Origin of the sequence: Phenylobacterium sp., from assembly GCF_030681155.1 — a bacterium.
Classification (GTDB): domain Bacteria; phylum Pseudomonadota; class Alphaproteobacteria; order Caulobacterales; family Caulobacteraceae; genus Phenylobacterium.
Genome location: NZ_JAUXXE010000057.1, coordinates 54,623 through 98,382, shown reverse-complemented (window position 1 = coordinate 98,382; position 43,760 = coordinate 54,623). Strand labels below are relative to the sequence as shown.

Below are 43,760 nucleotides of genomic sequence, written 5' to 3'. Positions count from 1 at the left end.
CGCCCGATTTCGCCCAGGTGTCGAACTCATGGAACATCGCATCGAGCACGGCGAAGTAGCGATCCTTACCGGCGCAGCGGGCGACCATGAAGCCCGCTGCGGCGACCTCGTTCGGAGGCGTCAGGATTTCGCGGAAGGTGTAATGCACCTTGCCGCTGTCGATGTACTTCTTCCGGAAAGCTGGGAAGACCTCGTTGTTGAAGTGCGCGCAGTGCACGCAACTCAGCGACGCATATTCCACCATCTGCACCTTGGCCTTGGGATTGCCCAAGGTCATTTCGCCAGGACTAGGTGCGGCGGTCGCCGAACCGGCCGCGAACATCAGGACGCCTAGTGCGGCGACGAGAGCGACACGGCGGTTCGGCTGAGCCATGGCTTACTTCGAGGCTTCGGCGACGGCGGCGTCGAGTTCGGCGAGCGAGACCTCGCCCTCCTTCACCTTCTTGCCGTTGATCACGAAGGTCGGGGTCGCATTGATCTTGTCGACCTTGATGGCCTTTTCGACGCGCTCGTTGAGGGCCTTCAGCGCCGCTTCATCGGTGATGCAGGCGTTGAACTGCTCTTCGGTCAGGCCCGCCGATTGGGCGATGCGCAGCAGCACGCCGCGCATGTCGCCGGTCGTGAACATTTCCTGCTGGGCATGGAAGATCGCGTCGGTGACGTTGAAGTACTTGTCCTTGCCGGCGCAGCGCGCGGTCAGGAAGCCGGCGGCGGCGACCTCGTTCGGAGGGGTCAGGAATTCCTTGAAGGTGTAGTGCACCTTGCCGGTGTCGATGTACTTCGCCTTGAACGCCGGGAAGACGTCATTGTTGAACGTGCCGCAGTGGCTGCAGGTGAGGGACGCGTACTCCACCATCTTCACCTTAGCGTTCGGATCGCCCAGGGTCATGTCGGCGGTGTCGACGGTTCCAGCGCCCTTCGAGCAGCCGGCGAGGGCGAGCGCGCCCAGGGCGGCGACGACAAGCAGGCGACGGTTGAAGTTCGGCATTTGCACCTCTGCGGAAGTCCGAATGAAAGAGTAAAGCGCGATTCCCGCCGGCAGGAACGTGCGGCGGCGTCTAAAGTCAACCGGCGTGGCGGCGTAGGACGCCTCGACCCAAGCTTAGCAATGCGGTTTTCAGAGGGCCGTCCGGGGCGTCAGCCAGGCTTTTCGCCAGTTCGGCTTCCTGGGCGGCGTCCAGCGGAGCCGTTCGCCGCCGGGGCGGTTTGGTCGCAGGACCGGTCAGGTTTCTAAGCGGCCCCTGAACGATGCGGAGCTTGTTCACCGTTCCAGAGCCCAGGAACAGGTTCACCCGCGCGACGATCTCCGGCGCCTGATGCTGGATCAGGGCGGCCGAAGCGCCGGCGACGCGGATCTCCAGCGCCGAGGGGCCGCCGCCGCGTGGCTTGGTGAGCTTCACCGGCTCGGTCCGCTTGGCGATCTCAGCCCCGACGATCTCGCGCCAGCGGGCCTGGAGGGCGCCGGGGCCCTGGCCGAACTTCTCGTCCAGGTCCTTCAGCAGTCGGCGCAGACCGCGGCCGGCGACCGGCGGCGGGCGGTGCTGCGGCCGCGTGCGCTTGCGCGACAGTATGGCGGCGGCTTCCGCGGCTGTGGGAAGAGGACGAGGCATCGCCTCACCATACATCAAGGCTCCCCGCCGAGGCGAGGATCGGGTAGCGAGATCCGGTGACCCCAGAAACACTCCGCGCCAAACTGCTTGCCTGGTACGACGCCGGCGCCCGTGACCTCGCCTGGCGGGTCGGCCCGGCCGACAATCGCGCCGGGGTGCGGGCCGATCCCTACCGGGTCTGGCTGTCCGAAGTGATGCTGCAGCAAACCACCGTGCCGCACGCCACACCTTACTTCCTGAAGTTCACCGCCCGCTGGCCGACGGTGGCGGATCTGGCCGCCGAGGAGGATGGCGAGGTGATGGCCGCCTGGGCGGGCCTTGGCTACTACGCCCGCGCTCGCAACCTGCTGGCCTGCGCGCGTGCCGTGGCCGGTGAGCATGGCGGCGTATTCCCCGATACCGAAGAAGGACTGCGGGCGTTGCCGGGGCTTGGTCCCTATACCGCGGCGGCAGTGTCGGCGATCGCCTTCGACCGGCCGTCCAATGTGGTCGATGGCAATGTCGAGCGCGTGATGTCGCGGCTGTTCGCCGTCGAACAGGCGCTTCCGGACGCCAAGGTCGAACTGAAGCGATTGGCCGGGGCGCTTGTGCGGGATGAGCGTCCCGGCGACTGGGCCCAGGCGCTGATGGACCTAGGCGCCACGGTCTGCCGCCCGAAGGGCCCGCTTTGCGATCGTTGCCCGGTGGCGGAGTTCTGCGCGGGCCTGGCTGGCGGCGAGCCCGAAACCTATCCGCGCAAGGCCGCCAAGATCGCCCGGCCGCATCGCAATGGCGTGGCCTATATTCTAACGCGCGGAAATGAAGTGGCCCTGATCCGCCGTCCCCCCAAGGGGTTGCTGGGTGGCATGCTGGCCCTGCCGACGAGCGACTGGCGCGCCACCGGCTGGGACGACGAGGAAGCCATGGCCGCCGCGCCGGTCGGCGCTCAGTGGCGGCCGGTGGGCGAGGTTGAGCATGTCTTCACCCATTTCAGCCTGACCCTGCGGCTGTTGCGGGCCGAGGGCGACGCCGATGGTTTTATCTGGACTCCGCGTGTCGGTCTGGACGCCTTGCCGAGCGTGTTCCTGAAAGCCGCGAGGGCCGGGCTGAGCAACCTGCTCTAGGCCAGCCCATACACCTCGTCATCCTAGGCATAAGACCTAGGAGGACGAGCTAGTGGTTTGCGGCCCTAGGCCGATGGCATCGCCGAGCGAATCTTCGAGCGCAGCACATCGATGGGGGCCAGGCCCTTGTCGGATTTGAAGTGCCAATAGGTCCAGCCGTTACAGGCTGGGGCCGATTGCACCATGGCGCCAACCTTGTGGATCGAACCGGACAGCTCGCCGACCACCAGGCTGCCGTCGGCGCGGACGCGGGCGGCGTGGGCGCCCTTGGAGCAATAGAGCGTGTCGCCCGGGCTCAGCAGGCCCGCTTCCAGCACCTGGCCGAAGGGCACGCGGGGCTCGGACTTTTTGGATCCGGTCACTTCCAGATCGCCCGGCGCCATCGGAATGACCTTCGAGATCCGCTCGCGTGCGAGCTTCACGTATTTTTCGTCCTGCTCCAGGCCGATATAGCGGCGGCCCAGGCGCTTGGCGGCCGCGCCGGTGGTGCCGGTGCCGAAGAACGGGTCGAGGATCACGTCGCCGGGCTTGGTCGAGGCCAGGATCAGGCGGTGCAGCAGAGCTTCGGGCTTCTGGGTCGGGTGCGCCTTGACGCCGTTCTCGTCCTTCAGCCGCTCCTCGCCGGTGCACAGCGGGAAGGTCCAGTCCGAGCGCATCTGCACGTCGTCATTGGCCATCTTCATGGCGTCGTAGTTGAAGGTGTAGCGGCGCGAGCCGCGGCCCTTGGCCGCCCAGATCAGGGTCTCGTGCGCATTGGTGAACCGGGTGCCCTTGAAGTTCGGCATCGGGTTGGCCTTGCGCCAGACGATGTCGTTGAGCAGCCAGAACCCGAGGTCCTGCAGGGTGGCGCCGACCCGGAAGATGTTGTGATAGCTGCCGATGACCCAAAGCGCGCCGTCATCCTTCAGGACCCGGCGGCACTCGGTCAGCCATTCGCGAGTGAACTTGTCGTAGGCCGCAAAGCTCTCGAACTGGTCCCAGTGATCATCGACCGCATCGACCTTGGAATTGTCCGGGCGCAGCAGGTCGCCGCCAAGCTGGAGGTTGTAGGGGGGATCGGCGAAAACGAGGTCGACCGATTTCTCGGGCAGCTTCCTCAGTTCCTCGATGCAGTCCCCGTGAATGATGGTGTCGGTCGAAACGCCCATGTCACTAACCTCGATGTCCGGAGTCAGAATCCTGAGTCATCGTGGTGAAGGGGGAGTTGAAAAACGTGGTTAGCGAAAGGTAAATCGTGCGCGAACCGCACAAATACGGCGCGGCGCCCGTCCTGTTCGCCTGAAACCTCCGGCGGCGACCCGGCCAGCCTTGCCAAGCGAATCGCAATGAGGTTGCCCTGCAGGATGACGCAGGCGCTCCTCATCGTCGACGTCCAACCGAGTTTTTCGCCGCCGTCTGAACTGGTGCGCGATATTCGGCGCGGTCCTTGGCCACCCTGACGAACTGCGGATCGCCTGACCCACGCCTAGGCCGGGTCGAGAAGCCTTGGACCTGCGCCTTCCCGCGCCAGCTCGTCGCGCGGGTTGCGTAGAGGGCAGGCTTCGAGCGAGAGGCAGCCGCAGCCGATGCAGCCGTCGAGCTGGTCACGCAGTTTGGTCAGCCGGGCGATGCGGGCGTCGAGCTCGTCCTTCCAGGCCGCCGACATTCTATTCCAATCCTGCGCGGTGGGTGGACGGCCTTCGGGCAGGGTGGCCAGCGCTTCACCGATCACAGTCAAGGGGACCCCGGTGCGCTGGGCCACCTTGATCACCGCGATCCGGCGCAGCACGCCGCGAGGGTAGCGGCGCTGATTGCCCGCGCTGCGCCAGCTTTGGATCAAGCCCTTGGATTCGTAGAAGTGAATGGTCGAGACCGGCACGCCGCTGCGGGTGGCGACCTCGCCGACGGAGAGGTCTGGGACCATCGTCCGGGGCCGGTTGGCGTTCGTGATCATCACTGCTTGACCTCAACCATAGTTGAGGTTTTACAACTCCGGCTCCTTGGATGGCAAAGGCTTAAGGAGCGCACCCATGCCGGCGATCGAAAAAGATCGATACTTCACGATCCTGATGGATTTCGAGGTCGAGCCCGATCAGCAGCAAGCGCTGATCGACGGCATCGCCGAGCAGGTCGAGCTCTATTTTCGGCACGATCCAGCTTTTGTCTCGATCAGCTTCCACGCCAGCGAGGACGGACGGCGTGTCGTCAACTACGCCCAATGGCGATCGCGCCAAGCCTGGGCTTGGGCGCCCACGGGTCCTGACGCGCCGGCCTCGGCCGCTATTCGCGCGGTCTTGGATCGCTGTGGCGGCCGGAGGGTCGGCCTGGACTTCTTTAGCGTCGCTGGCGTGGTCGAAGCGGCCGCCGCCTAGGCGGGGCCTCGCCATCTGACCGACGCCCCATGAGGGTGGACGTCGGCCAGCACGCGTTCCTCACCGCCGGGCCAGCGGGTCAGGCGAATTTCCATGCCGGCCACGTTCTCCGGCGGCGGCTCCATGCGCAGCCAGGCGAGCGGCGCCTGGGCGGTGGCTCGGGCGCCGAGATGCTCGATGGTCTTGCGCAGGGCGGTCTGGCTTTCGGCTGGCATGTATTGCCAGAAGACCGAATGGTAGATGACGGTCGCTGCGCCGGGCGACGGACCGGCCGTTCTCTCGGTCCACGCCACGGCGTCGGCGGTCTCGACCGTAGTCCCCATCGCCAAGGCGAGGTCGACGGCGGCGCGTAGCCGGTCCAGCCGTTCAAACTGGTCGGGCCAGACGTAGGCAAGCAGTCGGCGGCGCTGGACCGGATCGGTCAGATCGACTGGCCGACGGTCGCAGGCCCCGCGCTCGATGACCGCGATCTCGGCGTTCAGCGGCGGCAGCGGGCCGGACCAATCGGTCGGCAGTTGCACGGGGCTTTCCGGACCCCAGGCTGCATCGCCGAGGCTGTAGCTGTATTTGTCCCAGGAGAGATTCAGCCCCGCACTCGCGGCGATCTCGAAGCAGCGGAGCGGTAGGCCAGTTTCCTGGGCGATGGTCAGAAAGCCGCCGAGCAGGCAGGCCGACCGCCGGACCTCGTTGGTTTGCGGCTCATGCTGCATGAAGGCGGCGAGTTGCGCTTCGCGTTCAACGATCGCGCGGGCGGCTTCACGCCAGGCGATCTGCGCGTCGGCGGTTTGACCGGGGCGAGGATAGGCGGCGCTCAGGGCCGGGTCTTCGCCGCTCAGCACCCTGTCATGCAGGGCGCCCAGCAGCCGCAACGGCACGGCGGCCGCCATGATCGCCTTGGGATCGGCATTCGCCCAAGGGGCCAGCAACGGAGCCACCGCGCCCCCGGCCTCGAGGTCGGCCGCGGCGCAGTTCAGCAATTCGGCATGAAACGCCGAGCCGAGATAGGCGCAGGCCTTGGATTGGAGAAGCAGGGCGTGGACCAGATCGTTGCTCATGCCCAACAAACCTACGCCGGGCGGGGAGGGTCAATCTTGATTCAAACCGTCAATCGGCGATCAGTTCGCCACGTTCGATCAGCAGCAGGCGCACCGGCTCCCAACTGCGCCGATGGATCGCACAGGGGCCAAGAGTCCGCAGCGCCTCGACATGGACCTGGGCGTGATAGCCCTTGTGAGCCGCAAAGCCGTAGCCAGGATAGACCGAGTCCATCTCGGTCATCAGGCGGTCGCGGGCGACCTTGGCCAGGATCGAGGCCGCGGCGATTGATGATGAGATCGCGTCGCCCTTGACCACAGTCTTGATCTCGCAGGGCAGCTTGAAGCGGTAGTTGCCGTCCACCAGGGCGAAGGCCGGGGTGATGGCCAGCGCCTCGACGGCGCGGCGCATGGCCAAGCCGGTGGCCTGGAGGATATTGAGGTTTTCGATCTCCTCGACGGAGGCCAGGCCCACGCCCCAGGCCAGGGCCTTGTCCTTAATGTCCAGCTCCAGGGCCGCTCGGGCCTTGGCGGTGAGCTTCTTGGAGTCGTCCAGGCCTTCGGGCAGCCGGTTCGGGTCGAGGATGACCGCGCCGGCCGACACCGGGCCGGCCCAGGGGCCGCGTCCAGCCTCGTCCACGCCGCAGACGGGGCCAGGGCAGGCCATTTCCAGCATCATGTCAGGCATCAGCGGCCCATCCGCTTCACCTGGGCGTGCCGATGGCAGCAGGTCAGATGATCGTTCACAAAGCCGGTGGCCTGCATGAAGGCGTAGACGATGACTGGGCCGACGAACTTGTAGCCCTTGGCCTTCAGCGCCTTGGACATCTCCTCGGCGACGCGGGTCTGGGCCGGCACCTGGTCGATGCGCTCCCAGTTGTTCTGGATCACCTTGCCGTTGGTGAAGCTCCACATGAACTGGGACAGGTCCTCGCCTTTGTCGCGCATGTCGAGATAGATCCGCGCACCGTTGATGGCGGCGTCGATCTTGGCGTTGGAGCGGACGATGCCAGCGTCGGCCATCAGTCGGGCGCGATCCTCATCGCCGAACCTGGCGACGACGTCGGGATCGAAGTCGGCGAAGGCGGCGCGGAAAGCATCGCGCTTGCGCAGGATGGTGATCCAGGAGAGGCCCGCCTGGAACCCGTCCAGCACCAGCTTTTCCCAGAGCGCGCGCGAATCGTATTCGGGCACGCCCCATTCGGTGTCGTGATAGGCCTCATAAAGCGGGTCGCCGGCCATGCCGCGCCACCCGCAACGAATCGGATCGTCGGTCATGGGGTCGAGTTTTGGCGCTCGGGCCGGCCCCTATCAAGCGGAGCCTGCTGCATGGCGTTCGAGAGCTTCCAACTGTCGCGCATCGATACGGGTGAGGCGACGCTGCGAGTTCGTCATGGCGGGGCCGGTCCGCCGCTGCTTTTGCTGCACGGCTATCCCGAGACCCACATGATGTGGGGCAAGATCGCCGACGAGCTAGCGCGTGACTTCACCGTGGTCGCGCCCGACCTGCGCGGCTACGGCGAAAGCTCCAAGCCGGTGACGACCGAGGATCACGAGCCCTATTCGAAACGCGCCATGGCCCGCGATGTCGTCGCCCTGATGGCCGGTCTGGGGTTCGAGAGCTTCAATGTCGCCGGCCACGACCGGGGCGGGCGGGTCGCCTATCGCCTGGCGCTGGATCGGCCCGAGGTGGTTCGCAAGGTCTCGGTCTTGGACATCATCCCGACCGCCGATGTCTGGCGCTTGGCCGACCGGCGGTTCGCGCTGGGCTACTGGCACTGGTCGTTCCTGGCCCAGGCCCATCCGTTTCCTGAGCATTTCATCGCCGCCGACCCGGTGCACTTCGCCTTCCGCATCGCGTCCGGCGCTTCATTCTTCGAACCCCACGCCTATGCAGACTATGTGAACGCGCTGGGCGATCCGGCGGTCATCCATGCCATGTGCGAGGACTACCGTGCCGGCGCCCGCTACGACGTCGCCGCCGACGAGGCCGATCGTGGGGTGCGCAGGATCACCGCGCCGCTGCAGGTGCTGTGGGGCTCAAAGGGGGCGGTCGGGAACTGGTACGACCCTCTGGCGATCTGGCGCGACTGGGCCGACGACGTCACTGGCCAGGCCATAGACGCCGGGCATTTCATTCCCGAGGAACGGCCCGCCGAGACCCTGGCTGCGCTGCGGGCGTTCTTCCTCAGCTAACCCAAAAGGTCGTCATCCTCGACCGAAGCGTAGCGGAGTGTCGGGGATCCATACGCGCGGCCCTCTCCTGCAGGACCACGGGAGGCAGTGTCTATGCATGGCCGGGACAAAGCCCGGCCATGACGATTCAGGTAGGGGGCGGATCGCCGGCGGCGCCGATCCAGTCGGGGCGTTCGGTCCGGACACTGACGCCATCGGCCGTGAGGTCGCCTTCGACCACCCGGTCCAATCGCACCAGAGCAATGGCTTGGCCCTCGATTCCTGAGAGCACCTCGCCAGCGCGGCGCTCGCCGTTCAGCAGCTCTGATCCCGAAGCGGGCGCCGGACCATCGAAGCGGATCGGCAGCATGCGGTTCTTGATCTGACCGCGACGCTTCATGCGCGAGGTCGTCTCCTGGCCGACAAAGCAGCCCTTCTTGAAGTCGATGCCATTCAGCAGGTCGAAATTGGCCTCGATCGGATAGGTCTTCTCGACTCCCCAATCGGCGGGACCGGGCACGCCCAGCGCCAGCCGGTGGGCGTCATACTCGGCTTCAGCCACATTCGGGGCGGCGTCGACGCCGTAGCCGCGCCAGCCGAGGTCGGCCAATCGTGGGTCGGCGATCCAGCCGGCGCCGGGATCGGCGCCGAACGCGGCGAACACAGGCGTATCATCCGCGGAAATCTGCACCTTGGCCCGGAGGCGATACATGGTCAGGCGCATGATCAGCGCGTCGCGATGTGTGGTTTCCACGTCGATCCAGGCGCCGTCGTCGCGGCCGACGACGAACAGATCGAACAAAAGCCGTCCCTGCGGGTTCAGCAGAGCAGCGAACCGGGCTTCTTCCGAAGCCAAGGTCTCAACGTCCTGGGTCAGCAGTCCCTGCAGGAAGCTTCGCCAATCCTCACCGGATACCGCGATGAGCGCTCGGCTGGTGAGGGCGGCGATGGAGGGATTTGTCGTCATGGTTCAGCAGTTAAGGGCTCGGCGGGTGGAGCGCCAGCGGCAGGAGCCCTATAGAGAGACGATGGCGCACGGGTCCTTCCCGATTCTGTTCATTACCGCGACCCGGATCGGGGACGCGGTTCTCTCCTCCGGCCTGATCCGCCGGTTGTTGGAAGAGATCCCCCATGCCCGGTTTACGATCGTCGCCGGCCCGGCCGCGGCGCCGTTGTTCGCCGACATGCCGAACTTGGATCGGGTCATTGTTTTCGAGAAATCCAAGAACGGCGGCCACTGGCTGAAGCTTTGGCGACAGGTGCGTCAGCGCAAGTGGGGTCTGGTCGTCGATCTGCGCGGCTCGGCGATCTCTCAGTTCCTGAAGCGCGAACGCCGCGCGGTGTTCAAGCGCAGCCCTGGCGCGCCGGTCCACAAGGTGGTCGAGGCCGCAAGGCTGCTAAAGATCGAGGGCGAGCCGCCCGCGCCGTATCTGTTTACGTCGGAGGCGACAGAGGCCTACGCCCGCGAGCTGACCGCCGGCCAGGGGCCGATCTTGGCGCTGGCGCCGGCCGCCAACTGGGGCGGCAAGACCTGGCCGGTCGAGCGTTTCGCCCAGGTCGCCGCGCAATTGCTGGACGGGCCGCTTGCCGGTGGTCGGCTGATGCTGCTGGGCGGCCCCGATGACATGCAGGCGATCTCCGCCCTGCGCAGCGTGATCCCGCGCGAGCGGACGATCGACTTGGCCGGCAAGGTAGAATTGCTGGCGGCCTATGCCTGCCTGAAACATGCGCGGCTGTTCATCGGCAACGATTCGGGCTTGATGCACCTGGCCGCTGCGGCGGGCACGCCGACCATCGGCCTGTTCGGGCCTTCGGACGATCAACTCTATGCGCCCTGGGGCCCGAACACTCGCGTGGTGCGTGGCCCGCGCAGCTTCGAACAGATCCGGGCGGTTGACCCAGGGCTTTCGCAGGCGCTCTGTCACATGATGGACCTACCGGTGGAGACGGTGACCGCCGCCGCCAAGGACCTGCTCGCCAAAATCCAGACCTAACTCAAGACCCAGGACGACACATGCCCGAGACCTTCGACCTCATCATCAGGGGTGGCGAGGTGGTGAACCACGCCGGCCGCGGGTTCGCCGATGTGGGCGTGCGTGACGGAAAGATCGTTGAGATCGGGGACCTGTCGCAGGCCTCGGCCGGCGAAGTCTTCGACGCCAAGGGCCTGACCGTCCTGCCCGGTGTCATCGACACCCAGGTCCACTTCCGCGAGCCCGGCCTGGAGTGGAAGGAAGACCTGGAGACCGGCTCGCGCGCCGCGGTCCTGGGGGGCGTCGTGACCGTGTTCGAAATGCCGAACACCGAGCCGACCACCACCGATCCGGATTCGCTGACCGACAAGCTCGCCCGCGCCAATCACCGCATGCACTGCGACCACGCCTTTTATGTCGGCGGGACCCACGAGAATGCGCCGTTCCTGGGCGAGCTGGAGCGCCTGCCCGGCTGCTGCGGCATCAAGGTGTTCATGGGCGCCTCGACCGGCAGCCTGCTGGTTCAGGACGACGAAGGCATCGAGCAGGTCCTGCGCCATGTGAACCGCCGCGCGGCTTTCCACTCTGAGGACGAGTACCGCCTGGCCGAGCGCCGGCCGCTGGCCCGCACCGGCGACTGGACCAGCCACGAGGAGGTGCGCGACGCCGCCTCGGCGCTGGAATCCACCCATCGCCTGGTCCGCATCGCTAAGGCGCTGGGCAAGCGCATCCACGTGCTGCACGTCACCACGGCCGAGGAGATGACCTTCCTGGCCCATCACAAGGACGTCGCCACCGTCGAGGTGACGCCCCAGCACCTGACCTTGACCGCGCCCGAGGCCTATGAGCGGCTGAAGGGCTACGCCCAGATGAACCCGCCGATCCGCAACGCCTATCACCAGGCTGGCCTGTGGCATGGCATCGCCGCCGGCATCGCCGACGTGCTCGGCTCCGATCACGCTCCGCATACCAAGGAAGAAAAGGCGCGGCCCTATCCGGCGTCGCCCTCGGGCATGCCCGGCGTACAGACCCTGGTTCCGGTGATGCTGACCCATGTGGCCGAGGGACGCCTGTCCCTGGAGCGCTTCGTGGATCTGACCAGCCATGGCGCGAACCGGGTGTTCGGCATGGCCGACAAGGGCCGGCTGGCGGTCGGCAACGACGCCGACATCACCATCGTCGACCTCAAGGCCCGCCGCATCATCAGCCATGAGGACATGGCCAGCCGGGTCGGCTGGACCCCGTTCGACGGCTTCGAGGCCAAGGGTTGGCCAGTGGCCACGATCATCCGCGGCCGGGTGGTCATGCGCGACGACGAGATCGTGGCGCCGAGCCTCGGCGAGCCGGTCCGCTTCTCCGAAACGCTGGGCGGCTAAGCTCTCCCCTGGTTGGGGAAGATCTTGGCGCGGGTGCGCCGAACGTGACAGGCTCGGTCACATAGTGCGGGGGAGTAGATGTCGCGATCGGGCGACAGTGTTGAGTTCAGCGGGCTGGGCCTGGCCTTTGTTCAGAGCATCGAGCCGCGCGGCTTCCTCGGGCTGAGCCTGAGGCATGGCCTGTTGAATCTCGCCACCCTGACGGCGCACCGGTTCTGGGGGCAGAGCAAGGTGCGGCGGCGCATATGGGGCTCGATGGGTCTCTATGGCGAGCCGCTGACCTATGTCGGCGGCGGCCGCGAGCTTTTCGTTGGTTTCGTGTTGAAGGTTCTGACCATCGGCGGGCCGTTGCTCGCCGCTGTTCTGGCGGTGCAGGCCTGGGGGCCGCTGCAGGGCGGGTTGGTCGCGGTCGCAGCCTGGTTGACCATCGCCTTTGTCGAGGGCCTCGGCCGGTTCGGAGCCTTCCTCTACACGGCCAGCCGGACCGAGTGGCGGGGCGTCCACTTCGAGCTGCATGGATCGCCGCTGGAGTTCGCGCTCGCCCACATGAAGGACGCATCGCTGACCTTGGCGACGTTCGGATGGTGGCTTCCGGTCGCTCATCGGCGACAGGCTGGCAGCCTTTGGGGCGGCCTGACCTTCATGGGCCAGCGGCTGGGTTTCGACATGGCGGCCTCACGACGGCGCCATGTCTACAGCGCCTTTGCGATCGGCTGGTTCGGAACAGTGATGATGCTGCTGTTCGTGGGCGGGATCCTGCTGGGCCTCACCTCCGGGGTGGTGCTGGACCTGGTGTCGGCGAGCGTGGCGGAGGTGATTGGGCTCTTCGCCTTGGGGCTGGCGCTGCTTGTAAGCCTGGCGGCCGTCTGGGCGCCCTATCAAGCCGCGCGTTGGAGCTCGACCGCCGCGGGCCTTGGCTTTTCCTTGCCGATCTGTTGGTGGGGAATGGCGGGCCTGAACGCCGGCAACGCGACGCTGCGCTTGGTGTCGCTGGGCATCCTTGGCCCCTATGTGCAGGCCAGGACGAGCGCCTTCATGCTGCAACGGCTCAGCGGGACGCTCTGGCTGGGATAATTTCCAGGACGCCTGTCGACTCGCGACCTACTGGCGCGTCTACCTTTCGACGCGGAAGTCGCGTTACGAAAATGAGGGCGAGCGCCATGCAGTACATGCTGTTGATCTATGAGCCGGAAGACATCTACGAGGGTCCCGCGGGTGAGGCCCTGCTCGTCGATGTGGTCGCCAAGTATACGGCTCTTTCGGAGGAAATGGCGGCCAACGGCGTCCTGCGCGGCGGCGACGGCCTGCAGCCCAGCGCCACGACGGTCAAGACCTTGGTCGGAGGCGGCCAGAGCCTGCACGACGGGCCCTTCGCCGAGACCCGCGAACACCTGGGCGGCTACTTCATTATCGATGTTCCAGATCTCGACGCCGCGTTGGCCTACGCCCGCAGGGTGCCGGTCGCCGAGGGCGGAATGGTCGAGGTCCGCCCCATCGCGATCTACTGATGACGGATGCCGGCCAGGCCATCGCCGCGGCCCGGTCTCAGGTCGTCGCGGCTTTGGCCGCGCGCTTGCGCGATCTCGACCAGGCCGAGGAGGCCTTCGCCGAGGCTTGCGCGGCGGCGATCCCGGCCTGGCGGCGCGACCCGCCGCGCGATCCGGCCGCATGGCTCTGGCGCGCGGCGCTTCGCAACGCCTTCGACGCCAAGCGCCGCCTCGCCGTCAGGACGCGCGCCGTCCATGACGAGCGACCGCCGGCGCCGACGCCGGAGGATGAATTGCTCGCCGCCGACGCGCCCATACCTGATGAACGGATGCGGCTGATCTTCGTCTGCTGCCATCCGGCCGTAGGACCGGAGGCTCGCGCGGCCCTGACGCTGAAGGTCGTCTGCGGCCTGTCGACCGAGCGTCTGGCGCGGGCGTTCCTGGTGGCCGAACCGGCCATGCTGCAGCGGATCACGCGAGCCAAGCGCAAGATACGTGACGCCGGAGTCTCATTCGAAGTCCCCGCCCGGGATGCTTGGAACGAGCGGCTGGAGGCGGTGCTGGCCACGCTCGAGATCGCCTACGCCCAAGCCTATCAGGACGCCGGCCTCACGGAAGACGCCGCGCCGTTCGCCGAAGAGGTGCTGCGGCTCTCAGGGCAGCTGGCTGAGCTTATGCCCCGCGAACCGGAGGTTCTGGGGCTGGCCGCCCTGGTTCGCTATGCCGAGGCTCGGCGCCCGGCGCGGCTGGACGAAGGCGGCGCCATGATCCCCCCATCACTTCAGGACGTGCTGCTTTGGCGCGCGGACCTGATCGCCGAGGGCGTGCGCCTGCTCGATAACGCCGCGCGACATGGCGAGCCTGGCCCGCGCCAACTGATGGCCGCCATTCATGGCGCGCACCTGTCGCGGCGGGAAACCGGGGTGACGCCTTGGGCCGACATCGTCTCGCTCTACGATGGGCTGATGCACTTCCGGCCCGACCCGGTGACCGCCGTCAATCGCGCTGTGGCGGTCGGGGAGGCGCGGGGGATGCGCGAGGGGCTGGCGGCGCTGGAGGCGGTTCCGGGCGGCGGGCGGCTTGCGGCCTGGCTTCCATATCAAGCCGCGCGCGCGGCGCTCTGCGAGGGGGCGGGCCTGGCCGCCGACGCCGCCAGCGCCTATCGCGCCGCCTTGTCGCTGAAGCCGGCGCCGGCCGAACGCCTCTATCTCGAACGCAGACTGGCGGGGCTGGCGCTGTCCCGCTAAGGCTAGGACATGGACGCTAAGATCCGACTTTCCGACGCCCCGTTCCGCGACGCGCGCTACGCGCCCCGGCAGCTGCAAGTGGAGGAAAGGCCGGGCGGTGAGCGGGTGCTGACCAACCCGACCGCGTTCTCCACCAATTTCACCATCGTCACCCAGGCGCTTGACCGCTGGGCCGCCGAGGCGCCGGCGCGGACATGGCTGGCTGAACGCTCGGGCGAAGGCTGGCGGACGGTTTCCTTCGCCGAGGCCCGCGAGGCGGTTCGCGCCATCGCCGGGGGCCTGCGCGAACTGGGTGTCGTCGGCGCCCGGCCGTTGCTGATCCTGGCCCGCAACGGCGTCGATCATGCGCTGGTGAAATATGCGGCGATGAGCCAGGGCATGCCCGTGGCGCCCGTGTCGCCGCAGTACGGCCTGCCCGGCGCCAACCTTGCCCGGCTGGCCCACGCCGTCGAGGTGCTGAACCCGTCGGCGATCTACACCGAGGACGCGGCCCTGTTCAGCGAGGCGCTGGAAGCGCCGTTCCTGGCCGGCCTGCCGGTCATCGCCGGCAAGAATGCGCGGCCGGTCGACGTGCCGCTGGAGCGGTTGGCGCGGGCGGGCGCCGTCGATGCCGCCGCTCGCCCCGACGATCACGCCAAGTACCTCCTGACCTCAGGTTCCACCGGCTTGCCCAAGGCGGTGATCTGCCTGCACCGGAACATCGCGATCAACTCGGCCCAGATCGCCGCCTGCTTCGCCGACGACGAGCCGCCGGTGATGGTGAATTCCGCCCCGTGGAGCCATAGCCTGGGCGCCAACTCGATCCTGCACATGGCGCTGCATCGCGGCGGCACGGTCTATATCGACGCCGGTCAGCCGGTCGCGGGCCGGTTCGCCGAGACGGTCCGGAACCTGAAGGAGGTTTCGACCACCTACCACAACATGGTCCCTGCTGGCTGGATGCTGCTGGCTGGTGAGCTGGAGCGTGACCCGGATCTGGCGCGCACCTTCTTTTCTCGCGTGCGCGTGCTGCAATATGGCGGCGCCTCGCTGGGCCAGGACATTTCCGACCGCATCCAGGCCGTGGCGATGGCCACGGTCGGCGAGAAGATCAGCTTCGCCTCGGGCTATGGCGCCACCGAGACCGGCCCGACCGCCTGCAACGTCCACTGGCCGAACGAGCGCATGGGCCTGATCGGCCTGCCGGTGCCGGGTACGTCGGTGAAGCTCATTCCGGCCGCGGGCAAGCTCGAGTTCCGGGTGAAGGGGCCGCAGGTCACAGCGGGATATCTGGGGCGGCCGGAGCTTTCAGCCGAGAGCTTCGACGAGGAAGGCTTCTACCGCCTGGGTGACGCGGCCCGGTTCGTGGAGCCGGCCGAGCCGGCGCAAGGCATGGCCTTCGACGGCCGTATCTCCGAGAATTTCAAGCTGGCCAGCGGCACCTTCGTGGGCGTCGGCGACCTGCGCGTGAAGGCGGTCTCGGCCGTGGGCGACGCGGTCACGGACGCGGTGGTCTGCGGCGAGGGCCGCGAAGGGGTGGGGCTGCTGTTCTATCCCAACCCGACCATGTCGCCGCAGGAGGTCGTGGTCGCGGTGCGCATGGGGATGGAGCGCTTCAACGCCCAGGCCAAGGGCGCCGGCGGCCGTATCAGCCGCGCCCTTGTGCTGGACAGCCCGCCCGACGCGGGCGCCGGCGAGATCACCGACAAGGGCTACATCGCCCAATCGCTGGCCCGCTCGCGACGCGCCGAGGCGGTCGAGCGGCTGTTTTCCGATCCTGTTTCATTTGACGTGATGGTGTTCTGACATGAACGGCGCTGACGCTCTGATCGAGACCCTGGTGGCCAACGAGGTCACCGCCTGCTTCGCCAATCCGGGCACCAGCGAGATGCAGTTCGTCAGCGCGCTGGACCGTCAACCGGCCATGCGCCCGGTGCTCTGCCTGTTCGAGGGCGTGGCGACCGGCGCGGCCGACGGCTATGGCCGCATGACCGACAAGCCGGCCTGCACCCTGCTGCATCTTGGCCCCGGCTACGGCAACGGCCTGGCTAATCTCCACAACGCTCGGCGCGCCTTCACGCCGATCATCAACGTGATCGGCGACCACGCCACCTATCACCGCCAGTACGACGCCCCGCTCAACTCCGACATCCCGACCATCGTCGGTCCCAACTCGATCTGGGTGAAGTCGGCCGATACCCCCGACAGTGTCGCGGCCATCGCGGCCGAGGCGGTGAGCGCCAGCTACGGCCCGCCCGGCGGTCCGGTCAGTCTGATCCTGCCGGCCGACTCGGCATGGCTGCCGGCTTCGACCAAGCCGGTGGTCGCCAATGTTCCGGTGCGCGCCGCACCGACGGGCGAGGCGGTGGATGTTGTGGCCAAGGCGATACGGGCAGCCGCCAAGCCCGTGCTGCTGCTGGGTAGCCAGGCGACGCGCGCCGAGGCCCTGGTCCAGGCCAGCCGTCTGGCCGCCGCCGGCTTCCGCGTCCTGACCGACACCTTCATCGCCCGCCAACCGCGGGGAGCCGGCGTTTTCCAGCCCGGCCGCATGCAGTATTTCGGCGAGGCGGCCCTCGCCGATCTGCAGGGCGTGGACCTGATGGTCTATGTTGGCACGGTGACGCCGGTTGCTTTCTTCGCCTATCCCGACCGGCCGAGCGTCCTGGTTCCCGAGGGCTGTGAAACCCTGACGCTTTCGACCCGGCAGGAAGACTCGGTCGCCGGCCTCGCGGCGCTGGCCGACGCCTTGGGCGCGCCAGCCTCAGGGCCGGTGCAACCGCTGAAGGTTGCTGACGCCTCGCCAACCGGCCCGCTGACCCCGCAGGCCGCTGGCGTCTCCATCGCGCGCTATCTGCCGGAGGGGGCGATCATCTGCGATGACTCGGTCACCTCGGGCGGTGGTGTGGCCGTGCCTTGCGCGACGGCCAAGCCACATGACGTCCTGGCCCTCACCGGCGGCGCCATCGGCATCGGTGGGCCTTTGGCTATTGGCGCGGCCGTGGCCAAGCCTGACAGCAAGGTCGTCTCGCTGAACGGCGACGGCTCGGCAATGTATACGGTCCAGAGCCTCTGGACGATGGCGCGCGAGAAGTTGGACGTGACGGTGGTGGTGTTCGCCAACCACAGCTACCGCATCCTCAATATCGAGATGGGACGGACCGGCTCTGGTAATCCGGGTCCTTCGGCCTCCAAGCTTCTCGACCTCGGCGACCCCAAGATCGATTGGGTGTCGGTCGCCAAGGGCCTGGGCTTGCCCGCGGTGCGGTGCGAAACCGCCGAGGAATTCGACGTCGCTTTCGCTCGCGCCATGGCCGAGCCAGGCCCAAAGTTCATCGAGGCCGCAATCTAATCCGGTTGCAGTTGCGAAGTATTTTTGCACTGCAGCGTTGATTTTTTGTGCGTCGCAGCATAGATTGTTTCCAGCGAAAGGAAGCGATCATGCTGTTTGCCGATTTTGAGAATGTCGAAGGCCAACTGGCCACCTATCGGGTTGTGAATGCCTTTATGGGCAAGATTCTGGCTCGACTGCGCGGCTTCAACGACGGCCACTTGACCTCGTCCCACGCCTAAGCCCGGTCAGCCCGCGGGCTGACGCCGGAATGAGAAAAGGCCCGCAGGGAAACCTGCGGGCCTTTCGGTTTGTGCGCCGCTAGACGATGGTCGCCTTCTCAAGCTTGGCTTCGATCCCGCGCTCCAGCTCGTCCATCGTCGAAAAGAAGCTCGCCTCGAGATCCACGTCGTAGAGACGAGCCAAGGTCATCACGCTCCACAGGCAGTCGGCCAATTCGTGGGCCAGTTTGTTCTGGGCGTCGGGGATGTCGCGCACACCCTCCTTGGCCTGCACCAGCTTGGCCAGGTCTCCCACATCGCCGACAAAACCGAGGGCGACCTCTTCAGCGCTCCAGGCACGTCCATGCCGGAGCGTCTCAAGCTGGGCGTAGAGTTGGCGCACCCGCCAGGCTCGCTCGGAAAGGTCCTTGAACCCTGACATCGTGCTCCCTTCCAGATTTGGAGAAGCCTAGAGCGACAAGCGCCCACGAAAAAGGCCCGGGGTCGCCCCCGGGCCTTCGTCGTTCTTGCTAGGCCGTGTCGCTTAGACGTTGCCGGGCAGCTTGCAATCCTTCGAGAAGGCGCAGCCGGTCGTGGTCAGCGGGGTCAGGTCAGCCGAGTACTCGATGATGTAGCCCTTCAGGCCGTCCGAGCAGGCCACTTCCATGTAGGTCGTGCCCTTGGCGGTCTTGCCGATGATGCGGCTGTTGGAGACCGTGCACTCGTTCTTGCCGAGCTTCTTCAGGTCCGCCGTGACCAGCGCCAAGCCAACTTCCGGCTTGGTGAAGGAGCAGCGATAGCCGGCGATCGGGGCGCGAGCGCAGTCATAGACGATCGGCTTGTCGTTCGGGCCGCCGAAGACGCCGACGCCGCCGTCCGGACGGTTGGAGCAGGCCATCTCGACGATGTCCTTGCCGGCCGGGCCGGGGAAGGGCGCGTACTTCGAGACGTCGCAGTTGAAGCCGGCGGCTTTGGCCAGCTTGGTGTAGAGGCCGTTCTGCTCGGTCACCGCTTCCTTGGCGTCGGTGAGCGTGCAGCCGCCCATGACAGTCGAGGCCTTGGCGCATTCATAGGTCTGCGACAGCTTGCCGTTGTCGACGCGGAACATGAAGCCCTTGCCGTCGGCGCAGGCGGCTTCGAAGAAGCTGGAGCCCGACTGCGACTGACCGATGTACTTGCGGTCCTTCACAACGCAGGCGTTGCCGGCTTGAGCGGCGAGGCCGTCGACCACCGCCAGACGCGAAGCGGCGTCGCGCAGGGTGCACTTAATGTTGCTCTGCGCATTGTCGTAGAGCATGCAATCGGTGGCTTCGACCGGCTTGGCCGCGTCCATCGGAGCGCTGGTCTTCAGGATGAAGCCCTGGGCGCTGCCGGCGCAGGCGACTTCGATATAGGTCGCCGAGGCGCTTTGGCCGACGCCGCGAACCTGTTCGGGGGTGCACTGAATCTTCGCGGCTGCGATGAGCGGCGCCAGATCCGACTTCGGATCGGCGTTGCCGGGCAGCTTGCAGCCCAGGCTCGACGGCGAGCCGTCGGCTTGCGGGTTGTTCGCCTCGATGCAGGTGAACGAGGTCGTGGCGCTGCCGACAACCGACGACAGGATGAAGCCGACGCCTTGGTCGCAGTCGATCTCGTAGAAATTGGTCGAGGTCTTCGCCTTCTTGTCATCGACCTTGCCGACGAAGCGGGCGTCGCTGACGTTGCAGGCGATTCCAGCGGCCTTCGCCAGGGCGGGGGCCTCGGCCATCCCCTGGGTGCGCGCCTTCTCAGTAATTTCCTCGGCCTTCTTAGGCGCTGAGGTGGCCGCGGGCGCCAAGGCCAGCAAGGCCAAAGTGGCGGCCAGCCCGGTAATGAATGGCCTCATGGGTTTAAAACTCCTGGGTGGTTCCCTAAGGGCGGACATAAGCCTCTGACGGCTCTATGGGTCAAGTTCGTCGTGAACAGCGTCTGAACCAAGGCGACGGTTGCGTGCAATGCGGGTTTGCTCCCGCCGTTCGCACGTCCGAAAATGGGCGCCGACGACAAGCAGGAGGCAGTTTTGCGCGACGGATTTGAAGAGGCCTACGAGCAGGCTCCGCGACCCAAGCTGACCTATCCCTTTGAACATGGGCCTGGAACTGGCGAGGCCATCGACATCGCGCCAGGCGTTAAGTGGCTGCGGATGCCGCTCGGTGGATCCCTTGCCTTCATCAATGTGTGGGCCATCGAGGAAGAGGGCGGGTGGGCGATCGTCGACACCGGCATGGGCGGCCCCGACACCCAGCAGGCCTGGCGAAAGGCCTTCGCCGAATCGCTGGGCAACCGCCCGGTGACGCGCGTCTTCGTGACGCACATGCATCCGGACCATATCGGCATGGCGGGATGGCTGACGCGGAAATTCCAATGCCGGCTGTGGATCACGCGGCTGGAGTTCCTGATGTGCCGCTCGTTGGCGGCCGACACCGGCCGCGAGGCGCCGGCCGACGCCCTCGACTTCTACCGGGCCGCCGGGTGGGACGAAGAGGCGCTGGAAAACTACCGCGCCAAGTTCGGCGGCTTTGGCCGCGGCCTGCATGCGCTGCCCGACAGCTTCCATCGCCTGAACGACGGCGACGAGATCGAGATCGGCGGGCGGACTTGGCAGGTCGTGGTTGGGGCCGGGCACTCGCCGGAACACGCCTGCCTGTGGTGCCCGGAGTTGAAGCTGTTCATTTCCGGCGACCAGGTGCTGCCCAAGATTTCCTCGAATGTCTCGGTCTTCCCGACCGAGCCGGACGGCGATCCGTTGACCGAATGGCTGACCACCTTAGAGGCCATCAAGGGCCGGGTGCCTGACGATGTGCTGGTGCTGCCGGCCCACAATGCGCCGTTCCACGGGCTGCACGCCCGGATCGACCACCTGATCGGCGGCCATGAGCGCGGCCTGACGCGGCTGCGAAAGCTGATCGCCGAGCCCAAGCGGGCGGTCGATGTTTTCCCGGTGCTGTTCCGGCGCAAGATCGACGAGTGGGTGCTGGGCATGGCCACCGGCGAAAGCCTGGCGCACCTCAATTGCCTGATGACGCGCGGTGAAGCTCTCAAGACCACCGATTCCGACGGCGTCGTCTGGTACAGGGCCAGCGCCTAGGTATACGCTGTAAGTATTAGGGAGCGCATTTTTATGTCCGATCACATTCTCATCGAAAAGTCCGGCGGCGTGCTGACGCTGACCATGAACCGTCCGGACAAGAAGAACGCGCTCACACGCGCCATGTACCAGTCGCTGGGCGACGCCATCGACCAGGCGGCCTTCGACAAGGACGTCCGCTGCATCCTGATCCAGGCCAACGGCGACATGTTCACGGCCGGCAACGACCTGGCCGATTTCGCGGCGGTCAATGCCGGCGAAGCCAACGCCAGCGAGGCCCGTCGCGGCGGCAATCCGCTGTTGGCCGCTCTGGCCCGCGCCAAGACCCCGCTGATCGCCGCCGTCAATGGCCGCGCGGTCGGCGTCGGCGTGACCATGCTGCTGCATTGCGACCTGGTCTATGTTTCGGAAGAGACCCTGCTGACCACGCCGTTCGTGAACCTGGCCCTGGTGCCGGAAGCGGCCTCCAGCATCACCCTGCCCAGCCGTATCGGCCACACTCGCGCCTTTGCGATGTTCGTGCTGGGCGAGGCAGTCGACGCCAAGAAGGCCGTGGACTGGGGGATCGCCAACGAGGCCGTTCCGCTCGACCAGCTCCGAGCCAAGGCCCGCGCGGCGGCCGAGGCGGTGGCGGCGCGTCCGCCCGCCGCCGTGACCATCACCAAGGCTCTGATGCGCGACGAAGCCGCCATCGCCGCGCGCATGGACGAAGAGGGCGTGCACTTCGCCGCCCAGCTCAAGTCCCCGGAAGCCAAGGAAGCCTTCGCCGCCTTCGCCGAGAAGCGCGCGCCGGACTTCGGAAAGGTCGCCTGACCCATGATCAAATCCCGCTTCGAAGCCTTCACCCCGGCCCGCATCGTCGTGAACAACTACGACCTTGAGGGCTGGAACATCATCGTGACAGGCGGCGCCAGCGGCATCGGGGTGGAGACAGCCCGGGCCCTGGCCGGAGCGGGAGCCGACGTCATGCTGGCGGTCCGCGACCGCGTGGCGGGCGAACGGGTCGCCGCCGAGATCAACCAAAGCATCGGCGCGGACCGGGTGCTGGCCGGGACGCTGGACCTGGCCAGCCTGGGGTCTGTGGGCTCTTTCGTGGACGCCTGGGGCGACCAGCCGCTGGACGTGCTGATCAACAACGCCGGGGTCATGGCCACGCCGCTGCTGCACACCGCCGAAGACCTGGAGCTGCAGATCGGCACCAACCACTTCGGCCACTTCGCCCTGACCATGGGGCTGACGCGGGCCTTGATGAACGCCTCCGAAGAGGACCGGCTGGCGCGTGTCGTGCAGCTCTCGTCGATCGGGCACCGCCGCAGCGGCATCAACTGGGACGACATCCACTACCGCACCCGGCCCTACGACAAGTGGGAAGCCTATGGTCAGTCCAAGACCGCCAACTCGTTGTTCGCGGTGGGATATTCGGCGCGCTTCGAAGAGCATGGCGTGACCGCCAACGCCGTCATGCCCGGCGGAATCATGACCCCGCTGCAGCGCTATCTTCCCAAGGAGGAGATGGTGGCCATGGGCTGGATGGATGACGAAGGCAATGTCCGCGAAGGCTTCAAGACCACCGAGCAGGGCGCCTCGACGAGCGTCTGGGCGGCGGTCGGCGAGGAGCTTGAGGGGATCGGCGGCCTCTACCTCGAGGACTGCCACGAGGCCGCGCCCTGGACCAAGGAAGACCCGGTTCACGGGGTGATGCCGCACGCGCTCGATCCGGAAGCCGCCGAGCGGCTCTGGGCGATTTCCGAAGAGACCACGGGGTTGAGTTCATGAGCCTGCAAGGCAAGACGCTGTTCGTCACCGGCGCCAGCCGCGGCATTGGCCTGGCCATCGCGCTGCGGGCCGCCCGTGACGGCGCCAATATCGCTATCGCGGCCAAGACCGCCGAGCCGCACAAGCATCTGCCGGGCACGATCTACACGGCGGCCGAGGAAATTGAGAAGGCCGGCGGCAAGGCCTTGCCCTTGGTCGTCGATGTGCGGGACGAGGCCAGCGTCTATGCGGCGGTGGAGAAGACCGTCGCCACTTTCGGCGGGATCGATATCTGCGTGAACAACGCCTCGGCGATCCAGATGACCGGGACGCTCGCCACCGACATGAAGCGCTACGACCTGATGAACCAGGTCAATGCGCGCGGCACGTTCCTGACCTCCAAGGCCTGCATCCCGCACCTGAAGAACGCCGCCAATCCGCATGTTCTGATGCTGTCGCCGCCGCTCGACATGAGCCCGCGCTGGTTCGAAGGCCACACGGCCTACACCATGGCCAAGTTCGGCATGAGCATGTGCGTCCTGGGCATGGCCGCCGAATTCAAGAGCGACGGCATCGCCTTCAACGCGCTCTGGCCCCGTACGGGGATAGCCACCGCGGCGATCCAGTTCGCCCTGGCGGGCGAAGAGGGCATGAAGCAGTGCCGCACGCCGGACATTATGGCCGACGCAGCATACGCCATCTTCAACAAGCCGAGTCGCGAGTTCACAGGCAACTTCCTGATCGACGACAGCTTCCTCTATGCGGAGGGAGAACGCGACTTCGACAAGTACCGCGTCGATCCGACCACCCGGTTGATGCCCGACTTCTTCGTGCCGGCCGACTCCGTCCCGCCGCCCGGCGTCGTCATCGGATGAGCGTGACGATACGGGAGGCGACGCCCGCTGACGCGTCGCTAATCTACGGCTTCATCCGCGCCCTGGCCAAGTATGAGAAGCTGCTCGACCAGGTCGAGGCGAGCGAGGCTGATCTCGCCGGGCATCTGTTCTGCGAGACGCCGCGGCTGTTCTGCGACATCGCCGAGGGCGACGGGAAGCCGGTGGGCTTCGCGATCTGGTTCTACAACTACTCGACCTTCAAGGGCCGGCACGGGATCTATCTGGAAGACCTGTTCGTGGTTCCGGAAGCCCGCGGCCTCGGCGCCGGCAAAGCTCTGCTGCGCGCCTTGGCCAAGCGCTGCGTGGCCCAGGGACTGGCGCGGTTGGAGTGGTCGGTCCTGGACTGGAACGCGCCCTCGATCGCCTTCTACGATTCGCTGGGCGCCGAGGCGTTGAACGAGTGGATCACCCGTCGGATGACCGGCGAGCCGCTGAAGGCCCTGGCCGCAGGCTAAAGCTTGAGGCCGAGCCTGGGACCGATCCAGGTCATGAGCAGATAGAGGCCGATGGTCAGGCCGCAGCCGAGCGCCAGCGCGGTCCAAAAGGGCGTGCCGCGCCGCAGCAGGGCGGGGATCAGCAGGAACATCGGCAGTGACGGCAGTACGAACCAGAAGGTGGCCTCGGCGTGGGCCGCCATCCGTTGGGCGTCGCCAGTGTCGCGCCATAGCCAGATCATGCCGAGGATCGACACGAGGGGCAGGGAGGCGACCAGCGCCCCAAAGCCGGGGCTGCGCTTGGCGATCTCCGAGATCGCCGCGATGATTGCGCCCGACAGCAGCGCCTTGATGATCAGATAGGCCAACTAGATTCCCCCAATTCGCCGCCAGCTTGCCGCGCGCCACGCCAAGCGGTCGAGGGGAAAGGTCAGGTCGCCTCCGAGATCGCCAAGTGAAGGTTGGTATGCAGCAGTTCGTCGGCCAGGGCGCCGTCCGGAACCGCGCGGGCCAGCATCAGGGCGCCGACCATGCGGGTGACGATCCCGAGGGCCTGCTCGCGACGGTCTGGGCTGGGCGGCAGGCGTTCCTCGACCGAGGCGATCATCTGTTCGACCCCGGATGCGAAGACTGTCTTAAGGTCATCGGATTGTCGGCCGACGTCACCGCCCAGGGCGGCGGCGGGACAGCTTTTGCCCGGCGCTATGCGTGCGGCCGGCGAGAGGTAATAGCTCAGCATTTCGGGCAGGTCGCGGGCGCGTTCGCGGCGCTCGGCCATGGTCTTGAACGCGCTGTCCACCGCCTCGGCCGCCAGCACGTCCTTGGACTTGAAGTGGTTGTAGAAGCCGCCGTGGGTGAAGCCGGCGGCCTGGGTCAGATCGCTGACGCTCACCCCGTCGAAGCCGCGCTCGCGGAACAGCGTCGCGGCGGCGCCGACGATCCGTTCGCGGTTCTCCTCGGCCTGGGCCTTGCTGATCTTCATGGGTTTGCCTCTTGACGATCTGTCGGACTCAATGATGATGATCGTCATTGTTGAAGTCAAGGCGGCGCCAATGCCCGCCGTACAAGGGAGCTGTTTGATGCCGCTTTGGAAAATCTATCACCCGGTTGGGGCGTTCAGCGCCGAGCAGAAGAAGGGCCTGTCCGAGGCGATCACCGCGCTCTACAGCCGCCTGCCCAAATTCTATGTGGGCGTCGTGTTCCAGGAGGTCGCGGCGGAGTCGTTCTATGTCGGAGGCGAACCAGCGGACAATTTCGTGCGGATCTGGGTGGACCACATCGCCCGAACCCTGCCGACCGCCGAGGCGCGGACCTGGTGGATCGGCGCGTGCGACGCAGCCCTAGCGCCCTACATCCGTGATCGTGGGTTCGCGTGGGAATTCCACATCGACGAGACCTCGTACGAGCTCTGGTCGATCGGGGGGCACCGCCCGCCGCTGCCGAATACCGAGGACGAGAAGCGCTGGCTCGCCGAGAACAAGCCCAGCCCGGTGTCCGAACCGGCCTAAGGTCGATCAGACAGAGATGTCGATGATCATCGGCCTGGCGGGTTCGTTGCGTTTCGCCGCGACGGTGGCTTCGGCCTTGAGGGCTTCTTCCATGGCTTCCTTCACCCGCCGGGCCACCTCTCCTTCGACGGCCGCCACATCGGTCGTGCCGTCGCGCTCGGCCATGACCTCGGCGCGGATCTTTTCCTTCAGCTTCTCGAGCTTTTGCTCCTGCGCCCAGGCGTAGATACCCTTGTCGCGGATCTGCTCGAGGTCCGATTGCTGGCGGACCTTGGCGGCCTCGGCCTTCTGGGCGGCGAGTTCGGCGGCGCTAGGCTGAGTCGATTTTGCCGAGTCGGATTTGCCCACCTGGCCGAGAGCGGCCAGCGGATCGGTCGCCAGAAGGCTGTTGGCCAGGGTGGATTTGCCGACTTGCATGCGATGGCTCCTCTAGTCGGCTAGACTGAAGCAAAGGTCGGGCCAACCGACATTGGATCACCTGGGGAGGAGATCATTATGAGCGCACCGCCGAAAACCGTCCTGGTCGCGACGCCGGAGGAAGAGGCCGCTATCCGCCAGGCGGTCCGCACTGCCGAGGGGCGGGTGGTCGCCGGCCCCGAGCACGTGGAGGGCCTGGCGGCCCTGTTGGCGGACCCCCGCGTTTCCGATCCGATCTATGATCTGCCTCGCCCGATCACCACCGAAAGCGTCGCCCGCTGGGTGGCTGAGAGCGAAGCGCTACGGCAGGCCGGCGAGTGTGTGCTGGCCGTGAACCTGGACGAGGCCGGCGAGGTCGTCGGCTACTCACGCTTCACGGTCTGGCCCGATCGCTCCTCGGCCGAGATCGCCGGGGCGACTCGCGCCGATCGTCAGAACAGCGGCCAGGGCCGGCTCGGCGTGGCGCGTTCGATCGCCTGGATGTTCGAGACGCTGGGGGTGCGATTGATCGGACTCACCGCGGCCCTGGACAATGTCCGCTCGGCGGCCGCCATCGACGGGGCTGGGTTCCAGCGGATGGGCGAGCGCGAAAGCGTGCGTCCCGACGGTTCGATCCGTCGTTCGATCTACTGGGAGCTCAGCCGCGATCAGTGGACGCGGCTCCACCGCCTTTAGATACGAAAACGGCGGCGACCCCGAGGGATCGCCGCCGCCTTTGTCGTCACCAATAGGTGTCGGGTCTTAGCCGGCCTTCGCAGGTTCGGCCGCGCCTTGGCTGGCGAGAGCCGGACGCGAGAGCGGGAAGAACTTGTCGGCCATGGCGGGCATGGCTTCCGACAGGATCGTATCGACGCTCCAGCCCGATTCCTTGGTCTCGGTCGCGATCGGACGGGGTTGGCTGTAGAGGGTGATCGTCTCGCCCGAGGCGCCGAAGACCTGGCCCGAAATGTGGGCCGCGGCCGGGGTCACCAGGGCCACCGACAGGCGGGCCGGCTGGTCGGCGCGGATTTTCTCGGCCATCACCGCGCGGCGGGCCGCTGCGGCTTCGTCCTTCACCGGGACCGATTGGGTCATACGGGTCCAGGCGACCGGCGCCAGGCAGTTCGAACGGACGTTGTTGCGGGCGCCTTCCATGGCGATGATCCGCGAGAGGCCGGCGATGCCCATCTTGGCCGCGCCGTAATTGGCCTGGCCGATGTTGCCCAGCAGCCCCGAGGTCGAGGTGAAGAACATGTAGGCGCCGTCGTTCTGTTCACGGAACAGCTCGATCGTGGCGCGAGCCACGTTGAACGAGCCGCGCATGTGGACGGCGATGACGGAGTCCCATTCGGCTTCGGTCATCTTGTGGAACATCACGTCGCGCAGGATGCCGGCGGGGTTGATCACCGCGTGCAGGCCGCCGAATTCCTTCTTGGCCTGTTCGACCATGCCGTAGACGGCGTCGAGGTCGGTGACGCTGTCGGAGTTGGAGACCGCTTCGCCGCCAGCGGCGCGGATTTCCTGGGCGACCTGCTCGGCCGGACCCGCCGAACCTTCGTCCCCGCCGGCCAGACCGCCGCCGAGATCGTTGACGACAACCTTCGCGCCTTCTTGCGCCGCGATCAGCGCGCAGTCACGGCCAATGCCGTTGCCGCCTCCGGTAACCAATACAACCTTGCCTGAAAGAGCAGCCATGAACCTATCTCCCTAAAAGAATACCGTGTTTGTTATTCGAGCCGGTCGGCCTTGCGCAAGGCGGGAAAGAGTTTGGCCCACGTGCCGGTGACGATCAACGCACCCACCCCGCCGAATATCGCCGCGCCCACCGGGCCGAAGAACCGCGCCACGACACCGCTTTCGAACTCGCCCAGCTCGTTGGACGCGCCGATGAACAACGACGAGACCGCCGCCACCCGGCCGCGCATCTGGTCGGGGGTGACGATCTGGATCAAGGTCTGGCGGACATAGACGCTCAGCATGTCGGCCCCGCCCAGCACCGCCAGGGCGAACACCGAAAGCGGCAGGGATTTCGATAGGCCAAAGACGATGGTGGCCGCGCCGAACACCGCCACGCCGGCGAACATGATCAGGCCCGCATGGCGGCGGATCGGGTAGCTGGCCAGGACAACCGCCACCAAGGTCGCGCCGATGGCCGGGCCGGCGCGCAACAGGCCAAAGCCCTCCGGGCCGACATGCAGCACATCGCGGGCGAAAACCGGCAGCAGGGCGGTCGCGCCGCCTAGCAGGACCGCAAACATATCGAGCGAAATGGCCCCGAACACGATCTTGTTGGTCCAGGTGTAGACCAGCCCCTCCTTGATCAGCGCCCATCGCGAGCCAGCCTGGACCACGGGCTGGGTGTTGCCCTTGATCAGGAACACGCAGACCGCCGCCACCAGGTAGAGGCAGGTGGTGACGCTGTAGGACAGGCCGGCCGAATGGGTCAGCAGCAGCCCGCCGATGGCTGGCCCGATGATCGACCCGCCCTGCCAGGCCAGCGAGTTCCAGGCGATGGCGCGCGGCAGCAGGCTCTTGGGAACCAGCATCGGGCCAAGCGCGGTGGAGGAGGGGCCCATAAAGGCGCGGCTGGCCCCGAACAGCATCGACAGCACCAGCAGCAGCGGGATCGAGGCGAAGTGGAAGATCGCGGCGGACGCGAGGATGACTGCGGTGGTGATTTCACCGGCGTAGCAGAGCAGCAGAACCTTGCGCCGGTCGTGCCGGTCGGCGGTCTCGCCGGCGAACGGCGACAGCAGCAACACCGGGATGAAGGCGGCCAGCCCTATCATGCCGACATAGAAGGCCGACTGCTTCACATCCATGGTCTCGCGGGCCACGGCGTACATCTGCCAGCCGAGCGCCACGCTCTGGATCTGCACGCCAAGGGTCGCGGCGACCCGGGCGATCCAGAATTTCACATAGTCGGTTCGCTTGAGGAGCTCGCGGATGGAGACGGGCTGATCGGGCTCTTGCGCGGTGGCGTCTGTCATCGGAACTCTGAAATGGAGGCGGGGCAACTTGACGCGCCGGGGCTCGCCTCGCAACGCGCGATTGACGCGGGGCTGTCATGGCCTTATCGCCGCTCACTCTTACGTGAACGAACGGGACGACGTCCATGCGACGCCAGCGACGAACCGAGCGCGCCAGCCGCGCCAACTGAGCCTCCGTCCCGTAGTGCGTCACACGTGCGGCGACGGACCCGTTAGTTCACGTCGTTCGTAAAGCCACCGATGATCGCTCCCGCCGAACAGGCCCTCTCCTTCACCCACGAACAACCCCAGGACGCAGACGCCATCGAGGCGCTGCTGGATCACGCCTTTGGACCGGGGCGCTTCACCAAGGTCTCAGAGCGTGTGCGGGAGTTCGCGGAGTTCCGCCCCGACATGTCGTTCTGCGCCTGGGATGGCGCTCGCCTGGTTGGTTCTGTCCGCATGTGGGCGGTTCATGTCGGTGGTCGGCCGGTGATCTTCCTGGGGCCGCTCGCGGTCCTGGCCGAGGGCCGCAAGTTCGGGACCGGCGGTGAACTGGTGCAGCGCGCCAGCGCCGCCGCCCAGGCCGCCGGCTATCCCGTGCTGCTGGTGGGCGACCAACCTTACTTCGGCCGGTTCGGATATTCCGTCGACGCCGCCAAGGATGTTCGCCTGCCCGGTCCGGTCGACCAGCGCCGGGTGCTGGTGCTGGGGGCGAGCGATCTGGCGGGGCCTGTCACCGCCTGATTGCGCCCTAAGGCGCCGCTTGACCCTGCGTCGCCATTGAGGCGAGGCGTCGAGAGTCCTACCTTGTCCCTCATGGGAGACAACTCAGTACGATCTGGCCTCGATGGTGTTATCGCCGCGGCCAAGGCGCAGGCGCCCGGCCGCGGTTTGCCGCCGGTGCATCTGTGGAATCCGGCCCATTGCGGCGAAATCGACATCGTCATCCGCAAGGACGGACTGTGGTTCCACGAAGGCTCGCCGATCGGCCGCGAGGCCTTGGTGCGGCTGTTTTCCACCGTCCTGCGCAAGGATCCCGACGGCTTCCATCTGGTGACGCCGGTCGAGAAGATGAAGATCACCGTCGAGGACGCGCCCTTCATCGCCACCCGCGTTGACCGCGAGGGCGAGGCGCTGAAGTTCCTGACCAATGTCGGCGACGAGGTCGAGGCGGGACCCGAGAACGAGATTCGAATCGAAATGGACGCGGCGACTGGCGAGCCGCGCCCCTATCTGCACGTCCGGCGGGGCCTAGACGCGCTCATCGCTCGTCCGGTCTTCTACGAGTTGGTGGAGATGGCGCAGGAGCGCGAGACCCCGGAGGGGCCGCGCCTGGGCGTTGAGTCCAACGGCGTCTGGTTCCCCGTCGGGCCGGCCGGGGCGCACCGCCTGTGAGTCCGACCGCGCCGACCGGCGAACTGCGGGCCTGGATCGAACATCACCTGGATCCGCTTGAGGAGGGGCAGTCCTCCGAGGGCGCGTCCGACTTCGATCTTGGCGCCAATGCCTTTCCGAACGAACCTGTCGAGCTGACGCCGGCGGCCGTGCTGGTCGGGCTGATCGAGCGCGAGTACGGCTTTTCGGTGCTGCTCACCCGCCGGGCCGACACCCTGCGCCGTCACACCGGCCAGATCGCCCTGCCGGGCGGTCGTTGTGATCCTGGCGAAACCATCTGGCAGACGGCCCTGCGCGAGGCGCACGAAGAGGTGGGGCTGGCGCCCGACTATGTCTCGCTCGCGGGCCTGTCCTCGCCCTACCGCACGGGAACCGGGTTCCTGGTGACGCCGGTGGTGGGGTTCATCCAGCCGGGCTTTGCGCTGCAAGCCAATCCGGCCGAGGTGGCCGATATCTTCGAGACGCCCTTCGGCTTCCTGATGGATCCGGCCAATCACGAACAGCATGAGCGCCAGGCGCCGACTGGCGAGACTCGCCGGTTCTACGCCATGACCCATGAGGACCGTTTCATCTGGGGCGCGACGGCCGGAATGCTGCGCGCGCTTTATGACCGCCTCTACGGGGCGGCGGTCGCCTAGGATGCTCATATTCCGCCTCCTGTTGATCGCGGTCCCGTTCATCGCCTGGTTCATCTGGCGCGAGGTCGCCCGGCGCACCGGGCGGCCGATGGGAGCCACGCCCTGGGTCTGGCTGGTGGCCGCCGCCGGCCTGCTGTTCGGGCTCTCGTTGATGGCGAGCGCGTTGTTCCATGACGACAACCGCGAGGACACCTATGTCCCCGCAGAGGTGACTTCGGGCGGTCGCGTGACGCCCGGCCATTTTGAAAAGAAGGCGCCCTCGAAGTGACGCACAGCATTGGCCAAAAGCCCTGGATGAAGATCGCCGCCCCGGTGTTTGACGCGCTGGAGGCCAAGGGCGGTCCCGGCTGCGCCCGGTTCGTCGGCGGCTGCGTGCGCAACGCGCTCATCGGTCAGCCGGTGGGCGACCTGGACATCGCCACCAGCCTCACGCCCGATCAGGTGACGCAAGCCTTGGTCGCGGCGGGCCTGAAGGCGGTGCCGACCGGGATCGACCACGGGACCATCACGGCGGTGGCGGGCGGACAGCCCTTTGAGATCACCACCTTGCGCCGCGACGTCGCCACCGATGGCCGCCGAGCGGTGGTGGCCTTCACCCAAGATTGGAGCGAGGACGCCCAGCGTCGCGATTTCAACCTGAACGCCGTCTATTGCGACCGCGAGGGCAATCTGTTCGACCCCACCGGCCAGGGCGTGGCCGATGCGCAGGCCGGCCGAATCGTCTTCGTCGGCGACGCCGCAACTCGGATCGAGGAAGACTCGCTGCGCATCCTGCGGTTCTTCCGGTTCCTGGCCTGGTACGGCAAGGGAGAGCCCGACGCCGCGGCGGTGGCGGCCTGCGCCGCTGGCAAGGGGCTGTTGAAGAACCTCGCGGCCGAGCGGGTGGCCAAGGAGCTGCTGAAGCTGCTGGCCGCCTATGACCCGCGTCCAGCGCTCACCCTGATGGCCCAGACCGGGGTGCTCGCTGAGTTGCTGCCGGCCGCTCAGGACCTGAGCGCCTTCAACGCGATGATCGAGTTCGAGGTCGATCAGCTTTTCACCAATGATCCGATCCTGCGGCTGGCGACCCTGATCCCCAATGACCAGATCGGCGCCGGCAAGGCGGCCGAGGCTCTGCGACTTTCCAACGACCAGAAGGAGCGGCTGGTCCAGGCGATGGGCAAGACCCCGCGCATCACCTCCTGGATGAGCCCGCGTGAAAGCCGCCGGGCGGTCTATCAGATCGGCGTCGCGACCTTCTCCGACCGCATCAAGCTGGCCTGGGCCAATGCCGGCCGTACAGGCGCGACCCATCAATGGCGCGGTCTGCTGGCCCTGGCCGAAAGCTGGACCCCGCCGGCCTTCCCGCTGACCGGCGAGGACGTGATCAAGTCCGGAGTGCCCAAGGGCCCGATGGTCGGTCAGGTCCTGCGCGAGGTCGAGGAATGGTGGATCGACCACGACTTCATCGACGACAAGTTCTCGGCCATCGAGAAGCTGAAGGCCGTGGCGCAAGGCATGGCGTATTGAGCGTGGGGCAGGGCCGCATGAAACTCGGCATCCTGGAAACCGGCGAGCCACCGGCCGGCGTGAAGGAACGGTTCGGCGACTATCCGTCGATGTTCCGCAGGCTGTTCGGCGAGGACGCTTACGACTACTCGACCTTTGACGTGGCGGGCGGGGCTCTGCCCGGCGCGGTCGAGGGCTGTGGAGCCTATGTGGTCACCGGGTCTTCCGCAGGCGTCTATGACGCTCTGCCCTGGATCGATCCGCTGAAAGACTTCCTGCGCAGCGCGAAGGGGCAGGTTCCGCTGATCGGCGTCTGTTTTGGTCACCAGATCATGGCCGAGGCGTTCGGCGGCAAGGTGATCCAGTCTCCCAAGGGTTGGGGCGTCGGCCTGCATCGCTATCGGATCGAGGAGGCTCAGGCCTGGATGGATGCGGCCGAGCCGGTCGCCGTGCCCGCTTCGCATCAGGACCAGGTCGTCGAACTGCCGCCGGGCGCGCGTGTGATCGGCGGCAATGACTTCTGCCCGATGGGAATGCTCGACTATGGCTCGGACCGCGCCATCTCGCTGCAACTGCACCCGGAGTTCGATCCGGCCTACGCCAAGGCGCTGATCGAGAACCGGCGCGGCAGCCGCTACACCGACGAACAGGCCGACAAGGCCGTCATGAGCTACGAGCAGCCTGATGATCGCCTAAGGGTTGGCGCTTGGCTGCAGCGGTTCTTGGAAAGCGCCTAGAGGGCGCCGCCGCCCAGTTACGCCCAGCTAACCATCGGCGGCATGGACGACAGGATCGTGTCGATATTGCCGCCGGCCTTCAGGCCGAACATCGTGCCGCGGTCGTAGAGCAGGTTGAACTCGACATAGCGGCCGCGGCGCAGAAGCTGCTCGCGGCGGTCCTGTTCTGTCCAGGGCTCGCTCATTCGGTGGCGCACGATCTTGGGATAGACATCGAGGAACGCCTCGCCGACGGCGCGGGTGAAGGCGAAGTCCTTTTCGAAGTCTCCGGAGTCGTGGCGGTCGTAGAAAATACCGCCGACGCCGCGCGTCTCGTTCCGATGCGGCAGGAAGAAATACTCGTCGCACCAGGCGCGATATTTCTCATGCCAATCAGGATCATAGGCGTCGCACGCGGCCTTCATCGCCGCATGGAACAGCACGGCGTCGTCAGCCTCCTGGCTGCGCTGTTCGTCGACCATCGGCGTCAGGTCGGCGCCGCCCCCGAACCAGCTCACGGCGGTCGAGAGGAAGCGGGTGTTCATGTGCACGGTCGGCACGCGCGGCGAGCGCGGGTGGACGATCAGGCTGATGCTGGCCGAGACGTAGGACGGATCCTTGTCCGCGCCGGGCATCTGGGCCGCCATCTCCGGCGAGAACCGGCTGGTCGCCGCGGAGGTGTGAACGGCGGCCTTTTCGAACAGCCGGCCCGTGAAGTGGCCGCCAATACCGCCGCCGACCCCGGTCTCACGGGTCCACGGGCGCATGTCGAAGCGGCCAGCCGGTTCCGGATAGAGGTCGGCGGGGGCCTCGTCCTCGAGCCGCTCCAGCTCCGCGATGATGCGCAGCTGCAGGGCCTCGAACCATTCCTTGGTGCGCGCGCGGCGCTCTTCGATCTCAGGCGGCAAGGTCGTCATACCGGTGCCTTAGGAAATTGCCCCGTCTGGCGCAACGCCTCCGAGAGCCCAATCGCGGCCGAAACGGTCACGTTCAGCGAACGGCGGCCCGCCATCAGCGGAATGAACACCCGCGCGTCGGAGGCCTCATGAACCTCTTCCGGGACCCCAACGCTCTCCCGGCCGAACAGCAATATGTCGTCTGGGCGGAAGGCGAAGCCGTGCAAAGGCGTCGCAGCCTTCGTACTGAACAATACAATTCGTCCGGAGCGGCTGGCGTGAAATTCGGCCCATCCGGGATGGCGCACAACGTCGGCCGGTTCGCCGTAATCCATTGCTGCGCGCCGGATAGCCTTGTCCGAGAGGGGGAATCCACAGGGCTCAATGACGTGCACTGGGACCCCCATACAGGCCCCGAGACGAAGAGCCGCCCCAAGGTTTTGCGGAATGTCCGGTTGAAAAAGCGCGAGCAGCATTCTAAGCGGTCCAGCCACGGGATGAGCCGGGGCGTGGGGCGAATCGCGGAAGGTGGGTTGCGAACAGCAATCCGCAACTCTTCCGAGGGTTTCGTCGCTGCTCCAGCGTTGTTGTTCCGACTGGCCTTACCAGAACGTCTGGCAGGGTCGAAGGCGGGATTGCTCCGGTTTTCCGGTGTGATCCGAAGGGTCGCGGTCCTTGCGGCCCCAAACGAAGGGTAGCTTTAAGGTGGCCGACACCGTCGTGGGCGCAAATCCCGATACGCATGCCGCGGGCGACGACCCGAACCGGCGTGATTTTATTCATATCGCAGCGGCCGTCGCGGCCGGTGGCGCCGTCGCGAGTCTCGCTTGGCCGTTCATCGATCAGATGAATCCGTCGGGCGATACGCTGGCGCTCGCCTCGGTCGAGTTTGACCTGACCAAGGTCGAACTGGGTCAGCAGGTCGTGATCAAGTGGCGGGGCAAGCCGCTGTTCATCCGCAAGCGCACTGGCGCCGAGATCGCTGCGGCGATCAAGGACGACACCGCTGATCTGCGCGACCCGCAGACGGACGAAGAGCGTCACAAGCCTGGCAAGGCCGAATGGCTGGTCGTGATCGGCACCTGCACGCACCTGGGCTGCGTGCCCACGTTCGGCGGTGGCGACTTCGGCGGCTGGTTCTGCCCTTGCCACGGCTCGCACTACGACACCTCGGGCCGTATCCGTAAGGGACCGGCTCCGAAGAACCTCGCGGTGCCCGACTACGCCTTCCTCTCCGACACCAAGGTCAAGGTGGGCTAAGACCGATGAGCGGACATTCAAACTACGAACCCAAGACCGGCATCGAGCGTTGGCTCGACGTCCGTCTGCCTGTCGTGCGCCTCGCGTACGACAGCATCATTGATTTCCCGACCCCGAAGAACCTGAACTACTGGTGGACCTTCGGCGGCATCCTGGCGGTCTGCCTGGGCATCCAGCTGGTCACCGGCATCGTGCTGGCCATGCACTACGTGCCGCACGTCGACCACGCCTTCGCCTCGGTCGAGCGCATCATGCGTGACGTCAACTACGGTTGGCTGATCCGCTACATGCACGCCAACGGCGCTTCGATGTTCTTCATCGCCGTCTACATCCACATGTTCCGCGGCCTCTACTACGGGTCCTACAAGGCCCCCCGCGAAGTGCTGTGGATCCTGGGCTGCGTGATCTATCTCCTGATGATGGCCACGGCCTTCATGGGCTACGTCCTGCCCTGGGGTCAGATGAGCTTCCACGGCGCCGTCGTCATCACCAACCTGTTCGGCGCCCTGCCGATCGTCGGTGAAGCGATCACGACCTGGCTGTGGGGCGGCTTCGCCGTCGACAACCCGACCCTGAACCGCTTCTTCTCGCTGCACTTCCTGCTGCCGTTCATGATCGCTGGCGTCGTTGGCCTGCACATCTGGGCGCTGCACGTGCCGGGGAACAACAACCCGACCGGCGTTAACGTGAAGTCGAAAGAGGACACCGTTCCCTTCCACCCGTACTACACGGTGAAGGACGGGTTCGCGATCGTGGTCTTCATGATCATGTTCGCCACCTTCGTGTTCTATAACCCGAACGCGCTTGGCCACGCCGACAACTACATCCCGGCCAACCCGCTGGTGACCCCCGCTCACATCGTTCCGGAATGGTACTTCCTGCCGTTCTACGCGATCCTGCGCGCGGTTCCCGACAAGCTGGGCGGCGTGATCCTGATGTTCGGCGCCATCGCGGTGATGTTCGTCCTGCCTTGGCTCGACACGTCCAAGGTGCGCTCGATGCGCTACCGTCCGACCGCGAAGCTGTACTTCTTCATCTTCGTGCTGGCCTGCCTGATCCTCGGCTATTGCGGTGGCAAGCTGCCCGACGATCACGTCATCCCGGGCCTGTCGACCTTCACCCTGATCGATGCGGATCTGAACAGCTTCGTCTGGCTGTCCCGTTTCGCCGCGCTCTACTACTTCGCGTACTTCCTCGTCGTCCTGCCGGTCCTGGGCCTCACCGAGACCCCGCTGCCGCAGCCGGAATCGATCAGTGCGCCTGTGCTTTCGCATCCCGCCAACGCGCCCGCCGGCGCCGCGGCTTCGCCTGAAAAGAGGGGTTGAGCCTAAGATGCTGCGTAAAGGTATCGCGCTCGCGGCGTTTGGGCTGGCTATCTTGGCTGCCCCCGCCGCCCTCGCCGCTGGCGGCGCCGCCCCGGTGAAGCATGTCGAGTTCAGCTTCGAAGGTCCGTTCGGCAAGTTCGATCAGGCCCAGCTGCAACGCGGCTACAAGGTTTATCGGGAGGTCTGCTCGGCCTGCCACTCGATGAACCTGATGAGCTTCCGCAACCTCGGCCAGAAGGGCGGTCCGTTCTTCGATCCGAAATATCCGAACCCGAACGACAACCCGTATGTGAAGTCGATCGCCAAGGACTATCAGATCAAGGACATCGACTCCGAAACCGGCGACGTCATTGAACGTCCCGGCACCTCGGCCGATCGTTTCCCGTCGCCGTTCCCGAACGAACCGGCTGCCCGGGCGTCCAATGGCGGCGCCATGCCGCCGGACCTCTCGGTGATGGCCAAGGCTCGTCACCATGGGCCGCAGTACATCTACTCGCTGCTGACCGGTTATCAGGATCCGCCCGCGGGCCTGAAGGTGGGCGTCGGCCAGCACTACAACCCCTTCATGGCCGGTGACGTCACCTCGTCCTGGTCGGGTCCGCACGACAAGGTGCCGCCCGGCGGCTTCATCGCCATGGCCCCGCCGCTCGCGGCTGGCCAGGTGACCTTCGACGACGGCACCAAGTCGACGTTGGAACAGCAAGCCAAGGACGTCTCCGCCTTCCTCACCTGGGCTTCCGAGCCCAAGATGCAGGAACGCAAGGCGTTCGGCATGGCCGCCATGATCTATCTGCTGATCTTCGCCGGCCTGCTCTATGTGAGCTACCGCAAGATCTGGAAGAACGTCGCCCACTAGGGCCGCCTTCCATCCGAGACGACGAAGGCCCCGGACTTGTCCGGGGCCTTTTTCGTTGGCGGCTAGCCGCCGGCGGGGCGAAGGAGCAACCGTCCTTGCGGGAAGTCGAACCGCAGTCGCCAGCGGGCGAGCAGCGGCGCGCCGATGACGCCTGTCACGGCGGTGTCGTCCTGAACCAGGCCGCCGTCCAGGTTTTCGAACAGCTCCCCGCCGAACGAGGCCGCCCGCAGTTTGGCCCGGATGGCGCCGTAGGGTAGGAGTTCCTGCGGCTTGGCGGCGCCCGGCGCGCTGGCCAGGCCAGTCTCGATCCGCACCGCCGTATCGGCTCCGGTGGCGATGACAAAGTCTCCGGCCCGCGAGACCGCGCCGTCGGAAACGGCGGCCTGTGCGGTGGCGATCCCGGCGCCGCGCTTCAGTCGCAAGACGGTCTTGGCGTCGAACGCCGGCGCCTTCCCGCGCGGATAGATCGCGACCCTGCAGGGCTCGAAGCTGACATCGACCACATAGGCCGCCAGCAGGTCCGCCCCGATCACCCCGGCGATGGGCGTCGGGAAGGCCCAGGTACGCGCGTCCAGATCGGCGACGCTGAAGGCCTGACCCTGCAGCGAAAGGCCTGCGATCCGCACCGGCCCATGGAGAGAGGTCTCGGTCAGGCCTGCGCCCTGGGCCTTGGTCTCGTGCAACAGGGTTCTTGGCGCGCCCGTGTCGAGGATGTAGTCGCCCGCCAGGCCGTCGATTGAGGCCGGCGCCACGATGACCCCTTGTTCGTACCAGCAGGCGGTCTCGCCGGCCCACGCCGCCTGTCCTGACGCCAGGATGGCCAGCAGGACGCTTGATGCTAGGGATGCGGGCTTCATGGCGTCCAGGGCTGTGTTCTTGCGCTCAGCATAGCCAAGCCGTCGCCCCTCGGCGATAAGTTGAAGATATGGACCTGACCAAGCTGATCCGCACCATTCCGGACTATCCGAAGCCGGGCGTGATGTTCCGCGATATCTCGACCTTGCTGGGCGATGCGCGCGGTTTCCGCCGCGCGGTCGATGAGCTGGTCCAGCCCCTGGCCGGCCTCAAGGTCGACAAGGTGGCCGGGATCGAGGCCCGCGGCTTCATCCTCGGGGGCGCGGTCGCTCACCAGCTATCGGCCGGCTTCGTGCCGCTGCGGAAGAAGGGGAAGCTGCCGCACAAGACGGTGGCCGTGGAATACGCGCTGGAATACGGCTCCGACGTCATCGAAATGCATGTGGACGCCCTCAACCCCGGCGATCGCGTGCTGTTGATCGACGACCTGATCGCGACTGGCGGCACGGCCTTGGCGGCGACCCATCTGCTGCGCCAGGTCGGCGCCGACATCATCGGCGCGGCCTTCGTGATCGATCTGCCCGAGCTTGGCGGCGCGCAGCGCCTTCGCGATGCAGGCGTGGCGGTTTCTGTCCTCGCGACCTTCGAAGGTCACTGATGGGACTTATCGCGGCTCAAACCATCGGATAAGTGCGGGGCATGGCTTTCACGCGCGCGTGGCGCGATTTCAAACGTATGCAGGACGTCGCCGTAGGTGCGGCCGCGCTGATTTACGTCGGGGCGGTGCTTCACGCCTTTCAGGTGCTGCCCGGCGGCAGCGAGCTGATCATCCAGCGGACCTTGATCTGGCCTGGGCTGATCATGTTCCTCTCGCTGACGCTGCCGTTGCTGGTCCCTTTCCTCAAGCGGCTGCTCGCTCGCTATGTCTGGCTGAGCTACCAGGCGGGGTTTGGCCAGACCGCGATCTCGGTGCTGACCGGCGTGGGCCTGCTCGCCGTGGCGGCGGGGTTCATCTACTGGCAGGTCTGGGCGGTCGGTCACGGCGGCCGCTATCCCGCCGGGGTGTTCTCCGGCTACGCCGCCGGCATCGGCATACTGGCGGCCCAGGCCGTACTGGTGCGGGCGCTGGAAACCGTGCCTGACGTTCGCAAGCAGATCGAAGAGCCGAACGACCCTACCGAGACCGCCTAAGACGCAGTGTTGGTAGCCCATCTTCGTCAAGCTCAGTCGCGACCTCCGCGAAGGCGAGCTTGTCGAGAATTCGGCGCGACGCGGCGTTGGATGGGTCGATGGTAGCGTCGATAGCCAAGGTGGGGTTCGCCTCGACCAGCGCGCGCGCGGCCTCGGTTGCGAAGCCCTGGCCCCAGTACTGACGGCCAAAGCCGTAGATCAATTCCACAAGCGCCTCGTCTGTCCGCCAGACAAGGCCGGCCCAGCCGATCAGACTATCGGTGTCACAGTGAACCACGGCGCGACTGCCGAAGCCGGTCTCGGGAAGACTCCGCGCGGCGTTGGCGATCCATTCCGCGGTCGAGGCCCGGCTTAGCGGCGCGCCGTCGCCAACGAAGGTCATCACCGACGGATCGCTTGTGATCGCGGACAAGGCGTCGAGATCGTCGTGCTTCAACGGCCGCAGCCGCAGCCGTAGGGTCTCGATCACGTCGACGCTCATCTACATCGAGCTCCGACCACCGCCGTTGTTGGAGAACAGGGCGAGGGTCCGCAGGCGGGCGAGGCGGGCGCTGTCGGCGTGGTAGTCCGTGCGGCGATCGGAGAAGAAGCCGTGGCCGGCCTCGTAGAGGTGCACGGGCACGTCTGGATGCGCCTCGCGGATTTCCTCCACGCGCTCGAGCGGGATCGAGGCGTCGGTCTTTCCGAAGTGAAGGATGATCGGGACCTTCGGCGTCTCGTCCTTCAGCTCGGTGATCCGCCGGCCGTAGAAGGCCGAGGCGGCCGAGAGGCCGGTGCAGCGGCAGGCCGCCAACCAGGCCGCCGCGCCGCCCCAGCAGAAGCCGGTGACGAAAACCGGCCCTGAGAGGGCGTCTATGGCCCCTTGGGTGTCTCCGGTCACTTGGTCCCAAGGCGTCTCTTGAGAGTAGCGCACGCCCTGCGCTACGGCTTCCTGGCCGTAATCGGCGGCGAAGCCGGGCTCCAGCCGATCATAGTAGGCGGGCGCGATGGTTTCGTAGCCATCCTCGGCGAAGCGGTCGGCCAGTTCGCGGATGTGGTCTGTGACGCCAAAGATCTCCTGGATCAGCACCAGCCCGCCGCGCCGGGCGTCGGTCGGCTTGGCGTGATAGGCCGAGAGCTCGAAGGCATCGAAGCTGCTCTTCAGAGTGATGGTCTCGCCCATGTTCAGGCGGCCTCGAACAGCTCGCGCGTCCGGGCTCGCGCCAGGTCGGCGGCCTCCTCGGCATAGCGCTCTGGGCTCTCATTGTTGAAGCCGTGGCCCGCGCCTTCGTAGATGTAGACCGGGACATCGGGGTGGTGTTCGTGGACCGCGGCCTCCACCTCGTCGGCCTTGATGCCGGGATCGGTGTGACCCAGGTGGATGATGGTCGGGCAGAGCGGCTTCAGGGCGGCGTTGGCCTGCACCAGGCTGCCGTAGTAGCTTGAGGCGGCCGCGATGCCTTCCAGCTTGCCGGCGGTCAGCCAAGTCAGTGACCCACCGTAGCAATAGCCGACGACGAAGACCTTCCCACGCGCGGCCAGGAAATCGCGGCACGCGGCGATATCGCCCAGCGCCTGGTCCAGCGGTGTGGCGCGCGCATGAGCTACCCCTGCCGTCAGCCCCTCGGGATCATGACCGGCGGTGAAGCCACGCTCGCGGCGGTCGTAGAGGGAAGGGGCGATGGCCTCGTAGCCGGCCTTGGCCCAGCGCTCGACATCGGCGCGGATGTGGCGGTCGATGCCGAAGATCTCTTGCAACACGATCACGCCGCCCTTGCGCGGGGTGAAGGCCTGCTCGTGATAGGCCGAAAACTCGAAGCCGTCCGCGCCCCGAAGGGTGATCGTCTCGCCCATGCGTCTCTCCCGTTTGTGGCGGGGAGCTAAGCAGAGATCGCAGCGGCGCCCAACGGAGATAGCCGGGCGCCGCTCATAGAAATCCTCCCGCTGGGAGGCGGCGGCGTTAAACGTTGAAGCGGAAGTTCAGCACGTCGCCGTCCTGGACGACATACTCCTTGCCTTCCTGGCGGAATTTCCCGGCTTCCCGGGCGCCGGCTTCGCCCTTGAAGCGCACATAGTCTTCGTAGGCGATGGTTTCGGCGCGGATGAAGCCCTTCTCGAAGTCGGTGTGGATCACGCCGGCGGCCTGCGGGGCGGTGTCGCCCTTGTGGATCGTCCAGGCGCGGGCCTCTTTCGGACCGACGGTGAAGTAGGTCTGCAGGCCCAGCAGGTGATAGGCCTCGCGGATCAGCTTGTTCAGGCCCGGCTCGGCCAGGCCCAGGGTCTCCAGGAATTCGGTCCGTTCGGCCGGGTCCAGCATGGCGATCTCGCTCTCGATCTGGGCGGAGATGGCCACGTGGTCTGCGCCATCGCGCTTGGCGCGCTCGGCCACCAGGTTCGACATTTCGTTGCCGTCGGCGGCGGAGCCTTCGTCGACATTGGAGACGTAGAGGGCGGGCTTGGAGGTCAAAAGCTGCAGCATCTGCCAGGCCTTGGCGTCCTCGGCGGAGATCTCGGCCTTGCGGGCGGGGCGGCCAGCGTTCAGTTCCTTCAGCGCCGTCTGAACCAGCTTCAGCGTCAGCGCGCTTTCCTTGTCGCCGGTCTTGGCGCGCTTCTCCAGATTGGGGACCCGCTTCTCCAGGCTCTCCAGGTCGGCCAGCATCAGCTCGGTCTCGATGGTCTCGAGATCGGCGAGGGGATCAACCTTGCCTTCGACGTGGGTGATGTCGTCGTCGATGAAGCAGCGGGCCACGAACGCCACGGCGTCGCAGTCGCGGATATTGGCCAGGAACTGGTTGCCGAGGCCCTCGCCCTTGGACGCGCCGCGCACCAGGCCGGCGATGTCCACGAAGTTCATCCGCGCGGGGATGATTTCCTTGGACGGGATGATGGCGGCCAGGGCGTCCAGACGCGGCTCGGGCACCGCCACGTCGCCGGTGTTGGGCTCGATGGTGCAGAACGGATAGTTGGCGGCCTGGGCCGCCGCCGTTTGAGTGAGCGCGTTGAACAGGGTCGATTTGCCGACGTTCGGCAGACCGACGATGGCGACTTTAAGGGCCATGTCGTCCTCTAGGATTGGGTCGGCGCCGGTTTAGCGGACGCGGGAGAAAATGTCGTCAGGCCAGTCAGCCACGGCCCTGCGGGATGTCGCTCTTGTCGGCCGGGGCCAGGCGCATGACCTCGGTTTGGTACTTCTCGTCCTCGCCGGCGGCCAATAGGGGCGCGGCGTCGGCGACGGCGGCCAGCAGATCGGCGACCCACTGCTGGTCGACCTTGTGGAAGTCCGACAGCACGTGGCCCTGCACGCGGTCCTTGTGCCCAGGATGGCCCACGCCAAGCCGCGCGCGGCGAAAGTCGGGGCCAATATGGGCGGTGAGGGAGCGGACGCCGTTGTTGCCCGCCGCGCCACCGCCCGTCTTCATGCGGAAGCGGCCAGGCGCCATGTCGATCTCGTCGTAGAACAGCACGAGGTCGGCGGGCTTGAGCTTGTAGAACTTGAGCGCTTCGGCCACGGCGCGGCCAGTCTCATTGTAGAAGGTCTGGGGCTTCAGGATCAGGGCGCGGACCGCGCCGTCCGGCGTCTCGATCTCCCCCTCGCGAACGAGGGAGGAGAAACGAGAGCGTTCGGGACCGAAGCGCCAGCGGCGCCCGATCTCGTCAACGGCCATGAAGCCGATGTTGTGCCGGTTGCCCGCATGGCGGGCTCCCGGATTTCCTTGGCCCGATAGGACAAGCATACGATCTCCCCGCGAAGAAGAGATCGCTTTGCTTACTCGCTGGTCGAGGAAGCGGCGGCGGCCGCATCGTCAGCCGCGGCGTCGGCCGAGGCGGACGCCGAAGAGCCGGCCAGGGTGGCGACGACGAAGTCGCGGTCCAGGGAGGCGACGACGCCCTTGGGCAGTTCGAAGGCCGACATACGGATGGTGTCGCCAATGTCCAGGCCGGTCAGGTCGCAGACCAGCTCTTCCGGAATGGCGTCGGCCGGGCAGGACAGTTCAACGTCGTGACGGACGATGTTCAGCGTGCCGCCCTTCTTGAGGCCGGGCGAGGCTTCATGATTCTTGAAGTGCACCGGCACGGCGATCTTGATCAGCTGGTGCTCGTCGACGCGGAACAGGTCGAAGTGCACCGGCACGTCGGTGACCGGGTCCATGTCGATCGCCTTGGCGATGACCGGCTGGGTTTCGTCGCCGTACTTCAGGGTCACCAGGTGGCCCAGCAGCTTGCCGGTGTAGAGCGCCTTACGGAACTCGTTCGACTTCACGGCGACGGC

The 43,760-nt window shown here is 66.5% G+C and carries 54 protein-coding genes (1 of these 54 cut by a window edge); 28 read left to right on the top strand and 26 right to left on the bottom strand.

Annotated elements, in window-relative coordinates:
- The 3 genes from Q8M13_RS15330 to Q8M13_RS15320 all read right to left on the bottom strand — a co-directional run.
- Window positions 1–373: thioredoxin domain-containing protein (locus Q8M13_RS15330; protein WP_305300881.1), on the bottom strand; the 373-nt coding region annotated here is incomplete at its 3' end.
- 3 nt (window positions 374–376) lie between these two features.
- Entirely contained in the window at window positions 377–988 is a 612-nt protein-coding gene (locus tag Q8M13_RS15325) for a DsbA family protein (RefSeq protein WP_305300880.1), read from the bottom strand.
- Window positions 989–1,064: 76 nt separating this feature from the next.
- Window positions 1,065–1,610, bottom strand: a complete 546-nt coding sequence (locus tag Q8M13_RS15320; protein ID WP_305300879.1) for a DUF721 domain-containing protein — start codon at window positions 1,608–1,610, stop codon at window positions 1,065–1,067.
- A gap of 56 nt (window positions 1,611–1,666) precedes the next feature.
- Between Q8M13_RS15320 and mutY the strand changes: the two genes are divergently transcribed.
- Window positions 1,667–2,713 (top strand): A/G-specific adenine glycosylase, encoded by a 1,047-nt coding sequence (gene mutY / locus Q8M13_RS15315; RefSeq protein WP_305300878.1) that lies wholly within the window; start codon window positions 1,667–1,669, stop codon window positions 2,711–2,713.
- A gap of 65 nt (window positions 2,714–2,778) precedes the next feature.
- Here the strand turns inward: mutY and Q8M13_RS15310 are convergent, their stop codons facing one another.
- Together Q8M13_RS15310 and soxR are read right to left on the bottom strand one after the other, a co-directional pair.
- The gene (locus tag Q8M13_RS15310) at window positions 2,779–3,861 is read right to left on the bottom strand and encodes a site-specific DNA-methyltransferase (protein ID WP_305300877.1); all 1,083 of its coding nucleotides are present in this window, start codon (window positions 3,859–3,861) and stop codon (window positions 2,779–2,781) included.
- A gap of 317 nt (window positions 3,862–4,178) precedes the next feature.
- Complete coding sequence (gene soxR, locus Q8M13_RS15305; protein WP_305300876.1) at window positions 4,179–4,646, bottom strand: redox-sensitive transcriptional activator SoxR; 468 nt, start codon at window positions 4,644–4,646, stop codon at window positions 4,179–4,181.
- A gap of 76 nt (window positions 4,647–4,722) precedes the next feature.
- Between soxR and Q8M13_RS15300 the strand changes: the two genes are divergently transcribed.
- Window positions 4,723–5,064: an antibiotic biosynthesis monooxygenase gene (locus tag Q8M13_RS15300; protein ID WP_305300875.1), complete on the top strand. Its 342-nt coding sequence runs from the start codon at window positions 4,723–4,725 to the stop codon at window positions 5,062–5,064.
- Here Q8M13_RS15300 and Q8M13_RS15295 read toward each other — a convergent pair.
- The 3 genes from Q8M13_RS15295 to Q8M13_RS15285 are packed head-to-tail and all read right to left on the bottom strand — an operon-like array spanning window position 5,061 to window position 7,376.
- On the bottom strand, window positions 5,061–6,119 hold the full coding sequence (locus Q8M13_RS15295; RefSeq protein ID WP_305300874.1) for a DUF2332 domain-containing protein: 1,059 nt from the start codon (window positions 6,117–6,119) through the stop codon (window positions 5,061–5,063). The two genes, Q8M13_RS15300 and Q8M13_RS15295, sit on opposite strands and share 4 nt — an antisense overlap.
- A 49-nt stretch (window positions 6,120–6,168) precedes the next feature.
- Window positions 6,169–6,786, bottom strand: a complete 618-nt coding sequence (locus Q8M13_RS15290) for a ribonuclease HII (protein WP_305300873.1) — start codon at window positions 6,784–6,786, stop codon at window positions 6,169–6,171.
- On the bottom strand, window positions 6,786–7,376 hold the full coding sequence (locus Q8M13_RS15285; RefSeq protein WP_305300872.1) for a DNA-3-methyladenine glycosylase I: 591 nt from the start codon (window positions 7,374–7,376) through the stop codon (window positions 6,786–6,788). Before Q8M13_RS15285 ends, Q8M13_RS15290 begins: the two co-directional genes overlap by 1 nt.
- 51 nt (window positions 7,377–7,427) lie before the next feature.
- Here Q8M13_RS15285 and Q8M13_RS15280 point away from each other — a divergent pair, with 51 nt between their 5' ends.
- Window positions 7,428–8,294, top strand: coding sequence for an alpha/beta fold hydrolase (locus Q8M13_RS15280; protein WP_305300870.1), 867 nt, complete (start codon window positions 7,428–7,430; stop codon window positions 8,292–8,294).
- Window positions 8,295–8,421: 127 nt separating this feature from the next.
- Here the strand turns inward: Q8M13_RS15280 and Q8M13_RS15275 are convergent, their stop codons facing one another.
- A complete protein-coding gene (locus Q8M13_RS15275) occupies window positions 8,422–9,240 on the bottom strand; it encodes a folate-binding protein YgfZ (protein WP_305300869.1) in 819 nt (272 codons plus the stop codon).
- A gap of 61 nt (window positions 9,241–9,301) precedes the next feature.
- On the opposite strand from Q8M13_RS15275, the gene Q8M13_RS15270 reads away from it, so the two are divergent.
- From Q8M13_RS15270 to Q8M13_RS15240, 7 genes are all read left to right on the top strand, one after another.
- Window positions 9,302–10,267 carry a glycosyltransferase family 9 protein gene (locus Q8M13_RS15270; protein ID WP_305300868.1) on the top strand — a complete coding sequence of 322 codons (966 nt, stop codon included), beginning with the start codon at window positions 9,302–9,304 and terminating at the stop codon, window positions 10,265–10,267.
- Window positions 10,268–10,287: 20 nt separating this feature from the next.
- Window positions 10,288–11,622: a dihydroorotase gene (locus Q8M13_RS15265; protein WP_305300866.1), complete on the top strand. Its 1,335-nt coding sequence runs from the start codon at window positions 10,288–10,290 to the stop codon at window positions 11,620–11,622.
- Between the two features lie 78 nt (window positions 11,623–11,700).
- Complete coding sequence (locus tag Q8M13_RS15260) at window positions 11,701–12,696, top strand: DUF898 family protein (RefSeq protein WP_305300864.1); 996 nt, start codon at window positions 11,701–11,703, stop codon at window positions 12,694–12,696.
- A gap of 86 nt (window positions 12,697–12,782) precedes the next feature.
- Window positions 12,783–13,130 (top strand): YciI family protein, encoded by a 348-nt coding sequence (locus Q8M13_RS15255; RefSeq protein ID WP_305300862.1) that lies wholly within the window; start codon window positions 12,783–12,785, stop codon window positions 13,128–13,130.
- On the top strand, window positions 13,130–14,356 hold the full coding sequence (locus Q8M13_RS15250; RefSeq protein ID WP_305300860.1) for an RNA polymerase sigma factor: 1,227 nt from the start codon (window positions 13,130–13,132) through the stop codon (window positions 14,354–14,356). Before Q8M13_RS15255 ends, Q8M13_RS15250 begins: the two co-directional genes overlap by 1 nt.
- Before the next feature lie 9 nt (window positions 14,357–14,365).
- A complete protein-coding gene (locus Q8M13_RS15245) occupies window positions 14,366–16,141 on the top strand; it encodes a feruloyl-CoA synthase (RefSeq protein WP_305300859.1) in 1,776 nt (591 codons plus the stop codon).
- A 1-nt stretch (window position 16,142) separates the two neighbouring features.
- Entirely contained in the window at window positions 16,143–17,684 is a 1,542-nt protein-coding gene (locus Q8M13_RS15240; RefSeq protein ID WP_305300858.1) for an acetolactate synthase large subunit, read from the top strand.
- Here the strand turns inward: Q8M13_RS15240 and Q8M13_RS15235 are convergent.
- The 3 genes from Q8M13_RS15235 to Q8M13_RS15225 form a co-directional block, all read right to left on the bottom strand.
- A complete protein-coding gene (locus tag Q8M13_RS15235) occupies window positions 17,681–17,884 on the bottom strand; it encodes a hypothetical protein (RefSeq protein ID WP_305300857.1) in 204 nt (67 codons plus the stop codon). The two genes, Q8M13_RS15240 and Q8M13_RS15235, sit on opposite strands and share 4 nt — an antisense overlap.
- Before the next feature lie 100 nt (window positions 17,885–17,984).
- Window positions 17,985–18,326, bottom strand: a complete 342-nt coding sequence (locus tag Q8M13_RS15230; RefSeq protein WP_305300856.1) for a MazG nucleotide pyrophosphohydrolase domain-containing protein — start codon at window positions 18,324–18,326, stop codon at window positions 17,985–17,987.
- A gap of 102 nt (window positions 18,327–18,428) precedes the next feature.
- Entirely contained in the window at window positions 18,429–19,748 is a 1,320-nt protein-coding gene (locus Q8M13_RS15225) for a hypothetical protein (protein ID WP_305300855.1), read from the bottom strand.
- A 174-nt stretch (window positions 19,749–19,922) separates the two neighbouring features.
- Between Q8M13_RS15225 and Q8M13_RS15220 the strand changes: the two genes are divergently transcribed.
- The 5 genes from Q8M13_RS15220 to Q8M13_RS15200 are packed head-to-tail and all read left to right on the top strand — an operon-like array spanning window position 19,923 to window position 24,096.
- On the top strand, window positions 19,923–20,990 hold the full coding sequence (locus Q8M13_RS15220) for an MBL fold metallo-hydrolase (RefSeq protein ID WP_305300854.1): 1,068 nt from the start codon (window positions 19,923–19,925) through the stop codon (window positions 20,988–20,990).
- A gap of 33 nt (window positions 20,991–21,023) precedes the next feature.
- Window positions 21,024–21,803 carry an enoyl-CoA hydratase-related protein gene (locus tag Q8M13_RS15215; protein WP_305300853.1) on the top strand — a complete coding sequence of 260 codons (780 nt, stop codon included), beginning with the start codon at window positions 21,024–21,026 and terminating at the stop codon, window positions 21,801–21,803.
- Between the two features lie 3 nt (window positions 21,804–21,806).
- Entirely contained in the window at window positions 21,807–22,766 is a 960-nt protein-coding gene (locus Q8M13_RS15210; protein ID WP_305300852.1) for an oxidoreductase, read from the top strand.
- Window positions 22,763–23,620, top strand: coding sequence for an NAD(P)-dependent oxidoreductase (locus Q8M13_RS15205; RefSeq protein ID WP_305300851.1), 858 nt, complete (start codon window positions 22,763–22,765; stop codon window positions 23,618–23,620). Before Q8M13_RS15210 ends, Q8M13_RS15205 begins: the two co-directional genes overlap by 4 nt.
- Complete coding sequence (locus Q8M13_RS15200; RefSeq protein WP_305300850.1) at window positions 23,617–24,096, top strand: GNAT family N-acetyltransferase; 480 nt, start codon at window positions 23,617–23,619, stop codon at window positions 24,094–24,096. The genes Q8M13_RS15205 and Q8M13_RS15200 overlap by 4 nt, the downstream gene beginning before the upstream one ends.
- On the opposite strand, the gene Q8M13_RS15195 is transcribed toward Q8M13_RS15200, so the two are convergent.
- Window positions 24,093–24,443, bottom strand: a complete 351-nt coding sequence (locus tag Q8M13_RS15195; RefSeq protein ID WP_305300848.1) for a DUF3147 family protein — start codon at window positions 24,441–24,443, stop codon at window positions 24,093–24,095. The two genes, Q8M13_RS15200 and Q8M13_RS15195, sit on opposite strands and share 4 nt — an antisense overlap.
- Window positions 24,444–24,505: 62 nt before the next feature.
- The gene (locus Q8M13_RS15190; protein WP_305300847.1) at window positions 24,506–25,057 is read right to left on the bottom strand and encodes a TetR/AcrR family transcriptional regulator; all 552 of its coding nucleotides are present in this window, start codon (window positions 25,055–25,057) and stop codon (window positions 24,506–24,508) included.
- Between the two features lie 97 nt (window positions 25,058–25,154).
- Between Q8M13_RS15190 and Q8M13_RS15185 the strand changes: the two genes are divergently transcribed.
- A complete protein-coding gene (locus Q8M13_RS15185) occupies window positions 25,155–25,583 on the top strand; it encodes a tautomerase family protein (protein ID WP_305300846.1) in 429 nt (142 codons plus the stop codon).
- 6 nt (window positions 25,584–25,589) lie between these two features.
- Here Q8M13_RS15185 and Q8M13_RS15180 read toward each other — a convergent pair whose 3' ends face one another.
- Window positions 25,590–26,000, bottom strand: coding sequence for a hypothetical protein (locus Q8M13_RS15180; RefSeq protein ID WP_305300845.1), 411 nt, complete (start codon window positions 25,998–26,000; stop codon window positions 25,590–25,592).
- 78 nt (window positions 26,001–26,078) lie between these two features.
- Here Q8M13_RS15180 and Q8M13_RS15175 point away from each other — a divergent pair, with 78 nt between their 5' ends.
- Window positions 26,079–26,675, top strand: a complete 597-nt coding sequence (locus Q8M13_RS15175) for a GNAT family N-acetyltransferase (protein WP_305300844.1) — start codon at window positions 26,079–26,081, stop codon at window positions 26,673–26,675.
- A gap of 66 nt (window positions 26,676–26,741) precedes the next feature.
- Here the strand turns inward: Q8M13_RS15175 and Q8M13_RS15170 are convergent, their stop codons facing one another.
- On the bottom strand, window positions 26,742–27,674 hold the full coding sequence (locus Q8M13_RS15170) for an SDR family NAD(P)-dependent oxidoreductase (protein ID WP_305300843.1): 933 nt from the start codon (window positions 27,672–27,674) through the stop codon (window positions 26,742–26,744).
- Between the two features lie 32 nt (window positions 27,675–27,706).
- Window positions 27,707–28,969 (bottom strand): MFS transporter, encoded by a 1,263-nt coding sequence (locus Q8M13_RS15165; RefSeq protein ID WP_305300841.1) that lies wholly within the window; start codon window positions 28,967–28,969, stop codon window positions 27,707–27,709.
- Between the two features lie 240 nt (window positions 28,970–29,209).
- On the opposite strand from Q8M13_RS15165, the gene Q8M13_RS15160 reads away from it, so the two are divergent.
- From Q8M13_RS15160 to Q8M13_RS15135, 6 genes are all read left to right on the top strand, one after another.
- Window positions 29,210–29,695: a GNAT family N-acetyltransferase gene (locus Q8M13_RS15160; RefSeq protein ID WP_305300839.1), complete on the top strand. Its 486-nt coding sequence runs from the start codon at window positions 29,210–29,212 to the stop codon at window positions 29,693–29,695.
- Window positions 29,696–29,767: 72 nt separating this feature from the next.
- Entirely contained in the window at window positions 29,768–30,346 is a 579-nt protein-coding gene (locus Q8M13_RS15155) for a DUF1285 domain-containing protein (protein WP_305300886.1), read from the top strand.
- On the top strand, window positions 30,343–30,984 hold the full coding sequence (locus Q8M13_RS15150) for a CoA pyrophosphatase (protein WP_305300838.1): 642 nt from the start codon (window positions 30,343–30,345) through the stop codon (window positions 30,982–30,984). The genes Q8M13_RS15155 and Q8M13_RS15150 overlap by 4 nt, the downstream gene beginning before the upstream one ends.
- Before the next feature lies 1 nt (window position 30,985).
- A complete protein-coding gene (locus Q8M13_RS15145; RefSeq protein WP_304810293.1) occupies window positions 30,986–31,252 on the top strand; it encodes a hypothetical protein in 267 nt (88 codons plus the stop codon).
- Window positions 31,253–31,278: 26 nt separating this feature from the next.
- On the top strand, window positions 31,279–32,493 hold the full coding sequence (locus tag Q8M13_RS15140) for a CCA tRNA nucleotidyltransferase (RefSeq protein WP_305300885.1): 1,215 nt from the start codon (window positions 31,279–31,281) through the stop codon (window positions 32,491–32,493).
- Between the two features lie 17 nt (window positions 32,494–32,510).
- Window positions 32,511–33,209, top strand: coding sequence for a type 1 glutamine amidotransferase (locus Q8M13_RS15135; protein WP_305300837.1), 699 nt, complete (start codon window positions 32,511–32,513; stop codon window positions 33,207–33,209).
- Window positions 33,210–33,226: 17 nt separating this feature from the next.
- On the opposite strand, the gene hemF is transcribed toward Q8M13_RS15135, so the two are convergent.
- Window positions 33,227–34,105, bottom strand: a complete 879-nt coding sequence (gene hemF / locus Q8M13_RS15130) for an oxygen-dependent coproporphyrinogen oxidase (protein WP_305300835.1) — start codon at window positions 34,103–34,105, stop codon at window positions 33,227–33,229.
- Window positions 34,102–34,560 (bottom strand): tRNA (cytidine(34)-2'-O)-methyltransferase, encoded by a 459-nt coding sequence (locus tag Q8M13_RS15125; protein ID WP_305300834.1) that lies wholly within the window; start codon window positions 34,558–34,560, stop codon window positions 34,102–34,104. The genes hemF and Q8M13_RS15125 overlap by 4 nt, the downstream gene beginning before the upstream one ends.
- 229 nt (window positions 34,561–34,789) lie before the next feature.
- Between Q8M13_RS15125 and petA the strand changes: the two genes are divergently transcribed.
- From petA to Q8M13_RS15110, 3 genes are read left to right on the top strand one after another with little or no spacing between them, the layout of a single operon-like run.
- Complete coding sequence (petA, locus tag Q8M13_RS15120; protein ID WP_305300833.1) at window positions 34,790–35,344, top strand: ubiquinol-cytochrome c reductase iron-sulfur subunit; 555 nt, start codon at window positions 34,790–34,792, stop codon at window positions 35,342–35,344.
- 5 nt (window positions 35,345–35,349) lie between these two features.
- On the top strand, window positions 35,350–36,669 hold the full coding sequence (locus tag Q8M13_RS15115; RefSeq protein WP_305300832.1) for a cytochrome b/b6: 1,320 nt from the start codon (window positions 35,350–35,352) through the stop codon (window positions 36,667–36,669).
- 7 nt (window positions 36,670–36,676) lie between these two features.
- On the top strand, window positions 36,677–37,525 hold the full coding sequence (locus Q8M13_RS15110; RefSeq protein WP_305300831.1) for a cytochrome c1: 849 nt from the start codon (window positions 36,677–36,679) through the stop codon (window positions 37,523–37,525).
- Window positions 37,526–37,587: 62 nt separating this feature from the next.
- Here Q8M13_RS15110 and Q8M13_RS15105 read toward each other — a convergent pair whose 3' ends face one another.
- The gene (locus tag Q8M13_RS15105) at window positions 37,588–38,382 is read right to left on the bottom strand and encodes an aspartyl protease family protein (protein WP_305300829.1); all 795 of its coding nucleotides are present in this window, start codon (window positions 38,380–38,382) and stop codon (window positions 37,588–37,590) included.
- A gap of 68 nt (window positions 38,383–38,450) precedes the next feature.
- Between Q8M13_RS15105 and Q8M13_RS15100 the strand changes: the two genes are divergently transcribed.
- Both Q8M13_RS15100 and Q8M13_RS15095 read left to right on the top strand, forming a co-directional pair.
- A complete protein-coding gene (locus Q8M13_RS15100; protein ID WP_305300828.1) occupies window positions 38,451–38,978 on the top strand; it encodes an adenine phosphoribosyltransferase in 528 nt (175 codons plus the stop codon).
- 41 nt (window positions 38,979–39,019) lie between these two features.
- The gene (locus Q8M13_RS15095; RefSeq protein WP_305300827.1) at window positions 39,020–39,511 is read left to right on the top strand and encodes a hypothetical protein; all 492 of its coding nucleotides are present in this window, start codon (window positions 39,020–39,022) and stop codon (window positions 39,509–39,511) included.
- On the opposite strand, the gene Q8M13_RS15090 is transcribed toward Q8M13_RS15095, so the two are convergent.
- The 6 genes from Q8M13_RS15090 to Q8M13_RS15065 all read right to left on the bottom strand — a co-directional run.
- Entirely contained in the window at window positions 39,495–39,992 is a 498-nt protein-coding gene (locus tag Q8M13_RS15090) for a GNAT family N-acetyltransferase (RefSeq protein WP_305300826.1), read from the bottom strand. The genes Q8M13_RS15095 and Q8M13_RS15090 overlap by 17 nt on opposite strands.
- Window positions 39,993–40,673, bottom strand: a complete 681-nt coding sequence (locus Q8M13_RS15085) for a dienelactone hydrolase family protein (protein WP_305300825.1) — start codon at window positions 40,671–40,673, stop codon at window positions 39,993–39,995.
- A gap of 2 nt (window positions 40,674–40,675) precedes the next feature.
- Window positions 40,676–41,344, bottom strand: coding sequence for a dienelactone hydrolase family protein (locus tag Q8M13_RS15080; protein ID WP_305300824.1), 669 nt, complete (start codon window positions 41,342–41,344; stop codon window positions 40,676–40,678).
- Window positions 41,345–41,450: 106 nt separating this feature from the next.
- Window positions 41,451–42,548, bottom strand: a complete 1,098-nt coding sequence (gene ychF / locus Q8M13_RS15075) for a redox-regulated ATPase YchF (RefSeq protein WP_305300822.1) — start codon at window positions 42,546–42,548, stop codon at window positions 41,451–41,453.
- A 64-nt stretch (window positions 42,549–42,612) separates the two neighbouring features.
- The gene (gene pth / locus Q8M13_RS15070; RefSeq protein WP_305300821.1) at window positions 42,613–43,224 is read right to left on the bottom strand and encodes an aminoacyl-tRNA hydrolase; all 612 of its coding nucleotides are present in this window, start codon (window positions 43,222–43,224) and stop codon (window positions 42,613–42,615) included.
- Between the two features lie 32 nt (window positions 43,225–43,256).
- On the bottom strand, window positions 43,257–43,760 hold the 3' portion of the coding sequence (locus Q8M13_RS15065) for a 50S ribosomal protein L25/general stress protein Ctc (RefSeq protein ID WP_305300820.1). 120 nt of this gene lie beyond the right edge of the window; 504 of the gene's 624 nt are visible here — the last part of the coding sequence; its start codon lies off the right edge, out of view; the stop codon is at window positions 43,257–43,259.

Bases quoted from the DNA above. Each gene is read 5' to 3' on its own strand.
- Q8M13_RS15325 (WP_305300880.1), bottom strand. From the start codon at position 988: ATGCCGAACTTCAACCGTCGCCTGCTTGTCGTCGCCGCCCTGGGCGCG.
- Q8M13_RS15320 (WP_305300879.1), bottom strand. From the start codon at position 1,610: ATGCCTCGTCCTCTTCCCACAGCCGCGGAAGCCGCCGCCATACTGTCG.
- Q8M13_RS15310 (WP_305300877.1), bottom strand. From the start codon at position 3,861: ATGGGCGTTTCGACCGACACCATCATTCACGGGGACTGCATCGAGGAA.
- soxR (WP_305300876.1), bottom strand. From the start codon at position 4,646: ATGATCACGAACGCCAACCGGCCCCGGACGATGGTCCCAGACCTCTCC.
- Q8M13_RS15300 (WP_305300875.1), top strand. From the start codon at position 4,723: ATGCCGGCGATCGAAAAAGATCGATACTTCACGATCCTGATGGATTTC.
- Q8M13_RS15295 (WP_305300874.1), bottom strand. From the start codon at position 6,119: ATGAGCAACGATCTGGTCCACGCCCTGCTTCTCCAATCCAAGGCCTGC.
- Q8M13_RS15290 (WP_305300873.1), bottom strand. From the start codon at position 6,786: ATGCCTGACATGATGCTGGAAATGGCCTGCCCTGGCCCCGTCTGCGGC.
- Q8M13_RS15285 (WP_305300872.1), bottom strand. From the start codon at position 7,376: ATGACCGACGATCCGATTCGTTGCGGGTGGCGCGGCATGGCCGGCGAC.
- Q8M13_RS15280 (WP_305300870.1), top strand. From the start codon at position 7,428: ATGGCGTTCGAGAGCTTCCAACTGTCGCGCATCGATACGGGTGAGGCG.
- Q8M13_RS15275 (WP_305300869.1), bottom strand. From the start codon at position 9,240: ATGACGACAAATCCCTCCATCGCCGCCCTCACCAGCCGAGCGCTCATC.
- Q8M13_RS15270 (WP_305300868.1), top strand. From the start codon at position 9,302: ATGGCGCACGGGTCCTTCCCGATTCTGTTCATTACCGCGACCCGGATC.
- Q8M13_RS15265 (WP_305300866.1), top strand. From the start codon at position 10,288: ATGCCCGAGACCTTCGACCTCATCATCAGGGGTGGCGAGGTGGTGAAC.
- Q8M13_RS15260 (WP_305300864.1), top strand. From the start codon at position 11,701: ATGTCGCGATCGGGCGACAGTGTTGAGTTCAGCGGGCTGGGCCTGGCC.
- Q8M13_RS15255 (WP_305300862.1), top strand. From the start codon at position 12,783: ATGCAGTACATGCTGTTGATCTATGAGCCGGAAGACATCTACGAGGGT.
- Q8M13_RS15250 (WP_305300860.1), top strand. From the start codon at position 13,130: ATGACGGATGCCGGCCAGGCCATCGCCGCGGCCCGGTCTCAGGTCGTC.
- Q8M13_RS15245 (WP_305300859.1), top strand. From the start codon at position 14,366: ATGGACGCTAAGATCCGACTTTCCGACGCCCCGTTCCGCGACGCGCGC.
- Q8M13_RS15240 (WP_305300858.1), top strand. From the start codon at position 16,143: ATGAACGGCGCTGACGCTCTGATCGAGACCCTGGTGGCCAACGAGGTC.
- Q8M13_RS15230 (WP_305300856.1), bottom strand. From the start codon at position 18,326: ATGTCAGGGTTCAAGGACCTTTCCGAGCGAGCCTGGCGGGTGCGCCAA.
- Q8M13_RS15225 (WP_305300855.1), bottom strand. From the start codon at position 19,748: ATGAGGCCATTCATTACCGGGCTGGCCGCCACTTTGGCCTTGCTGGCC.
- Q8M13_RS15215 (WP_305300853.1), top strand. From the start codon at position 21,024: ATGTCCGATCACATTCTCATCGAAAAGTCCGGCGGCGTGCTGACGCTG.
- Q8M13_RS15210 (WP_305300852.1), top strand. From the start codon at position 21,807: ATGATCAAATCCCGCTTCGAAGCCTTCACCCCGGCCCGCATCGTCGTG.
- Q8M13_RS15205 (WP_305300851.1), top strand. From the start codon at position 22,763: ATGAGCCTGCAAGGCAAGACGCTGTTCGTCACCGGCGCCAGCCGCGGC.
- Q8M13_RS15200 (WP_305300850.1), top strand. From the start codon at position 23,617: ATGAGCGTGACGATACGGGAGGCGACGCCCGCTGACGCGTCGCTAATC.
- Q8M13_RS15190 (WP_305300847.1), bottom strand. From the start codon at position 25,057: ATGAAGATCAGCAAGGCCCAGGCCGAGGAGAACCGCGAACGGATCGTC.
- Q8M13_RS15185 (WP_305300846.1), top strand. From the start codon at position 25,155: ATGCCGCTTTGGAAAATCTATCACCCGGTTGGGGCGTTCAGCGCCGAG.
- Q8M13_RS15180 (WP_305300845.1), bottom strand. From the start codon at position 26,000: ATGCAAGTCGGCAAATCCACCCTGGCCAACAGCCTTCTGGCGACCGAT.
- Q8M13_RS15175 (WP_305300844.1), top strand. From the start codon at position 26,079: ATGAGCGCACCGCCGAAAACCGTCCTGGTCGCGACGCCGGAGGAAGAG.
- Q8M13_RS15170 (WP_305300843.1), bottom strand. From the start codon at position 27,674: ATGGCTGCTCTTTCAGGCAAGGTTGTATTGGTTACCGGAGGCGGCAAC.
- Q8M13_RS15165 (WP_305300841.1), bottom strand. From the start codon at position 28,969: ATGACAGACGCCACCGCGCAAGAGCCCGATCAGCCCGTCTCCATCCGC.
- Q8M13_RS15160 (WP_305300839.1), top strand. From the start codon at position 29,210: ATGATCGCTCCCGCCGAACAGGCCCTCTCCTTCACCCACGAACAACCC.
- Q8M13_RS15155 (WP_305300886.1), top strand. From the start codon at position 29,768: ATGGGAGACAACTCAGTACGATCTGGCCTCGATGGTGTTATCGCCGCG.
- Q8M13_RS15145 (WP_304810293.1), top strand. From the start codon at position 30,986: ATGCTCATATTCCGCCTCCTGTTGATCGCGGTCCCGTTCATCGCCTGG.
- Q8M13_RS15140 (WP_305300885.1), top strand. From the start codon at position 31,279: ATGAAGATCGCCGCCCCGGTGTTTGACGCGCTGGAGGCCAAGGGCGGT.
- Q8M13_RS15135 (WP_305300837.1), top strand. From the start codon at position 32,511: ATGAAACTCGGCATCCTGGAAACCGGCGAGCCACCGGCCGGCGTGAAG.
- hemF (WP_305300835.1), bottom strand. From the start codon at position 34,105: ATGACGACCTTGCCGCCTGAGATCGAAGAGCGCCGCGCGCGCACCAAG.
- Q8M13_RS15125 (WP_305300834.1), bottom strand. From the start codon at position 34,560: ATGCTGCTCGCGCTTTTTCAACCGGACATTCCGCAAAACCTTGGGGCG.
- Q8M13_RS15115 (WP_305300832.1), top strand. From the start codon at position 35,350: ATGAGCGGACATTCAAACTACGAACCCAAGACCGGCATCGAGCGTTGG.
- Q8M13_RS15110 (WP_305300831.1), top strand. From the start codon at position 36,677: ATGCTGCGTAAAGGTATCGCGCTCGCGGCGTTTGGGCTGGCTATCTTG.
- Q8M13_RS15105 (WP_305300829.1), bottom strand. From the start codon at position 38,382: ATGAAGCCCGCATCCCTAGCATCAAGCGTCCTGCTGGCCATCCTGGCG.
- Q8M13_RS15100 (WP_305300828.1), top strand. From the start codon at position 38,451: ATGGACCTGACCAAGCTGATCCGCACCATTCCGGACTATCCGAAGCCG.
- Q8M13_RS15095 (WP_305300827.1), top strand. From the start codon at position 39,020: ATGGCTTTCACGCGCGCGTGGCGCGATTTCAAACGTATGCAGGACGTC.
- Q8M13_RS15090 (WP_305300826.1), bottom strand. From the start codon at position 39,992: ATGAGCGTCGACGTGATCGAGACCCTACGGCTGCGGCTGCGGCCGTTG.
- Q8M13_RS15085 (WP_305300825.1), bottom strand. From the start codon at position 40,673: ATGGGCGAGACCATCACTCTGAAGAGCAGCTTCGATGCCTTCGAGCTC.
- Q8M13_RS15080 (WP_305300824.1), bottom strand. From the start codon at position 41,344: ATGGGCGAGACGATCACCCTTCGGGGCGCGGACGGCTTCGAGTTTTCG.
- ychF (WP_305300822.1), bottom strand. From the start codon at position 42,548: ATGGCCCTTAAAGTCGCCATCGTCGGTCTGCCGAACGTCGGCAAATCG.
- pth (WP_305300821.1), bottom strand. From the start codon at position 43,224: ATGCTTGTCCTATCGGGCCAAGGAAATCCGGGAGCCCGCCATGCGGGC.